General features: G+C 69.2%; 53 protein-coding genes and 1 other RNA gene (1 of these 54 only partly in view). 13 read left to right on the top strand and 41 right to left on the bottom strand.

Annotated elements, in window-relative coordinates; all coding sequences use genetic code 11:
* The 4 genes from ACSQ2G_RS21555 to ACSQ2G_RS21540 form a co-directional block, all read right to left on the bottom strand.
* A protein-coding gene (locus tag ACSQ2G_RS21555; protein ID WP_436034408.1) for a hydantoinase B/oxoprolinase family protein crosses the window boundary here: on the bottom strand, positions 1–2,738 show its 5' portion. It extends 877 nt beyond the left edge of the window; the window shows 2,738 of its 3,615 coding nt (coding positions 1–2,738); it begins with the start codon at positions 2,736–2,738; its stop codon lies beyond the left edge, outside the window.
* Positions 2,739–2,846: 108 nt separating this feature from the next.
* Positions 2,847–3,413 (bottom strand): TMEM165/GDT1 family protein, encoded by a 567-nt coding sequence (locus tag ACSQ2G_RS21550; protein WP_436034406.1) that lies wholly within the window; start codon positions 3,411–3,413, stop codon positions 2,847–2,849.
* 268 nt (positions 3,414–3,681) lie between these two features.
* A complete protein-coding gene (locus tag ACSQ2G_RS21545; RefSeq protein WP_436034404.1) occupies positions 3,682–4,419 on the bottom strand; it encodes a DUF2793 domain-containing protein in 738 nt (245 codons plus the stop codon).
* A gap of 91 nt (positions 4,420–4,510) precedes the next feature.
* The gene (locus ACSQ2G_RS21540) at positions 4,511–5,518 is read right to left on the bottom strand and encodes an NAD(P)H-dependent flavin oxidoreductase (protein WP_436034402.1); all 1,008 of its coding nucleotides are present in this window, start codon (positions 5,516–5,518) and stop codon (positions 4,511–4,513) included.
* A gap of 220 nt (positions 5,519–5,738) precedes the next feature.
* Here ACSQ2G_RS21540 and ACSQ2G_RS21535 point away from each other — a divergent pair, with 220 nt between their 5' ends.
* Positions 5,739–7,136, top strand: a complete 1,398-nt coding sequence (locus ACSQ2G_RS21535) for a methylmalonyl-CoA mutase family protein (RefSeq protein ID WP_436034498.1) — start codon at positions 5,739–5,741, stop codon at positions 7,134–7,136.
* Entirely contained in the window at positions 7,133–9,286 is a 2,154-nt protein-coding gene (gene scpA, locus ACSQ2G_RS21530) for a methylmalonyl-CoA mutase (protein ID WP_436034400.1), read from the top strand. The genes ACSQ2G_RS21535 and scpA overlap by 4 nt, the downstream gene beginning before the upstream one ends.
* 42 nt (positions 9,287–9,328) lie before the next feature.
* On the opposite strand, the gene ACSQ2G_RS21525 is transcribed toward scpA, so the two are convergent.
* The 4 genes from ACSQ2G_RS21525 to rlmJ all read right to left on the bottom strand — a co-directional run bounded on the left by ACSQ2G_RS21525 (position 9,329) and on the right by rlmJ (position 12,662).
* Positions 9,329–9,790, bottom strand: a complete 462-nt coding sequence (locus ACSQ2G_RS21525) for a DUF4112 domain-containing protein (RefSeq protein ID WP_436034398.1) — start codon at positions 9,788–9,790, stop codon at positions 9,329–9,331.
* A gap of 79 nt (positions 9,791–9,869) precedes the next feature.
* The gene (locus ACSQ2G_RS21520; RefSeq protein ID WP_436034396.1) at positions 9,870–10,484 is read right to left on the bottom strand and encodes a hypothetical protein; all 615 of its coding nucleotides are present in this window, start codon (positions 10,482–10,484) and stop codon (positions 9,870–9,872) included.
* Between the two features lie 82 nt (positions 10,485–10,566).
* Entirely contained in the window at positions 10,567–11,844 is a 1,278-nt protein-coding gene (gene chrA / locus ACSQ2G_RS21515) for a chromate efflux transporter (protein WP_436034394.1), read from the bottom strand.
* Positions 11,841–12,662 (bottom strand): 23S rRNA (adenine(2030)-N(6))-methyltransferase RlmJ, encoded by an 822-nt coding sequence (gene rlmJ, locus ACSQ2G_RS21510; protein WP_436034392.1) that lies wholly within the window; start codon positions 12,660–12,662, stop codon positions 11,841–11,843. Before rlmJ ends, chrA begins: the two co-directional genes overlap by 4 nt.
* A 186-nt stretch (positions 12,663–12,848) precedes the next feature.
* Here rlmJ and ACSQ2G_RS21505 point away from each other — a divergent pair, with 186 nt between their 5' ends.
* The gene (locus ACSQ2G_RS21505; protein ID WP_436034390.1) at positions 12,849–13,865 is read left to right on the top strand and encodes a DNA topoisomerase IB; all 1,017 of its coding nucleotides are present in this window, start codon (positions 12,849–12,851) and stop codon (positions 13,863–13,865) included.
* On the opposite strand, the gene ACSQ2G_RS21500 is transcribed toward ACSQ2G_RS21505, so the two are convergent.
* Both ACSQ2G_RS21500 and ACSQ2G_RS21495 read right to left on the bottom strand, forming a co-directional pair.
* Positions 13,862–15,115, bottom strand: coding sequence for an RNA polymerase sigma factor (locus ACSQ2G_RS21500; protein WP_436034388.1), 1,254 nt, complete (start codon positions 15,113–15,115; stop codon positions 13,862–13,864). The two genes, ACSQ2G_RS21505 and ACSQ2G_RS21500, sit on opposite strands and share 4 nt — an antisense overlap.
* Positions 15,112–15,513 carry a YciI family protein gene (locus tag ACSQ2G_RS21495; RefSeq protein ID WP_436034386.1) on the bottom strand — a complete coding sequence of 134 codons (402 nt, stop codon included), beginning with the start codon at positions 15,511–15,513 and terminating at the stop codon, positions 15,112–15,114. The genes ACSQ2G_RS21500 and ACSQ2G_RS21495 overlap by 4 nt, the downstream gene beginning before the upstream one ends.
* 199 nt (positions 15,514–15,712) lie before the next feature.
* Here ACSQ2G_RS21495 and ACSQ2G_RS21490 point away from each other — a divergent pair, with 199 nt between their 5' ends.
* From ACSQ2G_RS21490 to ACSQ2G_RS21480, 3 genes are read left to right on the top strand one after another with little or no spacing between them, the layout of a single operon-like run.
* Positions 15,713–16,312, top strand: a complete 600-nt coding sequence (locus ACSQ2G_RS21490) for a DUF2975 domain-containing protein (protein WP_436034384.1) — start codon at positions 15,713–15,715, stop codon at positions 16,310–16,312.
* Complete coding sequence (locus ACSQ2G_RS21485) at positions 16,312–16,569, top strand: helix-turn-helix domain-containing protein (protein WP_436034382.1); 258 nt, start codon at positions 16,312–16,314, stop codon at positions 16,567–16,569. Before ACSQ2G_RS21490 ends, ACSQ2G_RS21485 begins: the two co-directional genes overlap by 1 nt.
* Before the next feature lie 24 nt (positions 16,570–16,593).
* Positions 16,594–17,457, top strand: a complete 864-nt coding sequence (locus ACSQ2G_RS21480; RefSeq protein ID WP_436034380.1) for an alpha/beta fold hydrolase — start codon at positions 16,594–16,596, stop codon at positions 17,455–17,457.
* Positions 17,458–17,475: 18 nt separating this feature from the next.
* Here ACSQ2G_RS21480 and ACSQ2G_RS21475 read toward each other — a convergent pair whose 3' ends face one another.
* A complete protein-coding gene (locus ACSQ2G_RS21475) occupies positions 17,476–18,456 on the bottom strand; it encodes a helix-turn-helix transcriptional regulator (RefSeq protein WP_436034378.1) in 981 nt (326 codons plus the stop codon).
* Positions 18,457–18,551: 95 nt separating this feature from the next.
* Between ACSQ2G_RS21475 and ACSQ2G_RS21470 the strand changes: the two genes are divergently transcribed.
* The 3 genes from ACSQ2G_RS21470 to ACSQ2G_RS21460 all read left to right on the top strand — a co-directional run bounded on the left by ACSQ2G_RS21470 (position 18,552) and on the right by ACSQ2G_RS21460 (position 21,192).
* Complete coding sequence (locus ACSQ2G_RS21470; RefSeq protein WP_436034376.1) at positions 18,552–18,896, top strand: hypothetical protein; 345 nt, start codon at positions 18,552–18,554, stop codon at positions 18,894–18,896.
* Between the two features lie 283 nt (positions 18,897–19,179).
* A complete protein-coding gene (locus ACSQ2G_RS21465) occupies positions 19,180–20,001 on the top strand; it encodes a flagellin (protein WP_436034374.1) in 822 nt (273 codons plus the stop codon).
* A gap of 369 nt (positions 20,002–20,370) precedes the next feature.
* Positions 20,371–21,192: a flagellin gene (locus ACSQ2G_RS21460; RefSeq protein WP_436034372.1), complete on the top strand. Its 822-nt coding sequence runs from the start codon at positions 20,371–20,373 to the stop codon at positions 21,190–21,192.
* 71 nt (positions 21,193–21,263) lie between these two features.
* Here ACSQ2G_RS21460 and ACSQ2G_RS21455 read toward each other — a convergent pair whose 3' ends face one another.
* The 8 genes from ACSQ2G_RS21455 to ACSQ2G_RS21420 all read right to left on the bottom strand — a co-directional run bounded on the left by ACSQ2G_RS21455 (position 21,264) and on the right by ACSQ2G_RS21420 (position 28,682).
* The gene (locus tag ACSQ2G_RS21455; protein WP_436034370.1) at positions 21,264–21,809 is read right to left on the bottom strand and encodes a GNAT family N-acetyltransferase; all 546 of its coding nucleotides are present in this window, start codon (positions 21,807–21,809) and stop codon (positions 21,264–21,266) included.
* Positions 21,810–21,981: 172 nt separating this feature from the next.
* Positions 21,982–22,218 carry a hypothetical protein gene (locus ACSQ2G_RS21450; protein ID WP_436034368.1) on the bottom strand — a complete coding sequence of 79 codons (237 nt, stop codon included), beginning with the start codon at positions 22,216–22,218 and terminating at the stop codon, positions 21,982–21,984.
* A gap of 106 nt (positions 22,219–22,324) precedes the next feature.
* Positions 22,325–22,711 (bottom strand): Rieske (2Fe-2S) protein, encoded by a 387-nt coding sequence (locus ACSQ2G_RS21445; RefSeq protein WP_436034366.1) that lies wholly within the window; start codon positions 22,709–22,711, stop codon positions 22,325–22,327.
* The gene (locus tag ACSQ2G_RS21440; RefSeq protein ID WP_436034364.1) at positions 22,708–23,715 is read right to left on the bottom strand and encodes a fumarylacetoacetate hydrolase family protein; all 1,008 of its coding nucleotides are present in this window, start codon (positions 23,713–23,715) and stop codon (positions 22,708–22,710) included. The genes ACSQ2G_RS21445 and ACSQ2G_RS21440 overlap by 4 nt, the downstream gene beginning before the upstream one ends.
* Positions 23,716–23,756: 41 nt before the next feature.
* A complete protein-coding gene (hmgA, locus tag ACSQ2G_RS21435) occupies positions 23,757–25,040 on the bottom strand; it encodes a homogentisate 1,2-dioxygenase (RefSeq protein WP_436034362.1) in 1,284 nt (427 codons plus the stop codon).
* 169 nt (positions 25,041–25,209) lie between these two features.
* Entirely contained in the window at positions 25,210–26,271 is a 1,062-nt protein-coding gene (hppD, locus tag ACSQ2G_RS21430; RefSeq protein WP_436034360.1) for a 4-hydroxyphenylpyruvate dioxygenase, read from the bottom strand.
* A 99-nt stretch (positions 26,272–26,370) separates the two neighbouring features.
* Positions 26,371–27,492 carry a pyridoxal phosphate-dependent aminotransferase gene (locus ACSQ2G_RS21425; RefSeq protein ID WP_436034358.1) on the bottom strand — a complete coding sequence of 374 codons (1,122 nt, stop codon included), beginning with the start codon at positions 27,490–27,492 and terminating at the stop codon, positions 26,371–26,373.
* A 749-nt stretch (positions 27,493–28,241) separates the two neighbouring features.
* On the bottom strand, positions 28,242–28,682 hold the full coding sequence (locus ACSQ2G_RS21420) for a MarR family winged helix-turn-helix transcriptional regulator (RefSeq protein ID WP_436034356.1): 441 nt from the start codon (positions 28,680–28,682) through the stop codon (positions 28,242–28,244).
* 80 nt (positions 28,683–28,762) lie between these two features.
* Here ACSQ2G_RS21420 and ACSQ2G_RS21415 point away from each other — a divergent pair, with 80 nt between their 5' ends.
* Both ACSQ2G_RS21415 and ACSQ2G_RS21410 read left to right on the top strand, forming a co-directional pair.
* Positions 28,763–29,164, top strand: coding sequence for a nuclear transport factor 2 family protein (locus tag ACSQ2G_RS21415; RefSeq protein ID WP_436034354.1), 402 nt, complete (start codon positions 28,763–28,765; stop codon positions 29,162–29,164).
* A gap of 286 nt (positions 29,165–29,450) precedes the next feature.
* On the top strand, positions 29,451–30,236 hold the full coding sequence (locus ACSQ2G_RS21410) for an alpha/beta hydrolase (protein WP_436034352.1): 786 nt from the start codon (positions 29,451–29,453) through the stop codon (positions 30,234–30,236).
* 62 nt (positions 30,237–30,298) lie between these two features.
* Here the strand turns inward: ACSQ2G_RS21410 and ACSQ2G_RS21405 are convergent, their stop codons facing one another.
* The 8 genes from ACSQ2G_RS21405 to murC all read right to left on the bottom strand — a co-directional run bounded on the left by ACSQ2G_RS21405 (position 30,299) and on the right by murC (position 40,318).
* A complete protein-coding gene (locus ACSQ2G_RS21405; RefSeq protein WP_056760809.1) occupies positions 30,299–30,769 on the bottom strand; it encodes an Lrp/AsnC family transcriptional regulator in 471 nt (156 codons plus the stop codon).
* Between the two features lie 169 nt (positions 30,770–30,938).
* Entirely contained in the window at positions 30,939–32,480 is a 1,542-nt protein-coding gene (gene ftsZ / locus ACSQ2G_RS21400; RefSeq protein WP_436034349.1) for a cell division protein FtsZ, read from the bottom strand.
* Between the two features lie 489 nt (positions 32,481–32,969).
* On the bottom strand, positions 32,970–34,295 hold the full coding sequence (gene ftsA / locus ACSQ2G_RS21395) for a cell division protein FtsA (RefSeq protein WP_436034347.1): 1,326 nt from the start codon (positions 34,293–34,295) through the stop codon (positions 32,970–32,972).
* A gap of 31 nt (positions 34,296–34,326) precedes the next feature.
* Positions 34,327–35,241: a cell division protein FtsQ/DivIB gene (locus ACSQ2G_RS21390; protein WP_436034345.1), complete on the bottom strand. Its 915-nt coding sequence runs from the start codon at positions 35,239–35,241 to the stop codon at positions 34,327–34,329.
* Entirely contained in the window at positions 35,210–36,175 is a 966-nt protein-coding gene (locus tag ACSQ2G_RS21385) for a D-alanine--D-alanine ligase (RefSeq protein ID WP_436034343.1), read from the bottom strand. Before ACSQ2G_RS21385 ends, ACSQ2G_RS21390 begins: the two co-directional genes overlap by 32 nt.
* Before the next feature lie 102 nt (positions 36,176–36,277).
* Positions 36,278–37,684: a M20/M25/M40 family metallo-hydrolase gene (locus ACSQ2G_RS21380; RefSeq protein WP_436034341.1), complete on the bottom strand. Its 1,407-nt coding sequence runs from the start codon at positions 37,682–37,684 to the stop codon at positions 36,278–36,280.
* 184 nt (positions 37,685–37,868) lie between these two features.
* Positions 37,869–38,771, bottom strand: coding sequence for a UDP-N-acetylmuramate dehydrogenase (gene murB / locus ACSQ2G_RS21375; RefSeq protein ID WP_436034339.1), 903 nt, complete (start codon positions 38,769–38,771; stop codon positions 37,869–37,871).
* A gap of 128 nt (positions 38,772–38,899) precedes the next feature.
* Complete coding sequence (murC, locus tag ACSQ2G_RS21370) at positions 38,900–40,318, bottom strand: UDP-N-acetylmuramate--L-alanine ligase (RefSeq protein WP_436034336.1); 1,419 nt, start codon at positions 40,316–40,318, stop codon at positions 38,900–38,902.
* Positions 40,319–40,549: 231 nt separating this feature from the next.
* Between murC and ACSQ2G_RS21365 the strand changes: the two genes are divergently transcribed.
* The gene (locus ACSQ2G_RS21365) at positions 40,550–40,972 is read left to right on the top strand and encodes a hypothetical protein (protein WP_436034334.1); all 423 of its coding nucleotides are present in this window, start codon (positions 40,550–40,552) and stop codon (positions 40,970–40,972) included.
* On the opposite strand, the gene ACSQ2G_RS21360 is transcribed toward ACSQ2G_RS21365, so the two are convergent.
* The 3 genes from ACSQ2G_RS21360 to ACSQ2G_RS21350 form a co-directional block, all read right to left on the bottom strand.
* A complete protein-coding gene (locus ACSQ2G_RS21360) occupies positions 40,969–41,499 on the bottom strand; it encodes a PIN domain-containing protein (RefSeq protein WP_436034332.1) in 531 nt (176 codons plus the stop codon). The genes ACSQ2G_RS21365 and ACSQ2G_RS21360 overlap by 4 nt on opposite strands.
* Positions 41,489–41,836, bottom strand: coding sequence for a hypothetical protein (locus ACSQ2G_RS21355; protein ID WP_436034330.1), 348 nt, complete (start codon positions 41,834–41,836; stop codon positions 41,489–41,491). Before ACSQ2G_RS21355 ends, ACSQ2G_RS21360 begins: the two co-directional genes overlap by 11 nt.
* 84 nt (positions 41,837–41,920) lie before the next feature.
* Positions 41,921–42,382, bottom strand: a complete 462-nt coding sequence (locus ACSQ2G_RS21350) for an SRPBCC family protein (protein ID WP_436034328.1) — start codon at positions 42,380–42,382, stop codon at positions 41,921–41,923.
* A gap of 44 nt (positions 42,383–42,426) precedes the next feature.
* On the opposite strand from ACSQ2G_RS21350, the gene ACSQ2G_RS21345 reads away from it, so the two are divergent.
* Positions 42,427–42,999: a TetR/AcrR family transcriptional regulator gene (locus ACSQ2G_RS21345; protein ID WP_436034326.1), complete on the top strand. Its 573-nt coding sequence runs from the start codon at positions 42,427–42,429 to the stop codon at positions 42,997–42,999.
* A gap of 12 nt (positions 43,000–43,011) precedes the next feature.
* Here the strand turns inward: ACSQ2G_RS21345 and murG are convergent, their stop codons facing one another.
* The 11 genes from murG to rnpB form a co-directional block, all read right to left on the bottom strand.
* Positions 43,012–44,097 carry an undecaprenyldiphospho-muramoylpentapeptide beta-N-acetylglucosaminyltransferase gene (gene murG / locus ACSQ2G_RS21340; RefSeq protein WP_436034324.1) on the bottom strand — a complete coding sequence of 362 codons (1,086 nt, stop codon included), beginning with the start codon at positions 44,095–44,097 and terminating at the stop codon, positions 43,012–43,014.
* A gap of 73 nt (positions 44,098–44,170) precedes the next feature.
* A complete protein-coding gene (ftsW, locus tag ACSQ2G_RS21335; RefSeq protein ID WP_436034322.1) occupies positions 44,171–45,343 on the bottom strand; it encodes a putative lipid II flippase FtsW in 1,173 nt (390 codons plus the stop codon).
* A gap of 170 nt (positions 45,344–45,513) precedes the next feature.
* On the bottom strand, positions 45,514–46,932 hold the full coding sequence (gene murD / locus ACSQ2G_RS21330) for a UDP-N-acetylmuramoyl-L-alanine--D-glutamate ligase (RefSeq protein WP_436034320.1): 1,419 nt from the start codon (positions 46,930–46,932) through the stop codon (positions 45,514–45,516).
* Between the two features lie 13 nt (positions 46,933–46,945).
* Complete coding sequence (mraY, locus tag ACSQ2G_RS21325; protein ID WP_436034318.1) at positions 46,946–48,061, bottom strand: phospho-N-acetylmuramoyl-pentapeptide-transferase; 1,116 nt, start codon at positions 48,059–48,061, stop codon at positions 46,946–46,948.
* Positions 48,061–49,560 carry a UDP-N-acetylmuramoyl-tripeptide--D-alanyl-D-alanine ligase gene (locus tag ACSQ2G_RS21320; RefSeq protein WP_436034316.1) on the bottom strand — a complete coding sequence of 500 codons (1,500 nt, stop codon included), beginning with the start codon at positions 49,558–49,560 and terminating at the stop codon, positions 48,061–48,063. Before ACSQ2G_RS21320 ends, mraY begins: the two co-directional genes overlap by 1 nt.
* Positions 49,553–51,010, bottom strand: coding sequence for a UDP-N-acetylmuramoyl-L-alanyl-D-glutamate--2,6-diaminopimelate ligase (locus tag ACSQ2G_RS21315; RefSeq protein WP_436034314.1), 1,458 nt, complete (start codon positions 51,008–51,010; stop codon positions 49,553–49,555). The genes ACSQ2G_RS21320 and ACSQ2G_RS21315 overlap by 8 nt, the downstream gene beginning before the upstream one ends.
* The gene (locus tag ACSQ2G_RS21310) at positions 51,007–52,761 is read right to left on the bottom strand and encodes a peptidoglycan D,D-transpeptidase FtsI family protein (protein WP_436034312.1); all 1,755 of its coding nucleotides are present in this window, start codon (positions 52,759–52,761) and stop codon (positions 51,007–51,009) included. The genes ACSQ2G_RS21315 and ACSQ2G_RS21310 overlap by 4 nt, the downstream gene beginning before the upstream one ends.
* Entirely contained in the window at positions 52,758–53,204 is a 447-nt protein-coding gene (ftsL, locus tag ACSQ2G_RS21305) for a cell division protein FtsL (protein ID WP_436034310.1), read from the bottom strand. Before ftsL ends, ACSQ2G_RS21310 begins: the two co-directional genes overlap by 4 nt.
* Complete coding sequence (gene rsmH / locus ACSQ2G_RS21300) at positions 53,201–54,163, bottom strand: 16S rRNA (cytosine(1402)-N(4))-methyltransferase RsmH (protein ID WP_436034308.1); 963 nt, start codon at positions 54,161–54,163, stop codon at positions 53,201–53,203. The genes ftsL and rsmH overlap by 4 nt, the downstream gene beginning before the upstream one ends.
* On the bottom strand, positions 54,160–54,627 hold the full coding sequence (locus ACSQ2G_RS21295) for a division/cell wall cluster transcriptional repressor MraZ (RefSeq protein ID WP_310083944.1): 468 nt from the start codon (positions 54,625–54,627) through the stop codon (positions 54,160–54,162). The genes rsmH and ACSQ2G_RS21295 overlap by 4 nt, the downstream gene beginning before the upstream one ends.
* Positions 54,628–54,937: 310 nt before the next feature.
* Positions 54,938–55,319, bottom strand: an RNA gene (gene rnpB, locus ACSQ2G_RS21290) — RNase P RNA component class A.
* Positions 55,320–55,377 lie beyond the last annotated feature (58 nt).

The following is a 55,377-nucleotide window of genomic DNA, read 5'->3' as shown; positions in this document are numbered from 1 at the left end:
TGGGCCATATAGGCCTCGACCACCGCCTGGCCGAACTCGGCGACCAGGCCCGTCAGGCTCTCGGCGCCGCGCGCGCAGGCCGCCACCTGGGCCTTGAGGTCGCCGATGTTCTGGTCGGGATTGCGGGCCGGCCATTTGCCGGAGGCCAGCAGGGCCCGCACCTCGGCCTCGCGGAACCGCCCGCCCTCGACCAGCAGGAAGTTCTCGATCAGCACCCCCTCCTCCTCGACGGTGCGACTGCCGGGCGGCATTGAGCCCGGGGTGATCCCGCCGATATCGCCCTGGTGGCCGCGGGCGGCGACATAGAAGGCCAGGGTGCCGGCCACGTCGAACACCGGCATGACCACCGTCACGTCCGGCAGATGGGTGCCGCCGTTATAGGGCGCGTTGAGCATGTAGACGTCGCCGGGAAGCAGGCCGCGGCCGTCGTGCAGACGCCCGTCGCGGATCGCCCGGACGCTGTCGCCCATCGAGCCCAGGTGCACGGGCATGTGCGGAGCGTTGGCGATCAGGTTCCCGTCGCGGTCGAACAGGGCGCAAGAGAAGTCCAGCCGCTCCTTGATATTGACCGAATAGGCGGTGTTCTGCAGGGCGAAGCCCATCTCCTCGGCCACGGCCATGAACAGGTTGTTGAACACCTCCAGCATCACCGGGTCGGCCTTGGTCCCGGCCGCCTGGCGCGGGGCCAGGGCGGCGACGCGGTCGATGATCAGGTTCAGGTGGCGGTCGACCGTCGCCCGCCAACCGGGCTCGATCACCGTGGTGCCGGTGTCCTCGCGGACGATGGCGGGACCCGCCACCTCGCCGCCGATCGGCAGGGCGGCGCGGTCAAACACCGGCGTGGCGTGCTCGGCGCCGGCCATGCGGACGGTGAGGATCGCCAGCGGCTCCGGCTTGGAGTCCGCGCCAAGACCTAGGTCCGGCGGGTCACCAGCGTCCGAATAGCCGATGGCTTCAATAACCAGGGCCTCGACCACCAAGGGCGTGGCCGGCGAAATGAAGCCGAAGCGGCGCTGGTGCAATTCTTCGAATATGGTGCGAACGGATGGGCTATCGCTCATCGGAACCAGCAGCGGCGTATCCGTGCCGGCATATTTTACACGTAGGCTGGACACGATAGTGCCGGAGGCGATCGGCACGGCTTGGTCTTTGAGCGCCGCCCAGGCCTTACGGCCCAGAGCCTGGGCGCGACCGCCAAGATCATCCTCACCATCCAGCGGATTCTCGATGGTCTCCTCACGCTCGATCAGTGGCCTTTCGACGGTCTCTTCACGCAAGACGCGCAGGTCAGCCAAGCCCATGCCGTAGGCGCTGAGCACCCCGGCGAACGGATGGATCATCACCTCGCCCATGCCCAGGGCGTCGGCCACCAGGCAGGCGTGCTGGCCGCCCGCCCCGCCGAAGCAGGCCAGGACGTAGCGGGTGACGTCGTAGCCGCGCTGGATCGAGATCTGCCGCACGGCCTTGGCCATGTTCTCCACGGCGATGGTGACGAAGCCCTCGGCGACCTCGACCGGCGTCATGGCCTTGCCGGTGGCCGCCAGGATCTCGGCCGCCAGCGCCTCGAACTTCGCCGCGACCACGTCGCGGTCCAGCGGCTGGTCGGCGTTCGGTCCGAACACCGCCGGGAAGAAGTCCGGCGACAGCTTGCCCAGCATGACGTTGCAGTCGGTCACGGTCAGCGGGCCGCCGCGCCGGTAGCAGGCCGGGCCGGGATTGGCCCCAGCCGAGGCCGGGCCGACCCGGAACCGCGCGCCGTCGAACGCGCAGATCGAACCGCCGCCGGCCGCCACGGTGTGGATGTTCATCATCGGCGCGCGCATCCGCACGCCCGCCACCACCGTCTCGTAGGCGCGCTCGTACTCGCCCGCGAAATGGCAGACGTCGGTCGAGGTGCCGCCCATGTCGAAGCCGATCACCCGCTCGAAGCCGGCCTGGGCCGCCGTCTTGGCCATGCCGACTACCCCGCCGGCCGGACCGGACAGGATCGCGTCCTTGCCCCGAAAGGCGTGGGCGTCGGTCAGGCCGCCGTTGCTCTGCATGAACAGCAGGCGCGTCTCGCGCCCCAGGGCGTCAGCCACCTTGTCTACGTAGCGCCGCAGGATCGGCGACAGATAGGCGTCGACCACCGTGGTGTCGCCGCGCCCGACCAGCTTCATCAGCGGGCTGACTTCGTGGCTGATCGACACCTGGGTGAAGCCGACCTCACGGGCGATCGCCGCAACCCTCGCCTCGTGGTCGGTGAACCGGAAGCCGTGCAGCAGCACGATCGCCACGGCCCGGAAACCGGCGTCGAAGGCAGCCTGAAACCCCGCGCGGGCTCCTGCCTCGTCGAGCGGCCGCAGCACCGCGCCCTCGACGCTGATCCGCTCGTCGATCTCGACCACGCGGGTGTACAGCGCCTCGGGCTTGACGATCTGGCGGTCGAACAGCTTGGGCCGCGCCTGATAGCCGATGCGCAGGGCGTCGGCGTGGCCCCGGGTGATCGCCAGGACCGTGGGCTCGCCCGCCCGCTCGAGCAGGGCGTTGGTGGCCACGGTGGTGCCCATCTTGACCGCGTCGATGGCGCCGTCGCCGTCCAGCAGCGCCCGCACGCCGGCCACGGCCGCGTCGTCATACTGCTCGGGATTTTCCGACAGCAGCTTGTGGGTCAGCAGGGCGCCGTCCGGCCGCCGCGCGACGATGTCGGTGAAGGTGCCGCCGCGGTCGATCCAGAACTCCCAGCCGCGGTCGGTCATCAAGGTCCCCTTTTGTCGGAACCCTTTTGGCGCTGGGGATGGTCGGTATCAAGGGCTCTGGCCGCCCGCACGATCGGGGACAGGCGCATGCGCCTGTCCCCAGCCCGCTCAGCGCATCGCCTCGACGCCCGCCCAGATCCCAAGACCCAGGAAGATCAGCGCCGCGCCCAGGCGGACGTACTTCAGCGGCACGATCCTGGTCGCGGCCTCGCCCAGGTACACCGCGGGAATGTTGGCGGCCATCATGCCCAGGGTGGTGCCGGCCGCCACCCAGAACACGTCATGGAAGCGCGCGCCCAGAGCGACCGTGGCGATCTGGGTCTTGTCGCCCATCTCGACCAGAAAGAAGGCGATGGTGGTGGTCAGGAACACCCCATAGCGGCCCGCCCCGCCAGGCATGTCGTCGTCGGCCTTGTCGGGGATCAGGGCCCAGGCCGCCATGGCGATGAACGAGACGGCGATGGCCCACTTGAACCACGCTCCGTCGAACAGGTCCGAGACCAGCGATCCGGCCAGGGCCGCCAGGGCGTGGTTGGCCAGGGTGGCGACCAGTATGCCCAGGATGATCGGCACGGGCTTCTTGAAGCGGGTGGCCAGGATGATGGCCAGCAGCTGGGTCTTGTCGCCGATCTCGGCGATGGCGACCACGAAAGCCGAAACGAGCAGGGATTCCATGGATCTAAAAACACCGTCCGGGCCGAGCGCACGCCAATAGCATCGGAGACCCCGCCCAGCCCGGAACGGAAACCGACGCCATTGGTCTCGCCGCGGAAGCCGGTGGCTTCCTTCACCCGCGCCATGTCTCGAAAGACAAGTGTGTTGACGACGGGCCCCGCTGATCGGCGCGGGCGGCTACTCCCCAAAGGTGGCGGGTTGTTAGCGGCCCGGGCGGGTGGGGTCAAGTCGCGGCTGGGGACAGGCGCATGCGCCTGTCCCCGTCCTCTCATACCGCCGCCGGCGGATCGAACCGCATGGCGTGGATCGACACCCGCACCTTGCCGCCGGTGAAGGCCCCGCCCGCCGCCGTGATCACCACCGGCGTGTCGGCGTAATAGGCCGTCGGGCCGATCACCCCGATGTTGCTGGCGTTCTTGGCGACGCCCAGCGACGAACCGAACTTGCCCGCCTCGCCGGCCACGCCGCAGCTGTAGGCGGTCGCCCCGGTAACCGCGACGCTGGTGCGGGTCGAGACGCCCAGCACGATGGCGCGGGCCGGAATCATCACGGTCGTTGCCACCGACGCGCCCGACAAGGTCAGCTCCTGCTCGAGAATCTCGAAGCGGGTGGCGGCCAGGAAGGGCGAGCGGGCGGCGGTCAAGGTCTTGAAGGTCGAGGACAGCGGGGTCCAGGTCTCGCCGTCGTGGATCAGGGCCAGGCTCTCGTCGACGATCCAGGCCAGCCACCCGGCCTTGGGCGTCAGGGCTTCCCAGACGCCGTCGACATAGTGGGCCAGCAGGCCGGCGGCCTTGTCGAACCACGCGGCGCCGGTCGCGCCGGTCGGCAGGATGTGCATCGCGCCGTCGGCGGGCGAAGCCGGCTGGGCGGCGATCGTGCGGCTCTGGACCGCCAACTGGACCAGGCCGTCCAGCCTGCCGAGGGCCTCGTTGACGGTGATGTGCTTCTGGGCTTGGCCGGCCGCCACGAAGGGCAGCGACAGGCGGGGCGTCGTGTCGTTGGACATGGGAACTCCTGGAGGGTTTCGACGCCTCCAGTGTCGCCCCGGCGGGAGTCCCGGAGGACAAACGCCTGTCGATCCCCCTGCCCGTCCCCGCCTACTGGGCCGCGAAAGCCAGGCGGGCGCCCGAAGTCAGGACGGTTTTGGCCGCTAGCTCCGCCTTGGCGTCCTCGTACTGCTCCGCGAACTTGGCGACCAGCTCGCCGGCCGACAGCACTGCGTCGATGGCCCCGACGCCCTGGCCCGAGCCCCAGATGTCGCGCCAGGCCTTGGCCTCCTGGTTGCCGCCCGAGCCGAAGTTCATGGCCGACGGATCGCTGACCGGCAGGTTCTCCGGGTCCAGCCCCGCCCGGACGATCGACTGGCGCAGATAGTTGCCGTGCACGCCGGTGAACAGGTTCGAATAGACGATGTCGTTGGCCCGGGCCTCGACGATGGTGTCCTTGTAGCCCTGGGGCGCGTTGGCTTCCTTGGTCGCGATGAAGGCCGAGCCGACATAGGCCAGGTCCGCGCCCATGGCCTGGGCGGCCAGGATCGAGCGGCCCGAGGCGATCGAGCCCGACAGCGCCACCGGCCCGTCGAACCACTGGCGGATCTCCTGGATCAGGGCGAACGGCGACAGGGTTCCGGCATGGCCGCCGGCTCCGGCCGCCACCGGGATAAGGCCGTCCGCGCCCTTCTCGATGGCCTTGTGGGCGTGCTTGTCGTTGATCACGTCGTGCAGGGTGATCCCGCCGTAGCTGTGGATCGCGGCGTTCAGATCCTCGCGCGCGCCCAGCGAGGTGATCACCACCGGGACCTTGTACTTCACGCAGAGCTCGACATCCTCCTGGAGCCGGTTGTTGCTCTTGTGGACGATCTGGTTCACCGCGAACGGGGCCGAGGGCGCGTCCGGATTGGCCCGGTCGTGGGCCGCCAGTTCCTCGGTGATCCGGGCCAGCCACTCGTCCAGCTGCGAGATCGGCCTGGCGTTCAGGGCCGGGAACGAACCGACGACGCCCGCCTTGCACTGGGCGATGACCAGGTCCGGATTGCTGATGATGAACAGCGGAGACGCGATGACGGGCAGGCGCAGGCGGTCGCGCAAGATCGGCGGCAAGGCCATTGGGAACGTCTCCTTTGCGGCGGCCGCTCCGGGCCGCTCATGTAAACAGCGTTAGCTTAAACGCTCGTTCGCACCCCGCGCAAGCGCTTGACCTACGCTACGACAGAGGCGCATCTCCTGGTCAAAACAAGAAAATGCTGCGGTGCAGGAGACAGACGTCGTGAATCACCCGCCCATCCCGCTGGCCGAGGATTTTGGCGCCCCGGATCGCGCGAAATGGATGGCCCTGGTCGAAAAGACGCTGAAGGGCCAGGCGTTCGACGAGGCGCTGATCACTCCGACGCCGGACGGCATCGCCATCCGGCCGCTCTACACGGCGCAGGACGGCGTGATGGTGGCGCGCGACCTGCGGGCCCGTGACGCCGAGCGTCCCTGGGACCTGCGCATGCGCGCCGCCCATCCCGATCCCCGCCAGGCCGCCGCCGAGATCATGAAGGACCTGGAGAACGGCGCGGCCTCGGTGCTGCTGGCCCTCGATCCGGCCGGCTTGAACGGCGTCGCGGCGGGCTCGACGCAGGACCTGGCCCAGGCGCTGAACGGCGTGCTGCTGGACCTGGCTCCCGTCGCCCTGGACGCCGGCTTCCTGGGCCCCAAGGCCGCTGACTGGCTGGGAACCCTGGCCAAGGCCGCGCCCAACGCGCCGCTGGCCTTCCATATGGATCCGCTGACCGCCTTCGCCCAGGCCGGCGCCAGTCCGGGGCCGATCGAGGGACACCTGGTTTCGGCGGCCACGGTCGGGGCCCGACTGGCCCAGACCTACGCCAAGGCCGGGCTGATGCTGGCCACCGGGCGCGCGGTGCATGAGGCCGGCGGCTCAAACACCGAGGAGCTGGCGGTGATGGCCGCCTGCGCCCTGGCCTACGCCAAGGCCCTGGTCCGCGCCGGCCTGTCGATGCAAGAGGCCTTCTCGCGCATCGTCCTGGGCGTCAGCCTGGACGCGGAATATTTCACCGGCGTGGCCAAGGTCCGAGCAGTCCGAGCGCTGTGGGCGCGGATCACCGACGCCTGCGGCGTGTCGGTCCCGGCCGTGATCGAGGTTCGCTCGTCGCAGCGGATGCTGACCCGGGCCGACGCCTGGACCAACCTGCTGCGCCTGACCAGCGCCGGGTTCGCCGGCGCGGTCGGGGGGGCGGACGTCGTCCAGCTGGGGGCGTTCAGCGACGCGCTCGGCCTGCCCACCGCCTTCGGCCGCCGCCAGGCCCGCAACACCCAGTTGGTGCTGATGGAGGAAAGCCACCTGGGCCGCGTCGCCGACCCGGCCGGCGGCTCCTGGTACCTCGACAGCCTGACCGACCAGCTGGCCCGCGCCGCCTGGGTCGGCTTCCAGGCCATCGAGGCGGCCGGCGGCGTGATCGCGGCGCTGGAGAGCGGCCTGATCGCCGACATCGTCGGCGCCACCCGCGCGGCGCAGGAGGCCGCCTTCGCCGACAAAAGCCGCAAGATCCTGGGCGTCACGGCCTTTCCCAACGCCGACGACAAGCCGGTGGAGGTCGCGACGCCCAACCCCGCCGACTTCGCGGTCGACGCCCCCAGCGTCCGCCTGCCCGGTCCGGACTCCCGGTGTCCGCCCCTGTCCCCGATCCGCTTTTCCGCCGCTTTCGAGGGAGCCCAGGCATGAGCAAGTTCCCCGACTTCAAGGACGTCGCCTACCAGGCCGGCGCGACCGCCGCCGCCCCCGAGGGCGTGGTCTGGGCCACCCCCGAAGGGATCGAGGTGCCGCCGGCCTTCACCGAGGCCGACGTCGCGGGCCTGGACTTCACCGGCGGCTATCCCGGCGTCGCGCCCTATCTGCGCGGCCCCTATCCGACCATGTACGTGACCAATCCGTGGACTGTGCGGCAGTATGCGGGCTTCTCGACCGCCGAGGACAGCAACGCCTTCTACCGACGCAACCTCGCCGCCGGCCAAATGGGCCTGTCGGTGGCCTTCGACCTGGCCACCCACCGCGGCTATGACAGCGACCATGAGCGGGTGAAGGGCGATGTCGGCATGGCGGGCGTCGCCATCGACTCGATCCTCGACATGCGCACCCTGTTTTCCGGCATCCCGCTCGACAAGATGAGCGTGTCGATGACCATGAACGGCGCGGTGCTGCCGATCCTGGCGCTCTATATTGTCGCGGCCGAGGAACAGGGCGTCGGGCCCGAAAAGCTGTCGGGGACCATCCAGAACGACATCCTCAAGGAGTTCATGGTCCGCAACACCTACATCTATCCGCCCGGCCCCTCGATGCGGATCATCTCCGACATCTTCGCCTTCACCTCGGAGAAGATGCCGAAGTTCAACTCGATCTCGATCAGCGGCTACCACATGCAGGAAGCCGGGGCGACGGCCGACCTGGAGCTGGCCTACACCCTGGCCGACGGGGTCGAATACGCCCGGGCCGGCGTCGCGGCGGGCATGAGCATCGACGCCTTCGCCCCGCGCTTGTCGTTCTTTTGGGCGATCGGCATGAACTACTTCATGGAAGTCGCGAAACTTCGAGCTGCTCGTTTACTGTGGGCGCGGCTGATGAAGCGCGAGTTCGCGCCCAAGGACGACCGCTCGCTGTCCCTGCGCACCCACAGCCAGACCTCGGGCTGGTCGCTGGCCGCCCAGGACGTGTTCAACAACGTCGCCCGCACCTGCGTCGAGGCGATGGCGGCGGTCAACGGCCAGACCCAGAGCCTGCACACCAACGCGCTGGACGAGGCCCTGGCGCTGCCGACCGACTTCTCGGCCCGCATCGCCCGCAACACCCAGCTGTTCCTGCAGATGGAAAGCGGCGCGACCCGCGTCGCCGACCCCTGGGGCGGCAGCTACTATGTCGAGCGCCTGACCCACGACCTGGCGGTCAAGGCCCTGGCCCATATCGAGGAGGTCGAGGCGGCCGGCGGCATGGCCAAGGCCATCGAGCAGGGCATTCCCAAGCTGCGCATCGAGGAAGCCGCCGCCAAGACCCAGGCCCGCATCGACGCCAATCGCCAGAGCGTGGTCGGGGTCAACCGCTACAAGCCGGAGGTCGCCGACGTCATCCCGATGCTGAAGGTCGACAACAGCTCGGTCCGCACCCAGCAGTTGGAGAAGCTGGCCCGCCTGAAGGCCGAGCGCGATCCGGCCAGGACGGCGGCGGCGCTGAAGGCGCTGGAGGACGGGGCGCGGGGGACCGGCAACCTGCTGGCCCTGGCGGTCGACGCCGCCCGCGCCAAGGCCACGGTCGGCGAGATCAGCCTGGCCATGGAGAACGTCTTCGGCCGCCACCGCGCCAGCATCCAGGCGATCCAGGGCGTCTATGGCGCCGAGGCCGGCGCCGATCCCAAGGCCGCCCGGGCACGGGCCATGGTCGCCGCCTTCCAGGAGGCCCACGGCGGTCCACCCCGCATCCTGGTGGCCAAGATGGGCCAGGACGGCCACGACCGCGGCCAGAAGGTGATCGCCAGCGCCTTTTCCGACCTCGGCTTCGACGTCGACATCGGCCCGCTGTTCCAGACCCCGGCCGAGGCCGCCAAGCTGGCGGTCGACAACGCCGTCCACATTGTCGGGGCCAGCTCGCTGGCGGCCGGCCACCTGACCCTGGCCCCGGAACTCAAGGCCGAGTTGGCCAGGCAGGGCCGCCCGGACATCATGATGGTGGTCGGCGGGGTGATCCCGCCGCAGGACTTCCAGGCCCTGATCGACGCCGGCGCCGCGGCGATCTTCCCGCCCGGCACGGTGGTGGCCGAGGCGGTGATCGAGCTGCTGGACAAGCTGAATAAGCAGTTGGGCTACACGCAAGGCGAAACGGTCTAGGGTTGGCTTGGCCGCCGTAGCGTCAGCCGCGCTCGACTTGAATCAGGACCGCGCCTTCTTCACCCGGCGCTTCTTGCGGGTCTTCGGGTCGATCTCTTCGGGCAGGCCGTGTCTAGCCTCGACGTCCTTCTGCAAGGCCTTGGCCGCCACCAGGTGGCCGGGGAACAGGGTGTCGACGGCCCAGCCCAGCACCGGCACGGTGTCGGACAGGTTGTCGGCGGCCAGATAGGCGGCCATCCGCGCCAGGGTGGGCCCCGACGCCTTGGCCTGCACGGCGTGGAACAACAACAGGCCGCCCGCGCCCAGGCCGTAGGCCAGGCCCGCCCACGGCACCCAAGCCAGGACCCCGTCCAGTCCCAGGCCGAACGGCCCAATGCCGATCAGCCGGTCGGAGAGCCGCTTGATGGTCTCGGCGTGCCGCCAGGCCTGGTGCGCCTTCTGGCGCTGGCTGGCGGGGCCTTCGTCGACGACATAGCCCTCGACGGTTTCGCTGCGCTCGGTCATGTCAGGTCAACGCCCCGCCGCGGACTTGGTTGTCGCCCGGCGAACGGACCTGGCGCCTTCCTGGCGTTCCAGGGCGTGGCTAAAGGATCGCCAGCCGCTTGGCCTGGGCGATCCAGGCGTCCCGTTCGGCGCGGCCCCGCAGGTTCAGCTTGGCGTCGAAGTCAGCCAGGTCGTCGGCGCCCCAGCCGGCGATCTGCTCGAAGCGCGTCACGCCCAGGTCGGCCAGCGACGCCGCCAGCTTGGGACCGATCCCGACCAGCAGGGTCAGGTCGTCGGCCGCCGACTTGGCCGCCTCGGCGACCGGCTCGACGGCGGCTTCCAGGGCTTCCTGAGCCTCGGCCGTCACGGTCTTGGCGGTGTCGAGCGCGTCCTCGGCGACCGTGTCGGCGGCGATGGCCGCGTCAATGGGCGCTAGCACGAGCGCCTCGGTGACGGGGTCGATCGGGGCCTTGATGGCCGGCTCGGGCGCCAGCGTGGCGGGTTCAGGCGCGGGCGCGGCTCCGGTCAGGGTCGGCGCCAGGAACGCCTCGAGATTGACCGCCTCGCGCCAGCGGGCCGACCACCACCACCAGGTGGCCCCCGCCATGGCCGCGCCGCCGAACATCAGCCACAGCGGCGAGGCCGCGCCGGCCATCAGGTTCGGACCCTTTTCAGGATCGATCTTGGGGATTTCGGGAAGGAACGACAGGGTCATGGCCGAGCTCCAACAACCGCTTGTTGCAGCGCAGCATAACACGGTTTTGGCGTTGGCGAGTCGCAAAATCGCAACCTTGGGATCAAATCAGTCCGGTCGCGCCCAGAAGCAGGCCGGCGGCGACCATGGCCCCCACCACCGCCAGGATGGGGGCGCGGACGGCGAACACCAGGCCGCAGGCCAGGACGGTCAGGCCCGCCGCCGGCAGGTTGACGCTGGCCAGGTCCGGCAGCTCGGCCCGCAGCGGTCCCCAGGCGCGGACCGCCCCCACCCGGAACAGCAGATGGATCGTGAACCAGACGGCGAGGTTGGCGATCACCCCGACGGCCGCCGCCGAGACCAGGGCCAGGGCGCGGGCGGGCCGGGGCCGCGACCGCAGCCGGTCGAAGAACGGTCCGCCGGCGAAGATCCACAGGAACGACGGCGCGAAGGTGGTCCAGGCGGCCATCAGCCCGCCGGCCAGGGCTGCGACCCAGGCCCAGTCCGGCGGCGCGTTCTGGTAGGCCCCGACGAAGCCGACGAAGACCAGGACCAGCACCAGCGGCCCCGGCGTCGTCTCGGCCAGGCCCAGGCCGTCCAGCATCTGGCCCGGCGCCAGCCAGCCGAACGCGCCGGCCGCCTGGCCGACATAGGCCAGCGCCGCATAGGCGCCGCCGAAGCTGGCCACGGCCAGGACGCTGAACACCCCGCCCATCCGGGCCAGGGTCGATCCCGGCGCCAGCGCCAGGGCCAGCAGCACCGGCGCCAGCCAGACGGCCAGGCAGACCAGGGCCGTCCGCCAGGGGGTTCGCGCGCCGGCCTCCACGGGTTCGGCCGCGACCACGCCGCCGCCCAGGACCCAGCCCACGGCGCCGGCGGCCAGGATGATCAGCGGAAAGGGCAGGGTGGTGAAGGTCAGGGCGGCGAAGGCCAGGCCCGCGGCCCACCATCCGGCCACGCCCCGGATCGCCCGGCCGCCCATGCGGAGCAGGGCCTGCAGCACCAGGGCGACCACCGCCGCCTTTAGTCCCAGCAAGGCCGGTCCCGCCCAGGCCGCATGGCCGTGGACGACGTACAGCGCCGACAGGCCCAGCATCACCAGCAGGCCCGGCAAGACGAACAGCAGGCCAGCCGCGACCCCGCCGCGCACGCCGTGCAGCCGCCAGCCCAGCCAGGTGGCCAGTTGCTGGGCCTCCGGTCCGGGCAGCAGCATGCAGAAGCTCAGGGCGTGGGCGAACCGTTCCTCGTCGACCCAGCCGCGCCGTTCGACCACCTCGCGATGCAGCAGGGCGATCTGGCCGGCCGGACCGCCGAAGCCCAGGCAGCCGACCTTGAGCCAGACCCAGAACGCTTCCCGAAAGCTGGGCTGGCCGGTCGTCACGCGCGCCAGATCCGCGCCTTGGCGCCGGCGTCGCCGAGCGTGTCGGCCAGCCAGGTCGTGACCTCGGCGATCACGCCTTCCGCGGATTTCGGCGCCCCGACCACGACCATCGCACAACCGTTCATCTTCATCGGATCCGTCAGCGGCCGCAGGCGCAGTTCCGCAGCTAGCGCATCGTTCGTGACGGTTTCCATCGCCCGCATGAAGGCGTCGAAGGTTTCCAGGTCCTTCAACGGCATCCAGGCGGCGATCACCGCGTCCTTGTCCCGGGCCAGCACCGCCTTTGTCGTGGCGACGATCTGGGCGTAGTCGTCGCTGCGCTCGAACGGCGGGTCGATCAGCACGAAGGTCCGCCCTCCCCGTCCCGCCCGCGCGACGGCCGTGGCGTAGCCGTCGTCCTTGACGGCCTGGGCCAGGGCGTACGGCGCCAAGGTGCGGCGCAGGCTGTCGAAATCGTCGGGCCGCAGTTCGCAGGCGGTGTAGCGGTCGGTCTTGCGCAGGGCCCGCGCGATCAGCAGCGGCGAGCCGGGATAGAGCGATCCCGCGCCGCCGCCGTTCAACGCCTTCACCGCCGCGACCAGGGGCGCGAACACGGTCGGGACCTCATCCATCGCCAGCAGTCGCCCGACGCCCGCCACCGCCTCGCCCGAGCGCTGGGCCATGTCGCCGCCCAGGTCGTAGGCCCCGGCCCCGGCATGGGTGTCGATCACCGACAGCGGCGTCTTGCCTCCGGTCAGCGCCTTCAGCAGGGCCAGCACGATCGCATGCTTCTGCAGGTCGGCGAAGTTTCCGGCGTGAAAGGCGTGTCGGTAGTTCATGTCTGGCGCGTCGCTCCCGGAACCGGCGCTCCGTCTATCACGTTGGCGCAGATTAGGCTGGGAGCGTTCGGTGACGCGGTATTTTTCCAAGGGCGACAAGGTCAGCTTGACCTGGGGCGCGCGCACCGCCCGGGGCGAAAAAGTCGTCCGTGTCCGGAAGTCGGGCTCGGATCCGCGCGGAGACCGATGACCGTGGCCCGCGACACGCACGAGACCCTTCCCGCCGAACGCATCCCGCTGGCTTATGTCAACGACCAGGAGCGGGGCATCCGCCGCCTGCGCCGCGGCGAGGGCTTCGCCTATGTCGACGAGGACGGCCGGCCCGTGAAGGACGAGGCGACCCTGGATCGGATCAAGGCCCTGGCCATACCGCCGGCCTGGACCAGCGTCTGGATCTGCCCCGATCCCAATGGTCACATCCAGGCGGTCGGCCGCGACCAGAAGGGCCGCAAGCAGTATCGCTACCATCCCGATTGGCGGGCCGATCGCGACGCGCGCAAGTACGACCGCATGGCCGCCTTCGGCCGCGCCCTGCCCCGGCTGCGCCGGCGCGTGGCCGCCGACCTGGCCCGCCGGGGTCTGCCGCGCGAGAAGATGCTGGCCGCCGTGGTCAGCCTGCTGGAGCTGACCCTGATCCGGGTCGGCAACGACGAATACGCCAAGACCAACAAGAGCTTCGGCCTCACCACCCTGCAGAAGCGCCACCTGAAGCTGGCCGGCGGCTGGGCAGTGTTCGAGTTCAAGGGCAAGAGCGGCAAGATGCACAGGACGGGCTTTCGCGACCGTCGCCTGGCCCGGATCGTCGCGGCCTGCCAGGAGCTGCGCGGCCAGCGATTGTTCCAGTACATCGACGAGGACGGCCAGCGCCACGCGGTCGAGAGCAGCGACGTCAACGACTACATCCGCGCGGCCTGCGGCGACGACTTCTCGGCCAAGGACTTCCGCACCTGGTACGGCTCGCTGGCGGCGCTGGAGGCCCTCAGCCTGAGTCCACCGCCCACGACCCAGGCCGAGGCCAAGCGCACGCTCAACATCTGCGTCAAGGCCGTGGCCGGCCTGCTGGGCAACACGCCCGCCGTCTGCCGCGCGGCCTATATCCATCCCAAGGTGCTGGAAGCCTTCGAGACCAGCCAGCTGCCCCGGCGGCGGGCTTCGTCGCTCAGGGCCAAGGAGCTGGCGCTGCTGAAGCTGGTGGCGGGCTAAGGCGCCTCGGCCAGGCGGGCCGCCTTGCCCAGCAGGTAGTGTTGCTCGGGCAGGCTGGCCGTCAGAGCCGCGGCGGCGCGATAGGCGGCGACCGCCTCGGCCTTGTCGCCCGTCATCTCCAGCAAATGGGCCCGCACGGCCGCCAGCCGGTGATGGCCGGCGAGGCGCTTGTCGCCCTCGAGCACGGCCAGTCGCTCCAGGCCGGCACGCGGTCCCTGCGCCATGGCCAAGGCGACGGTGTGGTTCAGCCGCACCATCGGGTTGTCGGCCATCCGCTCCAGCAGGCCGTACAGCGCCAGGATCTGCGGCCAGTCGGTGTCCTCGGCCCGAGCGGCCTCGTCGTGCACGACGGCGATGGCGGCCTGCAGTTGGTAGGAACCGACCGCGCCGCGCGCCAGGCTCGCCTCGACCAGCGCCACGCCCTCGGCGATCGCCGCCGCATCCCATAGGCCGCGATCCTGCTCGGCCAGCGGGACCAGCTCGCCGTCGGGCCCCGTCCGCGCCGAGCGCCGGGCGTCGGTCAGCAGCATCAGGGCCAGCAGGCCGGCGACCTCGCCGTCGTCCGGCAGCAGGGCCCGGACGGCGCGCGCCAGCCGGATCGCCTCGATCGCCAGGTCGGCGCGTTGCAGCTCGGGCCCGGCGCTGGCCGCGTAGCCCTCGTTGAAGATCAGGTACAGCACGTGCAGCACCGACCGCAGCCGCTCGCCGCGCTCCGTGGCGTCCGGCGCCTCGAACGGCGCGCCCGAGGCCCGGATGCTCTGCTTGGCCCGGCTGATGCGCTGGGCCATCGTCGCCTCGGGCACGAGGAAGGCGCTGGCGATCTCGGCCGTCGTCAGGCCGCCCACGGCGCGCAGGGTCAGGGCGATGGCCGAGGACGAGGTCAGGGCCGGGTGGCAGCACATGAACAGCAGGTTCAGCGTGTCATCGCGCCCGGCCAGGGTGTCCAGGTCTTCGGACGGCGACACCACCTGGACGTCGCCCTCCGTGGCCACTGCCTCGCGCCGCCGCCGGGCGATCTCGCGGCGGACCTGGTCGGTCATCCGTCGCGAGGCGACCTGCACCAGCCAGCCGCCCGGGTTGGCCGGCACGCCGGTCTGCGGCCACTGGCGCGCGGCGGCCAGCAAGGCCTCCTGCACCGCGTCCTCTCCGGCCGCGAAGTCTCGGTAGCGGCGGACCACGGCCGACAGGACCCGCGGCGCCAGTTCGCGCAGCAGGTCCGTCGTCTGGCGGTCCAGCGCCGCCGCTGTCACATTTCCTCGCCGCTGGGCGACATCACCCGCCGCACCTCGACCGGCAGGTTCAGCGGCTTGCCGCCGGGGCCCGGGCCTTCGGACCAGCGCGAGGCGATGTAGTAGGCCCGTTCGGGCGTCTCGACGTCGACGATCACGTAGCCGGCCAGGAACTCCTTGGTCTCGGGGAACGGGCCGTCCGTGACCTCCGGCGCCTCGCCCTGGCGCGCCCGCACGAACCGCGCGTTCTCGGGCGGCAGCAGGCCATGGGTCACGACCATCTCGCCCGAGGTCGTGAACTCTTCGCGGAACTTGCGCAGGTGCTCCATGTGGACCTCGATATCCCGGGCCGGCCAGTTGTTGATCATGTCGGTCCTCCATTCGGCCAGGGCGAACTGCATCATCAGAATGTACTTCATCGTCGGTTCCCATCGGTTTGAGCGCCGTCCTTCGGCGCTTTCGAGGGCAAGTCGGAGCCGTCCGGCCATTCTCGACATGACCCGCGACTTTTTTCGAGTCCGCCGATCCGGCACACGCGCCGTCTCCAGTCTGCGCCAAAGATATTATCGATTGACAGAAAGAAATTTCAGAACGACCTTGGCGTCACGGGAGGACGCCATGAACACCGTCGTCAAACTCAAGCCGCGCGCCGAGACGATCGCCGCGCCCGAGACCGCCGCCCAGCGCCGCGTGCGCCTGGGCAGCCACGGCCTGGCCTGGTTGTTCGCCGGCCTGCTGGTCCTGTCGACGGCGATCCTCGCCACCGCCCTGGCCACCATGCTGTTCTACAAGGGCGAGTTGGTCCGGATCGGGCCCGACAACTGCTACATCGGCGAGGGCCCGCCCAACTCGGTCGCCTTCGGCTCACTGCCGCTGCCGCACCGGCTGATCTACTGCCTGGTCGGCGTCGTGCGCGCGACGCCGATCATCATGCTGTTCTGGAGCCTGCGCGCGTTGTTCCACCTCTATGCCAGGGGTCGGGTGTTCTCGCCCGAAAACGGCCGAAGCTTCAGTCGGATCGGCGGCTGGCTGTGCGCCTACGCCCTGTCGCCCTTCGTCTGCCACCTGTTCCTCAGCGCCACGGGCTACGAGATCGACAAGAACTGGGCCCACATGGCCAGCCTACAGGCCTTCGTGCTGGGTTTGCTGGTCTTCGTGATCGGCCAGGTGATGCAGGTCGGCCGCGAGATCGAGGAAGACCGCGAGGCGTTCATCTGATGCCGATCATCCTTCGCCTCGACGTGATGATGGCCAAGCGCAAGGTGCGCTCCAACGTGCTGGCCCGCGCCATCGGCGTCACCGAAGCCAATCTCTCCCTGCTCAAGTCGGGCAAGGTGAAGGGCATGAAGTTCGGGACCCTGGAGGCGATCTGCGCCTTCCTGCACTGCCAACCGGGCGACATCCTCGAATACGCGCCCGAGGAAACGCCGGACCAGCTTCCCCACCACGAGCAGGACACGCTCAAGCGCGCCTGACGGCGCTTCACCCAGGAGACATCGATGCGACTGTTTTCAACGCCCGTTGCGGCGATCGCCCTCGGCTGCCTGCTGCTTGGCGGCGGCATGGCGACGGCCCAGCCCGCGACCTCGACCCGCGCCACGCTGGCCGTCGACAGCGGGACGCTGGCCTACGAGACTTGCGGCGCCGGCCCCAAGGCGATCGTGCTGCTGCACGACGGCATCCTGCACTCGGCCGCGTTCGACGACGTCTGGCCGATCCTGTGCCAGCGCTTCCGGGTCGTGCGTTACGATCGCCGGGGCTATGGCGCCTCGTCTCCCGCCTTGGCGGCCTATGCTCCGGCCAAGGATCTGGAAGCTCTGATGAAGGCGGTCGGGCTGGAGCACGCCACCTTCGTCGGCTCGTCGTCGGGCAGCGGGATCGCCGTCGACTACGCCCTGGCTCATCCCGAGGCGGTCGATCGCCTGGTGCTGGTCGGCCCCTGGGTCAGCGGCTTCGACGTCTCGCTCGGCTTCATCGCTCGCAGCCTGAACCTGGCCGCCAAGGTGAAGATGGGCGACCTGGAAGGCGCGGTGAAGGACCCCTACATCCTGACCAAGACCGCCGACGCCGAGCGCGCCCGGGTGGTGGCCTGGCTGAAGGCCAATCCCGGCAATCTGGGCGCCGGCGCGCGCGAGCGGCCGCTGGCCGTCGCCAAACCTCGCCTGGGCGAGATCCAGGCGTCGACCCTGATCCTGGTCGGAGAGGTCGACATCAAGGACGTGCAGGAGCAGGCCAAAGCGCTGGAGACCTTGATGCCGCACGCCCAGAGGATGGTCGTACCGGCCAGCGGCCACTTTCTGTATCTCGAACGCCCGGCGACCTTCGCCGAGATCATTCGCGCCTTTGTCGAGGAACAGCCCTAGCCAGAGCGCGGGGCGCGATCAGCTCTCATGCGCCTTCAGCGCCGTCTTCAGTTCCTCGACCATCATCTCGCGCAGCCCGGGCGGCGAGACGATCTCCACCGCGTCGCCCCAGGTGAACAGGTGCCAGGACAGCTCCAGCATGCCGCTGGCCCGGAAGGCGACGGTGACCGAGCCGTCCGGGTCCTGGGTCACGACCTGGTTGGGATGGAAGCGCCAGCGCAGGGCGTCGTCGGCGCGGGCCGGCGCGATGCGCAGGACCACGTCCTCGATCTGGCCGTGATAGATGCCGAAGCTCTCGTCGGCGAAGGCCTGCAGCGAGAAATCCTCGGGCGGCGGGGCCGGCTCGTCCAGGGCCGCCACCGCCTGCATGCGGTCCAGGCGGAAGGTGCGCGGACGAGGGTCCTTGCCCTCGGTCGCCACCAGATAGTTGCTGTGGCCGAACAGGATGCCCAGGGGCGTGACCTTGCGCGTCCGGCCCGGCGCGCTGCCGCCCTCGTAGCGGAACGACAGGGCCTGCAGGCCCTTCACGGCCGTGCGGATGGCGGTCAGCACCTGCTCGCTCTCGAACGGGCGGGGGCCGGGGTGGACGGCGATGGTCTCGGCCTGGACCAGGGCCTCGACGTCGGGGGCCACCTTGCGCCGCGCCGCGCCGCGCAGGGCCGACAGCAGCTTGCGCTCCAGGGCGTAGAGGGCGGCCGCCCGCCCTTCGGCGCCGCCGGCGGCGTAGCTGTCGGCAGCGGTGCGCAGGGCGGCCAGTTCCTCGGCGGTCGGGGTCTGGAACAGGCTGTCCAGGCCGGACGGAATGCGAAAGCGCCTGGTCGGCGGATCCTCGATCGCCTCCATCTGCGGAAAGGCGGCCCAGACGGCGTCGCGCATGCGCTCGGCCGTGCGCCGGCCCACGCCCATGGCGCGCGCCATCTCGTCCAGGGTCAGGCCCTCGGACGATCCGGCCAGCGTCCGGGCCAGGTCCAGAAGTCGGGTCGCCTTGTCGTGTCGCATGGCCCGATTCTATACGACCGTTTTTGACGCAGAACACCTTCAAAAGCGACTCTGAAGAAACCGCCGGACAGAACGCCCGATCTGGAGCCTCGCCCATGAACCGCCTTCTCACCCAGGATTGGCACCTCGCCCCGGTCAGCGCCGCCATGATCTCGGCCGTACTCGGCTTCGCCGACATCCACCGCGACCTCGGCGGCGGGCGCACCCTGATGCGGCTGAGCCCCGAACGCGTGCTGCGGGCCGACATCATCCTGCTGCTGGGCCGCGACGCCGAACGGGCCGCCGACATCGGCCTGGTGTGGGACGACCGCGAGGACCAGATCGTCCGGATCATCGACGACGCGGCCTTGCGCGCCTCGCGACAGGCGGCCTGGGAGGAAGCCTTCGACCTTTTCGAAGCCGACGACCGCGACCAGACGCCGCAGCGGCTGTGCGCCTGAACCGCCATCGGCGGGCGTTCGGTCGCAGGCTTCGCCCCGGCGATCTCGCCGGCAAGTTGTCGCCATCCAAAGCAATTGCTGGCCCTGACGGTTATAGCGTCAGATCGACACATGCCCTAAGATTGTAGATATAGATCTGCGGAGTTTTCCCGATCAGCAATCCTTCTCCAGCAAGAAGTTCCGGGTTCATCCATTTTAAACGAGCGGCCGACATCCTGATCACGAGCAAAATGCTCCCGGCTGTCAAAATGACGTCGGACAACCTTGAATAGGAACACGTCGAATGCCGCTGAACAGCGTCAACACCAACTCGGGCGCGATGATCGCCCTGCAGAACCTGAACAGCACCAACAGCGAACTTCAGGTCACGCAACAACGCATCAACACCGGCAAGAAGATCGGCAACGCCAAGGACAACGGCGCGATCTGGGCGATGGCCAAGGTCCAGTCCTCGACCGCCGGCTCGCTGAACGCGGTGAAGGACTCGCTGCAACGCGGCCAGTCGACCATCGACGTGGCCCTGGCCGCTGGCGACACCGTCACCGACCTGCTGGGCAAGATGAAGGAGAAGGCGCTGGCCGCTTCCGACACCTCGCTGAACACCGCCTCGTTCAACGCTCTGCAGTCGGACTTCACCTCGCTGCGCGACCAGATCACCAAGGCCGTCACCAACGCCAAGTTCAACGGCGTCTCGATCGCCGACGGCACGACCACCAAGCTGGCCTTCCTGGCCAACGCCGACGGCACCCAGTTCACCGTCAACGCCAAGACCCTGTCGCTGGTCGGCCTGGGCCTGTCGGCCACCTCGACCTTCACGACCGCCGCCGCGGCCAAGACGATGATCGACACCGTCAGCAAGGCCATGGGCACGGCGACCAACAAGCTGGCCTCGCTGGGCACCAGCTCGACCGGCCTGGACACCCACCTGACCTTCGTCGGCAAGCTGCAGGACAGCCTCGACGCCGGCGTGGGCAACCTTGTCGACGCCGACCTGGCCAAGGAAAGCGCCAAGCTGCAGTCGCTGCAGACCAAGCAGCAGCTGGGCATCCAGGCGCTGTCCATCGCCAACCAGTCGAGCCAGTCGGTCCTCAGCCTGTTCCGCTAAGCGGTTCGGACGTCGAGTTCAGCACCTTGAAGGGCGGATCCTCGGATCCGCCCTTTTTCCTTTGCGCATGCACGCAAGACTCGCCCCGCGCCGAGCCGGCGCTACCAGATGTTGTATTGCCAGGAACAGCCTCCCAGCCAGCAGAGTCAACGCCAGGTTAAGATTCTCACCAGGACTCTCAGTCACAAGAACTCGATTCAACACCAGGACTTGCGTCGAATCGAATTGACTAACGAGACATTATCCACGCCGCGAAAATAGCTGCGACACTTTTACAATATCGAAAGCACGACCGTGGATGCTGGCGACGAGCAAAATGCTCCCGACCGTCAAAACGACGTCGGCAACCTTGAATGGGAAACCGCCGAAATGGCTCTGAACAGCATCAACACCAACTCGGGCGCGATGATCGCCCTGCAAAACCTGAACGCCACCAACAGCGAACTTCAGGTCACGCAACAACGCATCAACACCGGCAAGAAGGTCGGTAGCGCCAAGGACAATGGCGCGATCTGGGCGATGGCCAAGAACCAGTCCTCGACCGCCGGCTCGCTGAACGCCGTGAAGGACTCGCTGCAACGCGGCCAGTCGACCATCGACGTGGCCCTGGCCGCCGGCGACACCGTCACCGACCTGCTGGGCAAGATGAAGGAAAAGGCCCTGGCCGCTTCCGACACCTCGTTGAACACCGCTTCGTTCAATGCGCTGCAGTCGGACTTCAACAGCCTGCGCGACCAGATCACCAAGGCCGTCACCAACGCCAAGTTCAACGGCGTCTCGATCGCCGACGGCACGACCACCAAGCTGGCCTTCCTGGCCAACGCCGACGGTTCGCAGTTCACGGTCACCGCCAAGACCCTGTCGCTGACGGGCATCGGCCTGTCGGCCAACGCGACGTTCACGACCGCCGCCTCGGCCAAGTCGATGATCGACAGCGTCAGCAAGGCCCTGGGCACGGCGACCAACAAGCTGGCCTCGCTGGGCACCAGCTCGACCGGCCTGGACACCCACCTGACCTTCGTCGGCAAGCTGCAGGACAGCCTCGACGCCGGCGTGGGCAACCTGGTCGACGCCGACCTGGCCAAGGAAAGCGCCAAGCTGCAGTCGCTGCAAACCAAGCAGCAACTGGGCATCCAGGCGCTGTCGATCGCCAACCAGTCCTCGTCGTCGATCCTCAGCCTGTTCCGTTAAGCACAGCGTACCGCGTAAGCGTAGGAAGGGCGGGTCCTCGGACCCGCCCTTTTTCCATGGGCCAGCCCCGCCTATTGGGCGGCCGCTGGCAACGCCTTGCCCATCCGCACCAACGGCACCTGCACCCCGCGGGAGGTCGGCGCGAGGAACCGTTCGATCTCGCGATAGCCGCAGGCCCTGTACAGCGGCTCGCCGGCCAGGGTTCCGGCCAGTTCGCAGCGCGTGAACCCTTCCCCCGCCGCCGCGGCCTCGCAGGCGTCCAGGATCAGCCGCCCGACGCCTTTGCGGACGTGGTCGGGGTGGGTGTACATCGCCCGCACCCTGGCCGCGTCGCGGGCCGGATCCAGCAGGGCCGCGTCGCGCCCGGCCGAATGGTCGCCGCCGAACAGGGTGGCCCGCCGGCTCCAGCCGCCGCAACCGGCCAGGTCTCCATCATCCTCCACGACGAAATAGGTGCCGTCGGCGATCAACTGGCTGTCCAGCCCCATGACGTCGAACGAGGCCGCCACCTCGTCCGGGGCCAGGAAGGGCCTCAGCAGTTCGCCGATCGAGGCGTTCATCAGCTCACGCAGGGCGGGCAGGTCCTCGGGAACGGCGAGGCGAAGGGTCAGGCTCACGGGGCGGCTCCGTCTGGATCGCCGCGAGTCTGGCGGCCCGCCGCGCCCGCGCCAAGGCCGTTCGACCACCGCAGCGACGGTTTTCAGCTCTGCCTGAAAAAAATTCCATGACAACGTTGTCACGAAAGCGGTCTTGAGCTATAGAGATTTCAGCCCTTCTGGGCGTTTCCTCCTATGCGACTTTCGGCCGTCTTCTCTCCTGTGGAAGGCGGCCTTTCTTTTGCCTGTCGCCTAGCTCTTGCCCGGGCTCAGAACCGGCGGCCGATCCGCGCCAGGCGCTCTCGCGGTCCGGCGCCTCGCCGCTGGCGGCGACGCGGGCCTCGAAGTCCATCACCTGCCAGGTCCAGGCGTCGTTGCCCGCGTGGATGACCACGGCGTAGTCGTTCATCTGCACCTGGGCGAAAGGCATCGGTCGGCTCCCTGTTCTACGGAGCAGACTTAAGGGCTCAAGATCGCTCGATCGTGGCGCGGGTTTCCACGGACGGGAAAGGCGGCGTGGAGTTTTCGTGCAGGCCTCAGGCCGTGACGATCCGGCCGTCTTCGACCCGCACCGGCCACGGCGACAGCCGCGCGCCGACGCAGGGACCGCCGACGCAGGCGCCGGTGTCGGGCGCGAACAGCGCCCCGTGCCAGGAGCAGGCGATCAGCTGGCCGTCGTCGGTCAGGTATCGGTCCAGCACCTGGGCCAACGGCAGGCCGGCGTGCGGGCAGCGGTCGACATAGCCGAACGCCGCCCCGCCTTGGCGCACCACGAAGCCGTGGAAGCGCTTGTCGCCGATCTGGAGCACGTAGTTCCGCGCCCCGGGATCGGCGATCTGGTCGAGCGGGCCCAGGGTCACGCCGGCCGGCGTGACCCAGACCCGCCCGACGGACTCGGTCTCGGGCGCGGCCCCTGGACTCAAATGCGCTCGACCGTCTGCTCGATCGCGCCGAAGACCGAATGGCCCTTGGCGTCGCGCATCTCGATGCGGATCGTGTCGTCGCCCATCAGGAACGGCGTCTTGGGCGCGCCGCTCAGGAGGGTCTCGACCGTGCGCAGTTCGGCCAGGCACGAATAGCCCACGCCGCCCTCGGCGATCGGCTTGCCGGGTCCACCGTCAGGGCCGCGGTTGCTGACCGTGCCCGACCCGACGATGGTGCCGGCCGCCAGGGCGCGGGTCTTGGCGGCGTGGGCCACCAGGGTCGCGAAGTCGAAGGTCATGTCGACCCCGGCGTCGGCCTTGCCGAAGTCCTCGCCGTTCAGGGTGACCAGCAGCGCCCCGTGCAGCTTGCCGTCCTTCCAGGCCTCGCCCAGCAGGGCCGGCGTCACCGCCACGGGCGAGAAGGCGCTGGCCGGCTTGGACTGGACGAAGCCGAAACCCTTGGCCAGCTCGTCCGGGATCAGGTTGCGCAGGGAAACGTCGTTGACCAGCATGACCAGGGTGATGGCCTCCAGGGCCTCCTCGCGGGTCGCCCCCAGCGGCACGTCGCCGACGATCACCGCCACCTCGCCCTCCAGGTCGCAGCCCCAGGCCGAGTTGGCCAGCGGGATGGTGTCGCGCGGCCCCAGGAAGCCGTCCGAGGCGCCCTGGTACATCAGCGGATCGGTCCAGAAGCTTTCGGGCATCTCCGCTCCGCGAGCCTGCCGCACCAGCTGCACGTGGTTCACATAGGCGCTGCCGTCGATCCACTGGTAGGCGCGGGGCAAGGGACTGGCGGCCTCGTGCTCGTGGAAGCGCTCCTGGGGCACGCCCCCGTGCTCGAGGCTCTCGGCCAGGGCCTTCAGCATCGGCTCGCAGCGCTCCCAGTCGTCGAGGGCGGCTTGCAGGGTCGGCGCGATCGTTCCGGCGTCGGTGAACCAGGCCAGGTCGTTGGAGACCACCACCAGCCGGCCGTCGCGGCCGCCCTTCAGGGACGCAAGCTTCATGGGCGCTTCCTCTTTGCTTCGTTGTTGGGCCGACCGGCGTCCTAGGGCAGCTTGGCCTTCGGAAAGCCGGTCCAGCAGGCGTCATAGTCGGCCTGAAGCGCTGAAGTCTCCAGCGCGAACTTCGTCGGCCGGATCACCCAGCGGCTTTCGAACATGAAGGCCATGGTCCCGTCGATCTTGTGCGGCCCGAGTTCCGCCTCCGTCGCGCCCTTGTGGCTGGCGACGTCTGGGCCATGGTCGCTCATCATGTTGTGCAGGCTGGCCCCGCCGGGCGAGAAGCCGCCGGCCTTGGCGTCGTAGGCGCCGGTGACCAGCCCCATGAACTCGCTCATCACGTTGCGATGGAACCACGGCGGCCGGAAGGTGTGCTCGGCCACCATCCAGCGCGGCGGGAAGATCACGAAGTCGATATTGGCCGTGCCCGGGATCTCGCTGGGCGCGGTCAGCACGGTGAAGATCGACGGGTCGGGATGGTCGAAGCTGACCGTGTTGATCGTGTTGAACCGCGCCAGGTCGTACTTGTAGGGCGCGAGGTTCCCGTGCCAGGCCACCACGTCCAGCGGGCTGTGGTCCCAGATCGCGGCCCAGAGGCCGCCCTGGAACTTCTGGATCACCTGGGTGGGGTGGTCGATGTCCTCGAAGGCCGCGACCGGGATCAGGAAATCGCGACTGTTGGCCAGGCCGTTCGAACCGATCGGTCCCAGCTCGGGCAGGCGGAACCCCTGGCCGTAGGTTTCGCAGACATAGCCGCGCGACGGGCCGTCCAGCTCGACCCGGAACCGCACGCCGCGCGGGATGACCACGATCTCGCCGGGGCCGGCGTCGATCAGGCCCAGCTCGGTGACGAAGCGCAAGCGCCCTTGCTGCGGCACGATCAGCAGCTCGCCGTCGGCGTTCTGGAACACCCGATCGATCATCGAGCTGTTGGCCAGGTAGAGATGGGCGGCCATGCCCTGCTGGACAGCGACGTCGCCGTTGCCGGCCAGGGTGACCAGGCCGTCGACGAAGTCGGTCGGCGTCTGGGGAACCTCCAGCGGGTCCCACCGCAGCCGGTTGGGGGTGAGGACCGCAGCATCGAACGGCCCGCTCGCCAGGGCCTCCTGGATGTAGGGCGCATAGGGCCCGTGGCCGGCGCTGGGCCGCAGGCGGTAGAGCCAGCTGCGGCGGTTCTCGTGGCGCGGCGCGGTGAAGGCCGTGCCCGACAGCTGCTCGGCATAGAGGCCGAACGGTGGCTTCTGCGGCGAGTTCTGCCCGACCGGCAGGGCGCCGGGCACGGCCTCGCTGGAGACGTGGTTGCCGAAGCCGGATTGGTACTGGAGGTCCATGAGCGTTTCCGTGACCCTCTGGCCGTCATTTATCGTTGTCATCCCGGAAGCCTCGCAGAGGCTGTCCGGGACCCAGGGGAACCGCACCGCATCAGCCCGGTCCCCTGGGTCCCGGCTCTACGCTACGCTTCGGCCGGGATGACACGGAAGGGGAATTCGGGAGAAAGCCCTAAGCCTCGACCGTGATCACCCCGCGGCGGATCTGGTCCAGCTCGATGCTCTCGAACAGGGCCTGGAAGTTGCCGTTGCCGAAGCCCTGGTTGCCCTTGCGCTGGATGATCTCGAAGAAGATCGGCCCGAACAGGTTCTCGGTGAAGATCTGCAGCAGCAGGCCTTCCTCGCCGACCTTTCCGTCCAGTAGGATGCGGTTCTTCCTCAGGCGCTCCAGGTCCTCGCCATGGCCGGGCACGCGCTTGTCGACCAGCTCGTAATAGGTCTCGATGGTGTCCTGCAGCTTGACGCCCCGGGCTCGCAGCTTCTCGACCGTGTCGTAGATGTCGTCGGTGGTCAGGGCCAGGTGCTGGATGCCCTCGCCGTTGTACTGGCGGATGAACTCCTCGATCTGGCTCTGGTCGTCCTGGCTCTCGTTGAGCGGGATGCGGATGGCCTTGTCGGGGGCGATCATCGCCTGGCTGAACAGGCCGGTGGCCTGGCCCTTGATGTCGAAATACTTCTGCTCCTCGAAGCCGAAGACGTCGCGGTAGAAGGTCGACCAGGTGCGCATCTGACCGCGGCGGACGTTGTGGGTCAGGTGGTCCAGCAGGTCGAGGCCCACGCTGTTGGCCGCCTCGGCCTCGGCCGCGCCGGGGACCGGCGTCCAGCTGGAGAACACCGCGTCCGGACCGGCCACCAGGTACAGCATCGAGCCGCCGATGCCTTCCAGCACCCGCGCGCCCTCGCCCAGCACGGTCAGGCTCGCGTCGGCCGCCACGGCGCCCCGCTTCAGGGCCTCGGCATAGGCCTGGTCGACGTCGGCGACGGTGAACGCCATGCCGTTGGCCGAGGGGCCGTGGGCGGCACGGAACTCGGCCACCTGGCCGGCGGGCTCGTCATTGACCAGCAGGTTGATGCGGCCCTGCTTGTAGCGGGTCACGGCCTTGGTCGGATGGGTCGAGGCTGGGACAAAACCAAGCTGCTCGAACAGCGCCTTCATGGCGGCGGGCTCGGGGCTGGTGAACTCGACGAAGGCGAAGCCGTCGAGGCCCAGGGGGTTTTCGGTGGTGATCGTCATGGGATGGCTCCAGCGAAGCGATCGTGATGGAAAGGTGGTGCGCCCTCGTCCTTCGACAAGCTCCGGATGAGGGCGAATGCAGCGGCGGCGCGATCTCCGTCACACGGCCAGGGCCGCCGGCAGGGCGGCGATCAGGCGGTCGTTGTCGGCGGGGCGGCCGATGGTGATCCGCACCCAGCCGCCGGGCACTGGCGTGGGACGGACGATGAGCCCTTCGCGCAACAAGCGCGCGGCGGTGGCTTCGGCGCCGGCCGGGCTGCGCAGGAACACGAAATTGGCGGCGCTTCGGGTGCGCTCCACGCCCAGGGCGTCCAGCGTCGCCTCGACGCGGCCGCGCTCGGCGATGGTCAGGGCCACGGTGCGCTCCAGGTGCTCGACGTCGTTCCAGGCGGCCAGGGCGGCGGCCTGGCTGATGGCGGTGACGTTGAATGGCGGGCGGATGCGGTCCAGATAGCCGACCAATTCCGCCGACGAGCAGATCCCGTAGCCCACCCGCAGGCCGGCCAGGCCGTAGGCCTTGGAGAAGGTGCGGCCCGATACCCAGGTCCCGCCCCAGGCCTTCAGCAGGGCCAGGGTGTCGAAGGGCTCATGGTACTCGCGATAGGCCTCGTCGATGAAGACCACGGTCGAACGCGGGGTGACGGCCAGGATCTCGGCCAGGTCGACGCCGGAGAGGGCCGCGCCGGTCGGGTTGTTGGGCGTGCACAGCACCAGCAGCTTGGGGCCCTTGGCCGCCTCCAGCTTGAAGGCCTCGACGTCGAGGTCGAAGCTTTGGAGACGCGGCACGTCGATCAGGCTGGCCTCGGCGCAGCGGCCGAAGATCTCGTAGGCCGGGAAGGTCGGCGAGGACAGCAGGATGCTGTCGCCGGGATGCAGCACGGCGCGGAACAGGTAGTCGATCAGGGCCTCGGAGCCCGGGGTCATGACGATCCGGGCCGGATCGACCGCCAGCCGCGCGCCGATCGCGGCGCGCAGGGTCTCGCAATAGGGGTCGGGATAGATCTCGGGGCTGGCCAGGGCTTCCTGCACCGCTTGCGCGACCTTGGGGCTGCACCCCAGCAGGTTCTCGTTGCTGGCCAGCTTGGACAGGTCGGCGCGGCCGGCCAGGCGTCCCGCCTCCGCCAGGGTCATGCCGGCCTTGTAGGCGCCCACGCCCTCCAGCGCCGGACGCACCGGCGAGACCAGGGCGGGCGACAGGGACTTTTGATCGACAACCAGCATGCGCCGCGCTCCGGAAAGGGTTCGACCGGCAGGATAGGGCTTCCGCGGCGACGAAGTGTGGCGATGATGACCGTAATCAAACCGCATATGGTCATATTATGCCAATATTGTTGCAAACATTGTATATTCGGGACCGCTCCATGAGAGAAGCGACCGGGGACATGCCCTTGGGCGTGTCCCCAACGGGCGCACGGAGCAGGCTTGGGGACACGCGCGAGCGCATGTCCCCGGCCGGAGGGAGCCGGCAGGCTGGGGAGGCGGCGGAACGTCCGGGGCGCGCCCGGTGTAGAGTTTGGAGAGTACCGTTTCGACACGTCACGGGCGCTCCGCGCGGCCGGTGGACGAGAGCCTTCGGATCGCGGATTTTTAACCCGCTCCGATGGAGGCCCCCGGCGGGCAGGACGTTGGCTCCGTCCTGGACCGCGCGGGCGATTTCAGCCCGCGCCTGGTGCGTTTCGCCGTTCGGCCCCGAGGGGGTGTTCCCGCCGTCTGGTCCGGATCGCCCGAGGCCCCGTCCGGGACCCCCACGCTCCGCCGACCGACCCGAAGGGCCCTTCGACGCCGGCCGGCGGACGCTCCCCGCTCGACCGCCCCCGCCGCCCGTCAGGTCGCCAGCTGGACGGCCTCCCCTGCGGCGGGACGAGGACAATTATGGGGGCGGTCTGGGAGGGTGAGGACAAAGCCGGGTCGAAAAAGTCCAGAACGTTGACATCGCTGAACTTTGTTCGCTATCCGCCGAGCGCAAAGCCTCATGCCCCCGTGATCCGATCGAGATTGGCGATCAGTCGCTTGAGCAGCTTTTCCAATTGCAGCGCCTCCCGTTCGCTGAAGCCCTCCAGCGCCTGAGCATTCCCGGCCAGCAACACGGCCACGGCGTCGGGCATCCGCGTCCGCGCGGCGTCGGTGAGGGTGACCCGCGCCCGGCGGCCGTCGGTGGGATCGGGCGTGCGCTCGATCAGGCCGTCGCGCTCCATTCGGGCCAGCATCTGCGCCATCGGCGGCTGTTCGGTGCGGGCGACACGCGCCAACTCGGCCTGCGTGCTCGCCTCTCCGTCGCGCAGGGCGACCAGCACGGGCAGGTGGCCGATCCCGAAGCCCAAGGGCTTGAGCCGCGATTCGCTGAGACGGGCGAAGGCGCGCGCCGCCAGGCTGATCAGGTGGCCGGGCGTGGAGAGCACATCCTGGGTCATCGCCGCGTTGTCATCTCCTCTTGCCGTCGTCGTCGCTGCGCAATTACATATGCACATATGTAATTGTCTGGAGCAAGCCTATGGACCCGCGAGCCGCCCTTCTCGAACGCCTTTATGAGCGGTTCAACGCTCGCGACATCGACGGGGTGCTGAGCGCCCTCGCCCCCGAAATCGCCTGGGCCAACGGCATGGACGGCGGCCATGTGCATGGCCACCAGCGCCTGCGCGCCTACTGGACGGCACAGTGGCGGGTGGTCGATCCTCATGTCGCGCCGGTCGGCTTCGAGCACCGTCCCGACGGCGCGGTCGTGGCGCGCGTCATCCAGACCGTTCGCGACCTGAACGGCAACCCGCTGAATGGTCCTCAGGCCCATAGCCTCAGGGACAAGACCATCGGCCACGTCTTCCGCTTCGATGGCGACAAGGTAGCGCGGTTCGACATCGAGGAGGACCCGCAGGCGGATCTTCCGAACGTCGGCTGAAGGGTGAATTGGGGGCGGTTTCGCGCAGCGGGCGTCAAAGCGCCTTCGGAACGATAGCCTCGGGCGGCCGCGCGTCGCCTTAGCTTGATCGAGCAGCCACTTGCCGCCCTCTATTCGCTGCTGTGACATACTGTTCCGCTGGTGCTAACCGTTGGGCGCTCGGAAGTGTCCAGCGCGATAGGAGCGGGGCGTTATGAGGGCGATATGCGCCGGCGTGCTAGGCTCGATTGTGCTTTTCGGGTCAGCCGTTCCCGCAAGGCCGCAGCAACAATCCTTTCCCGAACACGTGATCGCCAATTCGCAGGTCCGGGCGCTTCCCGTCACTGCCAATGGGCGTCATTACCAGCTGCACGTCGGCCTGCCTGACAGCTACGGCAAAGACCCGTCCAGGCGTTATCCGGTCGTCTATGTCACCGACGCCTATTGGGACTTCGCGAAGATCAAGCTCATAGGCGGCGCGCTCGCATATGATCGGGTGGCGCCGGAGTTCATCACGGTTGGACTGGGCTACGCTGGCGAAAACCTCAATTACGGCGATCTGCGCCGCTGGGAGCTTGCGCCCGCGCCGTTCGGAGACAATGGCGAGAACTCGGGGCACGCCGCCGACTTCCTGCGAGAACTGAAGACCAGGATCGTCCCCCTCGTAGACGCCGAATATAGAACCGACCGCTCATACCGCGTTCTCGCGGGGTCCTCGCTGGGCGGCACGTTCGCACTATACACCATGCTCAGCGACCCCGATCTGTTCCAGGCTTACGTCGCGGCGACACCGGACGTGACGTTGGGAAACGATTGGCTCTTCCGGTACGAAGAGAAATTCGCGGCGTCGGGCGCCGGCCTGAAAGGACGACTCTTCATGACGGTAGGCGGGAATGAACAGCCCGCTTATCTGAGCGGAATTATCCGTTTCAATCAGCGCCTGGCTTCACGTCGCTATCCTGGACTGGACTACCAATTCCGCATCGTTGAAGGCGAACGTCACAGCGGCGGCGTCTTCGAAGCCTATACCCGCGGCTTGGGTCACGCCCTCCTGCCACGGGCGCCGGAATCTGGGCCCGCGCCCGGGCCCTGACGAAGCGCGCGTCCTCGCCCCTACCGCCACCATCGCGCCGGGCCACGGACCGGACCGGCCCCCTACTCCAGATAATCCAACGGCAGCGCCGTGGCGTCCTTGATCGTCTCCAGCACGAAGGACGAGCGGATGTCCTTGACCGCCGGCATCTTCAGCAGGCGCTTCATGGTGAAGTCGGCATAGGCGTCGAGGTTGGGGGCCACCACGCGCAGCAGGTAGTCGTAGCCGCCGGTCATGGCGTGGCAGCCCACCACCATCGGCTCGCGGCGCACGGCGTCGGCGAAGGCCTCGGCGGCGGTCTCGCTGTGGCGGTCGACCTGGACCTCGACATAGGCCAGCAGGTCCAGCCGCGCCTTGCGCCGGTCCAGCAGCGCCACATAGCCGGCGATCAGGCCCGACGCCTCCAGCTGCTTGACCCGCCGCAGGCAGGGGCTGGGCGACAGGCCGACCCGCTCGGCCAGTTCGACGTTCGTGACCGAGCTGTCCTGCTGGAGGATCTCCAGAATCTTCCGATCGGCGCGGGTGAGCTTCATCGTGACCTGGGTGGTGGGAAAATTAGCAGGATGTGACGGTCATAGCATCGATTGGGGACAGGCGCATGCGCCTGTCCCCGCCAGCGACCGCCAAAGCAAAACCCCCGGAGCTTTCGCCCCGGGGGTCTCGTTTACGCTTACTGTTACGCCACTAAACTTGTCGGGACTTTCAGTTGGCCAGGCGGCGCAGGAACGACGGGATCTCCAGATCCTCGCCTTCGTCCGTGGTCGGCTGGTCCAGGGGTTGCGACTGCGGACGGGCCGAACCGGTCTGGCGCGGCGCCGGGGCTGGTTGCTGCTCGTAGCGCTGCTGGCGACCGCCGCCGAACAGGCTCATCCAGCCGCCCGACTTCTGGGCCCGGCGGTCTTCGTAGGTCTCGCTGTACAGCGGCTCGTCCTCGGCCTCGGCGACCATCGGGTCGACGATGCGAGTGACGCGCGGGGCCGGCGCGGCGACGCGCGGCTCTTCCATCACCGGCTCCTCGAAGCGCAGGTCTTCCTGGGCCTCGGCGATCGGGGCGGGCTCCTCATAGGCCGGTTCCGGCGCGTAGGAGGCGACCGGGGCGGCGGCGGGACGCTCGATCGGGCGCGGCTCGTAGCGCATGCCCGGGCGGGTGGTCTCGGCGGCGACCGGGGCCGGCGCGGCCTGCGGCGCGGCGGCCTGAGCGGGGGGGCGGGTCTCGGCGATCAGCGGCTGGGCCGTGGTGTTGCGCGAGACGGGCTTGGGCTCGATCTGGGCGATGGAGGCGCCGTCCATGCCGGTGGCGACCACCGACACGCGGATCACGCCGTCCAGCGACGGGTCGAAGGCGGCGCCGAAGATGATGTTGGCTTCCGGGTCGACCTGGTCGGAGATGGCGTTGGCCGCTTCGTCGACTTCCAGCAGGGTCATGTCCATGCCGCCGGTCACGTTGACCAGCACGGCCTTGGCGCCCTTCAGCGAGACTTCGTCCAGCAGCGGGTTGGCGATGGCGTTCTGGGCGGCCATCAGGGCGCGGTCCTCACCGGTGCCCTCGCCGGTGCCCATCATCGCCTTGCCCATCTCGGTCATGACCGTGCGGACGTCGGCGAAGTCGAGGTTGATCAGGCCGGGCAGGACCATCAGGTCGGTGATCGAGCGGACGCCCGAGTGCAGCACCTGGTCGGCCATGCCGAAGGCTTCGGCGAAGGTCGTGCGCTCGTTGGCGACGCGGAACAGGTTCTGGTTGGGAATGACGATCAGGGTGTCGACATAGCGCTGCAGCTCGCCGATGCCGGCGTCGGCCAGGCGCATGCGGTGGCGGCCTTCGAAGTGGAAGGGCTTGGTGACCACGCCGACCGTCAGGATGCCGCGCTCGCGAGCGCACTTGGCGATGATCGGGGCCGCGCCGGTGCCGGTGCCGCCGCCCATGCCGGCGGTGATGAACACCATGTGCGCGCCGTCCAGGTGCTCGCCGATCTCGGGGAAGCTCTCCTCGGCGGCGCTCATGCCGACTTCGGGGTGAGCGCCGGCGCCCAGGCCTTGGGTGACCTGCACGCCCAACTGGATGCGACGGTCCGTCTTGGCGAACTGGAGCTGCTGCGCGTCGGTGTTGGCCACCACGAACTCAACACCCTCGAGGCCGGCCTCGATCATGTTGTTGACAGCATTGCCACCGGCCCCACCGACCCCGAACACCACGATACGCGGCTTCAGTTCAGTGGTACGCGGCGCGGAAAGAGAAATAGCCATGGGACCCTCGCGTCCTAAACGCCGAATTCGTCAACTACCGAGCGGATCAACCGCCGGGAGTCATCTCGACGATCGGGTTAACAGAACAACCACCAACCTTAATCGGTGGTTAACTGCATAAGCTGAGTCGGCCCGGGGTCGATCCCCACGGCAGGGAAAAAATCCAGTTATCCCAAGGAATCGCTGAGGAATCGCCCGCTCGCCCAACCTAGCTCGAAGGTTCGTGCGACGGAACGCCGCTGTCCGAAAAACCTTTGGAAAACCCGGTTTTCGAGGCCTCGAAAACTAGGCTGTGAGGTGTTTCCGACACTTAGATCGTAAACGTTCATGCTTAAGGTCTGTTAAGACTTGGTCGCTGTTCTTGGCGAGCTTGGCCAAGACGGAAAATTCGCTTGGTCACAAAAATTTACAGTCACGCGCCAGGGCGTGCGACTCAGCCAAGCTTGCGTCGGTGGGCGGCGAAGCGGGGCGAGCCCCGCGATGGTTCGATCACAGATTGTCGCGCAGCCAGGCCGCTGCCCGGGCGACCGGGCTGGCGTTGGGGTCCATCGGGCGCTTGCGGATCGCCGCTCCGGCCAGGGCCTTGGGCGAGACCACCTCGCGCGGACCGAAGGCCGAGCGGTGCAGAACGCCGGCCGCGGCGCAGAAGGCCGGACCCGATGCGGCGTCGGCCAGGTGCGGCACCCGGCGCGGACGGCCCAGGCGGACCGGGCGGTCGAACACCCGCACGGCGACTTCGCGCACGCCGGCCAGTTGGCTGGCCCCGCCGGTCAGGACGATGCCGGCGCCCGGCTCGACCGGCGCGCCCGAGGCCTTCAGGCGCTCGCGCAGCAGTTCCAGCGTCTCCTCGACGCGCGGCTGGATGATGCCCTTCAGCAGCGACCGGGGCGCGATCACCGGGCCCGCGCCCGGATCGTCGCCGCGCGGCGGCGCCTCGATCATCTCGCGGTCCTCGTTGGCCGAGGCGATGGCCGATCCGTGCAGGGTCTTGATGCGCTCGGCGCCGGCGACCGAGGTCTGCAGGCCGCGGGCGATGTCTTGCGTCACATGCCCGCCGCCGACGGCCAGGCTGTCGACGTGGCACAGGGCGCCGTTATTGAACACCGCCACCGAGGTCGAGCCGCCGCCCATGTCGATGCAGACCGCGCCCAGGTCCATCTCGTCCTCTTCCAGGGCCGCCAGGGCCGAGGCGAAGGGCGCGGCGACCACGCCCTCGAAGCTGAGGTGGGCCCGCTCCACGCAGTGGGCCAGGGTGTGGAAGATGTTCTCGTTGATCGAGACGACCAGCAGCTCCAGACCCAGGGCGCGGCCGAACATGGCCCGCGGGTCGCGGATGCCGCGCTGGCCGTCGACGGACCAGGCGATCGGCAGCAGGTGGATCGGCTTGCGGCCGGGGATGCGGACCTGGGCCAGGGCCGAGGCGATGGCCCGCGACAGGTCGCCGTCGCCGATCGGCCGGGCGCCCAGCGACACCTGGGTGTGGACGCGATGGCTGGCCAACTGGCCGCCGGCCGTGCAGACGCTGACGCCCTGGACGTTGACGCCGGCCACGGTCTCGGCCCGCTCCACGGCCTGGGCGATGGCCTGGGCCGCCTCGTCGAGATTGACGATCGCCCCGCCGCGCACGCCGCGCGATTGCACATAGCCGACGCCGGCCGTGGTCAGGGTGCGGTTGTCGCGATGGATCCCATCGGCCTTCATGATGAAGCAGGTGACCTTGGACGCGCCAAGGTCGACGGCCGCGACCGCCGGCTGACGCACCAGCGTCGCCTTCAAGCCTTCGCGGGCTTGTTTCCGGTCATCCAGTCGCGACATGGTTACAGTCACCTCACACACAAGTTCATGTTCAGGCCCCTCCGGCCACGGGCTGCCCGGGCAGCACCGCGTCGCGAGGCCTTACGGCCACCATCTCCGGGTCGCGCAGGTCGATGCGCGCGAAACCGAGATCGAGGATTCGTTGTCGTTGATCGAGTTGATCCAATTGAATCAGCGCGGACTCTTCGTCAATGGCCGGCAGCTGGATCAGCGAACCATCTTTCAAACGGAGGTCCCAGCGACGGTCGTCGACGCGCACCAGCGCCTCCAGCCGGTCGCGCAGGCGCGGCCGGGCGTTGACGGCCGGCAGGATGGCGCCGGCGGCCTGGTCGGCGCCCTGCCCCACCACCAGCGGCAGCTGCGGGAAGCGCGCGGCGTCGGCCTCGCGGATGATCCGCCCCTCGCCGTCGATCACCCGCATGGCGCCGGAATGCTGCCAGACGGCCAGGGCCGGGCGCTCCTCGACGGAGATGAACACGGTGTCGGGCAGCAGGCGCACGACCTTGGCGCTCTTGACCCAGCCCACGCCTTCGACGCGGGCCCGCAGGTCGGCCAGGTCCAGGCCCAGGGTGGGCTGGTCCTGGTACAGGGCCGTGGCGTTGAGGATGTCGGCCTTCGCCATCGGCGAGGCCCCCTCGATGTGCACGGTCTTCAGCTTGAAGCCCAGGTCGGCGAACTCGCCGTCGACGCCGCGGGCCATGGCCTGGCCCAGGCGCTCGGCCCGGTGGCCGGTGACCAGGGTGGCCACCACGGCGACGACCAGCGCGCCGCCCGCCACGGTCAGGGCCAGGCCCGGCGACACGCCCACGCCGCCGTTGCGGGCGGCTTGCAGCTTCCCAGCCGGCGGCGCGGCGTTGCGCGCGGCCGATCGAGCCTTCGGACTTGCGGGCGCTTCGGCCCGGGGGCGCGTTGGCTTACGCGGTCCCCCCCGCACACTTGCGGGCATAAGCGTCCTCCACGATCCAGAACACCAAACGATCAAACGAAACGCCGGCGTGGTCCGCCTGCTCGGGGACGAGCGAAGTGGGTGTCATGCCAGGCTGCGTATTGACCTCCAGAAGGACCAGAAGGTCGTTAATTCCGTCATAACGGAAGTCCGCCCTGGTCACACCTCGGCAACCAAGACTTGCATGGCCAAGCTTGGCGAGATGCAGGGCACGGTCCCTTACGGCGTCTGGAATCGGAGCCGGCAGGACATGGATCGAGCCGCCTTCGGAATACTTGGCGTCATAGTCGTAGAAACCTGTGGACGAGCGGATTTCGGTGACCGCCAGGGCCCTGGGACCCGTTGCCTGGCCAAGGATTGCGACGGAAAGCTCCAACCCGGGGATGTAGGGCTCGACCATCACCTCTTCCCCGAAAGTCCAGTCCGGCGCGGCCAGTTCGCGCGGCGGTGCGTTGGCGCCCTCGCGGACGATGAACACCCCGACGGACGAGCCCTCGGCGTTGGGCTTCACCACATAGGGCGGCTGCATCACATGGTCGCGGGCGACATCGTGACGATCGAACAGGCCGCCGCCGGGCACCGGGATCCCGGCCGCCGTCAGCACCGCCTTGCTCCGCGCCTTGTCCATGGCCAGGGCCGAGGCCAGGACGCCAGAATGGGTGTAGGCCAGGCCCAGGGTCTCCAGCACGCCCTGCACGCAGCCGTCCTCGCCCCAGCGGCCGTGCAGGCCGTTGACCACCAGGTCGGGCGCGAGGGCGGTCAGCACCTGGGCGATGTCGGGACCGGGATCGACGCGCGTGACGCGGGCGCCCAGGCGCTCCAGCGCGGCGGCGTAGGCCGCGCCGGTGGCCAGGCTGACCTCGCGCTCGGCCGAGGGGCCGCCGAGCAGGACGGCCATGTGCTGGTTGACGAGGGGGCGTTCGGCTGGGGTCATGGACCGCAGCGGTAGCGGGGTGTTGTGGAGGGGTCAGGGAGGCGCGCCGCATTTACAGTGCAGCCCAAAAGAAACCCTCTCCCAGAGGGAGAGGGTTCGAGATCAGTGCGCTGGAGCCGCCGGCGCCGCCGCGCTGAGGGCGCGGAAGTCGATGTCGCTGTCGGCGACCAGGTAGAGGAAGCTGGCCCAGGCGGCGACGTTCTGGGCCAGTTCGTCGGGGCGCACCTTGTTGAGGGTGTCGTCCATGGTGTGGTGGTAGTCGAAGTAGCGGCTGGCGTCCTGGTTCAGGGCGATCACCGGCACGCCCGACTCCTCCAGGCCCTCGATGTCGGCCCCGGCGTGGGCCGGCGGGGCGCGGTCGACATAGATCTTCAGGGCGGTCAGCACGCGGGCGGCGGCCTGCATGGCCGGATGCCCCGCCGAACCCTTGGGGATCTGCAGGCTGTAGACGCGGTCGGCGCCGCTGTCGCTCTCGCCGGCCAGGACGATCTTGGGAACCTCGTCCTTGTGGGCGGCCAGATAGGCCTCCGACGAGCCGCCGCTCTCCTCCGAGCCGAACATCACCACGCGGATGGTGCGCCTGGGATGCTTGGGCAGGTCGCCGATCAGCTTGGCCGCGGCCGTGGTGATGGCGACGCCCGTGGCGTCGTCCAGGGCCCCGGTGCCGACGTCCCAGCTGTCCAGGTGGCCGCCGATGACGATCACCTCGTCGGGTTTTTCAGACCCCTTGATCTCGCCCGAGATGTTCCAGGCCACGTCGGCCGGGTCGACGGTCGAGGCCAGCTTCAGCCTGATGCGCAGCGGGCCCTTGGCGGCCAGGCGCTCCAGCTGCTCGGCCTCCGGCACGCCCAGGGCGGCCGAGGGGATCGAGACCACACCGTCGCCGAAGGCGGTGACGCCGGTGTGCGGCACGGTGGAGTCCGAGGTCGAGATCGAGCGGATCAGCAGGCCCACCGCGCCGCGCTTGGCGGCCTCGACCGGACCGGTGCGGCGCGAGATCCCGGCCACGCCGTAGCCGGCGCCGTCCTGGGCGCGGACCATCGGCTGGGTGATGACCACGATCTTGCCCTTCACGGCGCTTTCCGGCGCGGCGATCAGTTCGGCATAGGTCTTGAACAGCGCCACCTCGGCCTCGATCCCGCCCGCGGGGGTCGGCACGGTGCGGCCCAGGCCCACGATGCTCAGCTTCATCGGATAGGGGGCGACCAGCTCGGCGCTCTCCTCGCCGCGCGTCCACGACGGCTTGGCGAATTCCTCGACCTTGACGTTGGTGAAGCCCAGCGCCTTGAACTTGGCGACGCTCCAGTCCTTGGCCCGGGCCATGGCCGGCGAGCCGACCAGCCGCGGGCCGATGGTGGTGGTCAGGTCCTCGGTGACGTCCCAGGCGGTGCGGTCCAGCAGGGCCTTGTCGCGCAGGGCCTCGGCGGTCTTGACGTCCTGGGCGTGCGACGCTCCGGCCATCAGGGCGGAAACGGCGGCGGCGGTCAGCAGGGTACGGAACAGGCGCATGAAATCTCCCTCGTTGAGGGGTTCATAGCACCGCTCCCGCCAGCGGATAGGCAACAACCGGATGAACTATCCGTAACCTTTGGAGCTGACACGGGGACATGCACTTGTGCGTGTCCCCGGCCGGAAGCGCTGCGTCAAGATTTGGGGACACGCACAAGTGCATGTCCCCGATCGCACCTCCACCTCAGAGGTTTCGCCCGATGCGCTTGATTTCCCACTCCAGCTGGACGCCCGTCTTGGCCAGGACGTCGGCGCGGACGGTGTCGCCCAGGCCTTCCAGGTCGGCGGCGGTGGCTTCGCCGGTGTTGATCAGGAAGTTGCTGTGCAGTGGGCTGAACATCGCGCCGCCGTAAGGCTTGCCGCGCCAACCGGCCTCGTCGACCAGCTTCCAGGACGAGTGGCCCGGCGGGTTCTTGAACGTCGAGCCGCCGGTCTTCTCGCGGATCGGCTGGGTGGTCTCGCGGCGCTCGGTGATGGCGCGCATGCGGGCCTTGATCTCCGACGGCTGGTCGGCGGTCCCTTCGAAGATGGCGTCCAGCACGATCAGGTCCGCGCCCTGCAAAGCGCTGTGACGGTAGGTGAAGTCGAACTGGTCGCCGCAGATCTCGCGCACGTTGCCCTGCCGGTCCATGACCCGGGCCGAGCGGATGACGTTGACGGTCTCGGAGCCGTAGCACCCGGCGTTCATGACCGTCGCCCCGCCGACCGTACCGGGGATGCCGGCGTAGAACTCCAGCCCAGCGATACCGGCGTCCGCCGCCTTGCGGGCCAGGATGGCGTCGGGTACGGCGCTGCCGGCCTTGATGCGGTTGTCGCCCAGGGGCTCGACCGTGTTGAAGCCCTTGCCCAGCCGGATCACCACCCCCTCGACGCCGCCGTCGCGGACCAGCAGGTTGGAGCCGACGCCGATGGCCAGCACCGGCACGGCCGGGTCCAGGGCCTTCAGGAAGTCGGACAGGTCCGGCTCGTCGGCCGGCAGGAACACCAGGTCGGCGGGGCCGCCGACCCGGAACCAGGTGAACGGCGCCAGGGCCTCGTCGACCAGCAGCTTGCCGCGGACGGCGGGGAGTTGGGTTTTCCAGGTCATCCGGTGCGGCGAGCCCCCTCCGGCCCTACGGGCCACCTCCCCCAGAGGGGGAGGATCGATTGTTCCAGATGCTCCCCCTCTGGGGGAGCTGTCGCGGAGCGACTGAGGGGGTCCCTCCCCCCGAGAGACTACTTCGCCAGCGCTTCCAACTGACCCGGCAGCGCGTAGGCCCAACTCGTGATGTCGCCGGCCCCCAGCAGCACCACCAGGTCGCCCGACTGCGCCTCGGCGGCGACCAGGGCCGGCAGGGCGGCGGGGCTTTCCAGCGGCAGGGCGCGGCGGTGGCCGAACTTCTTGAGGCCCTCGACCAGGTGGTCGCGGTCGACACCCTCGATCGGCTGTTCGCCGGCCGTGTAGACGTCGGCGACGATCACCGTGTCGGCGTCGTTGAAGCAGCTGCTGAACTCGGTCATCAGGTCGCGCAGGCGGGTGAAGCGGTGCGGCTGGACCACGGCGATCACCTTGCCGGTCGAGACCGCGCGGGCGGCCTTCAGCACGGCGGCGATCTCGACCGGATGGTGGCCGTAGTCGTCGACCACGCGGACGCCGTTGGCGACGCCCGTGGTGGTGAAGCGGCGCTTGACCCCGCCGAACCCGGCCAGGCCGGCCCGGATGGCCTCGGCGTCGACGCCAAGCTCGCGGGCCACGGCCACGGCGGCGGTGGCGTTGAGCACGTTGTGATGCCCGGCCATCGGCATCTTCAGGCCCTCGTAGCGGACCCGTTCGCCCGACAGCGGCGAGACGACGATGTCGAAGGTCGCCCCGTCGGGGCCCATCGCGATGTTGCTGACCCGGACCTCGGCCTGGGGATTGGTGCCGTAGGTGACCAGCCGGCGGTTCTCGATCCGGGCGGTCAGGGCCTGGACTTCCGGATGGTCGGTGCAGACCGCCGCGAAGCCGTAGAACGGGATGTTCTCGACGAAGTCGCGAAAGCCCTTCTTGACCGCGTCGAAGTCGCCCCAGTGATCCAGGTGCTCGGCGTCGATGTTGGTGACGATGGCCACTGTGGACTTCAGCTTCAGGAAGCTGCCGTCGCTCTCGTCGGCCTCGACCACGATCCAATCGCCCTCGCCGACCTTGGCGTTGGTGCCGTAGGCGTTGATGATCCCGCCGTTGACCACGGTGGGGTCAAGCGCGCCGGCGTCGAGCAGGGCCGCGACCATCGAGGTGGTGGTGGTCTTGCCGTGGGTGCCGCCCACGGCCACGGAAAACTGCAATCTCATCAGCTCGGCCAGCATCTCGGCGCGCCGCACCAGCGGCAGGCGCTTGTCGCGGCCGGCGACCATCTCGGCGTTGTCGGCCTTGACCGCGGTCGAGTAGACGATGGCCGAGGCGCCGTCGACATTGGCCGCGTCGTGGCCGATGAAGATCCGCGCGCCCAGCTTTTCCAGCCGCTCGGTATTGGCGCTGGCCTTGGCGTCGCTGCCCTGCACGGTATAGCCGATGCGGATCATGATCTCGGCGATGCCGGACATGCCGATGCCGCCGATGCCGATGAAGTGCACGGGGCCGAGTTCGAAGGGGACGGGTCGTCGACGCTGGATCATCACAGCGGATTAGACGATTTGGCGACGGGGTGAAACGGGATGTTTGGTGCAGAAGCCGTGGATTTCTCTCTCCTCACCCGTGAAACGGGGGAGGCGGACGCGAAGCGGACGGAGGGGGCGCCCGGCCGGCGCAAGACGCCCCCTCCGTCACGATGCGTATCCGCATCGCGCCACCTCCCCCGTTTCGCTGCCCTGCTCGGGGGAGGAGCGATCGCCCTCGCCTCGCCTTCGATGGCGCAGGCGCCGCTGGAGCTGCGGCTGGCCGACGTCGGCCGCTTCGCCGCCTTCGTGGACATGGGCGGGATCGCCTGGACCGGCCGCACCGCCAGGCTGCGCGTGCTGCAGGTGGCCGAGGACGGCTTCACCGCCGGGACCGAGGCCTTCTGGGGCGGCTGGCGCTACGAGGTGATCGACTGCGACGCCCGCACCATCGCCCACGCCGGCTTCTCCAGCGTCCGGGTCGGCGGTCGGGAGGGCCCGGTCAGCGGCGACCTGCGGCCGGCGGCGGCCATTCCGGCGGGCAGCGCGGACGCGGCGGTGGCCCGGGTGGTGTGTGACGCGTGGCGGCCCTATGCGAGCGTGCCCGTGGCGACGAGCCTGGAGCAAGCCGTGACGATCGGCCGGCCGCTGATCGCGACGGGCGCCGAGCCTTAAACCCGCGGGAATGCCTGGACTTCGGCAGGCAGGTCCTCGCCCCGCAGCCAGGCGGCCGCGGCGTAGGTGTGGACGATCAACAGCCGACCGCCCGCCGTTTCCACGCCGTAGTATCGATCCGTGACCAAGGCCCGCGCGTCCTGGCCCGTGAAGTCCCGCAAATTCTGGGTGACCAGCATGTCGGCGCCGCCAGCCAAGGCGGTCTCCAGCACATGCCGATCCTCCTCGTCATTGAGCGGCAGCACCCCGACGCCGCCGAGCGTCAGCGACGGACCGTCGCGCGCGACGGTCGCGATGACCTGAATGAGGCGATCGGCCTCCATCCGCCCAAACTCGAAGCGGACGAGAACGTCTCGCAGCCGATTTAGCATTCCCCACGAAACGACCAAGGCGACGGGACCACGCGGGCTGAGACCAGACCGAACCGCATCGACCAGTGTCTGGGCCGCCGTTCCGCGACGCTCCAGCCTTTCCGACAGGATCGCGCCCAGCCAGACATTCAGGTCCAGACAGAGCCTAGTCGCCACGCGCCGGCCGCCGGGTCATGCGCGTCGCTTCGGCCATGATCTCGTCCTCGGACGCTTCGGCCGTCAGGGCGGTCTTCAAGGACCGCGCGCCCTGCCGCGCCAAGGTGTCGTATTCGCGTTCGAGCAGGGCGCGGCTCAAGGTCCAGCCGATCTCCTCCACGGCCGGCGCGCCGATCGCCTCGATCCGGCGCATCGCATCGCGCGCGCCCGGCGTCAGGTGCAGGTACCAGCGCACGGCGGCCGCCATGATCTGGGACGGGTTGCGATCCTCCAGCTTCGCGGTTTCCGCGATCAGAAGGTCGGTATCGTCGTCGAGATGGGCGGATCGGCTGGGCATGGCGGAACCTCTAGCTTCTATAGAAGATATAGATTTTATGCCTGACAGGCAATCGCGCCCCACCTATTTTCGGCCCAGCCCGCGCTACTCGAGCAGAGACTTGAGCTTTCGAAGCCCCGCCAGGCTCTGTCTCCGGACAACGCCCCGCACCAACGCGCCTATCAGAAAGCGGCCCATGGCCGACTGATTTCGGCTGAAAAACTTCAAGCTCAGTACGGTTTCATGCGCCGATTTCGCGGTCAGCCTCATCTCCATCCGGGGATGAAGCGGCGCCAGCGTCCCCTCCGTCATGAATAGGTCGGGCGTTCGGCTTTCGACGACCTTGATGTCAAAAACCCGGTTTCGTCCCGACGGCAATCGAAGGGTCTCCTGATAGACCTTTCCGACCGTTCCATGCGGCAAGCCATCCGCGGATGTCACCGCCACCACGCCCGGATACCAGCGAATGTAATTTTCATGATTGGAAAGGAACGCGAACACGTTCGAGATGGGCCCGGCGATCGACAAGGTTTCGTCGGCCAGGATGATAAACGGCTTGGCGCTCATTGGACAAATTTGACACTTATGATGCTTTTTGTCAACTTCAACTTATGATCCCATCCACCCCCACGATCGAGGCCCTGCTCGACGGCGCGATGCAGCAGTTCACGCGGCATGGCTTCGCCAAGACATCGATGTCGGACATCGCCAAGGCGTCCGGCGTTTCGCGCACGTCGCTGTACAATGCCTTCCCGACGAAGGACGACGTGTTCCGCGCCTTGAGCAGCCGGATAAACCAGCGCGTCCATGCCGCCGTGGTTTCCGCGTTCGGAAGGCCGGGCGCTTGGGACGAACGCATGCTCGACATCATCAACGCCCGCGTGAGCTGGGTTTATGAGCTACTACACGCCTCCGAGTACGGGCGCGAGCTGATCAACGAAAAGAACAAGATCTGCGGCGGCGACGTGCTGGCCGCGAACGACCGCTTTGAAAAGGTCATCGCCAATCTGCTCACCGAGAACCTGGCCAGGCCAGCCGACGGCGTCGCGCTGGCGCGCGTCTTGATCCAGTCCGTCAACGGTATTCTTGAAAAGGCGGAGACGAAGGCTGGCGCGGAGCGGAGCATCGCGCTGTTGGTCGGCGTGTTCTGCGCGGGCGCGACGAAGGCTGACGCCGTCGCTTGACGCAAGCGGCGCCTACCGCGCCGTCTTCTCTACCAGGTCCGCCAGTTCCTCCGCCGCGTCCGGCTTTGCCACCGATCGCGCGCCCGCCGCCATGCGGGCCAGGCGCTCGGGGTCCTTGAGCAGGGCGTTGAGCGCCCCGGCCATGGCGTCGACGGTCAGTTCGTCCTCCAGGCACACCGCCGCGCCGCCCGCCTCTTCCAGAAGCCGGGCGTTGAAGCGCTGGTGGTCGTCGGCGGCGATCTTCAGGGGCACCAGGATCGACGGGCGGCCGGCCACGGCCAGCTCGGTGCAGGTCGAGGCCCCGGAGCGGCCGATCACCAGGTGGGCCTGGCGCAGATAGCCGGCCATGTCGCGGAAGAACGGCGCGACCTCGCACTCGACCATGGCGTTGCGATAGGTTTTGCGCGCGCCTTCCATGCTCTCGGCCCGGGCCTGCTGGAACACCTTCAGCCGGCCGCGGATGTCCTCGGGCAGCTTGGCGACGGCCTCGGGGATCAGTTCGGACAGCAGGCGCGCGCCCTGGCTGCCGCCGGTGACCAGGACGCGCAGTTGCACCTCGGGCGGCAGATACGGCACGTCGTAGAGCGCCCGCACGGGCGGCCGCACGGGGTTGCCGACCACGTGGGCCCGGGCCTTCACCGCCGGCTTGGCGCGCTGCAGGGTCGGGAAGGCGCAGGCGACCTCGTCGACCCGAGGCGCCAGGAAACGGTTCACGCGGCCCAGCACCGCGTTCTGCTCGTGGATCACCGTGGGCCGCTTCTGGGCCAGGGCGCCCAGCAGGGCCGGCAAGGCGGGATAGCCGCCGAAGCCGACCACCACGGCCGGGTCCAGCCGCTTGAAGGCGGCCTTGGCCTGGTTCACGCCCTGCCAGACCGTAAGGCCGGCCTTGATCATGCCGATCGGGTCGCCGGCCTTGGCGGTGGCGGCCGACAGGGCCAGGCGCTCCTCCGCCGGAAACTTGTCGGCATAGAGCGCGCCGCGCTCGTCGGTAGCCAGCACGATGCGCCAGCCGCGCGCGGCCAGGGCCTCGGCCAGGGCCTGGGCGGGGAACAGGTGCCCGCCGGTCCCTCCGGCGGCGACGACGGCCAGCTTGCTCATGCCAAAATACTCATGGGATGCACGGCTCCGGTACGCGAGCGAATGACGGGCAAGGCGGCCTCCTGCTGGAGCGCTATCCCAGGGCCCCCGCCTGATCGAACTCTCCCGCCCCGCCATAGGCTCCCGGACGCTTGCGCGTCAACGCCAGGGCCATGCCCAGGGTCAGGCCCATGGCCAGCATCGACGAGCCGCCATAGCTGATGAAGGGCAGGGTCATGCCCTTGGTCGGGATCATGTTCAGGTTCACGGCCACGTTGATGAAGGCCTGCTGGCCCACCAGCACGAACAGGCCCGAGGCCGCCACCTGCTCGAAGGTGTCGGTCAGCTTCATGGCCTTGTACAGGCCGCGCACCACGACGAAGGCGAACAGGGTGATCAGGGCTAGCGAGAACACCAGGCCGTATTCCTCGGCGGCGACCGAATAGATGAAGTCGGTGTGAAGGTCGGGCACGTGACGCTTCATGACGCCTTCGCCCGGACCGCGCCCGAACAGGCCGCCGGCGTGGATGGCCTCGGCGGCGCGGGTGATCTGGTGGGTGTCGGCCTGGTCGGGGCTGAGGAACTTCTGCACCCGGGCATGGACGTGGTCGAACAGGAAATAGGTCGACATCAGCCCGCCCACCGCCACGGCGCCCAGGCCCATGATCCACGAGATCGGCACCCCGGCCATCCAGAAGGCGGCCCCGAAGGCGATGGTGATCAGCACGGTCTGGCCGACGTCGGGCTGCACCAGCAGCAGGGCCACGGCGATGAAATAGAGGGCGAAGGCGATCGACACCCCCGGCACCCCCTCGCCCTTCTGGCCCTCGGCGAACATCCACGAGACCAGCACGATCAGGGCCGGCTTCATGAATTCCGAGGGCTGGAAGGTGAAGCCGCCGATCAGCAGCCAGCGGGCCGCGCCCTTGGCGCTGTGGCCGATGAACGGCAGGGCGGCCATGACGCCGATGGCGAGGATGTAGATGAAGAACGCCGAGCGGCGGATGCCTCGCGGGCTCAGCATCGACACCGACAGCACGATCATCGCCGCGCCCAGGCCGAACACGCACTGGCGCACCGCGAAGTGGAACTGGTCGTCGATGCCGATCCGCGCGGCCGCGGCCGGGCTGGAGGCGAACGACAGCAGCACCCCTACCGTGACCAGCACCGCCGTGGCGCCCAGCAGCCAGTGATCGGTCGTCCACCACCAGACGCCGAGCCGCGAGCGGTCGGTGCGGGCGAAGGCGTGGGTGGTCTGGAACGTCATGGCTGGAGGGTCGGAGCTTAGGGTTAATCGAGTGTTGTTGTGGCGGTTGAGAGGGGTGTGACGAATGGACTCCGCCGATACAGATGGGGACACACACTCCCCCTTGAACGCTCATCCAGCTTTCTCGGCGCCTTGCGGGGAGTGTGTGTCCCCGCCCTTACCCGCTGAATCTAGGCTCTTTTGGCCGAAGCCGCCGGCGCCTTGCCCAGCCCCATGACCGCCGCGCGGAACGCCTCGCCGCGCTGCTCGAAGTCGGCGAACTGGTCGAACGAGGCGCAGGCGGGCGACAGCAGGACGATGGCTTCCTCGCCCGCCGCGGCGGCGTCGGCGTAGGCGGCGGCCACGGCGGTCTCGATGTCGCCGCACTGGCGCACCGGGGCCTTGCCCTCCAGCGTCCGGCCGAAGTCCTCGGCCGCCTGGCCGATCAGGTAGGCGCCGGCGACGCGTGGGAACAGGTCGGCCAGGTCGTCGATGCCGCCGGCCTTGGGCACGCCGCCGGCGATCCAGTAGAACCTGGGATAGGACGACATCGCCTGGCGAGCGGCGTCGGCGTTGGTGGCCTTGCTGTCGTTGACGAAGGCGACCTTGCCGATCCGGCCGACGGTCTCCATCCGGTGGGCCAGGCCCGGGAAGGTCATCAGGCCGTCGACCGCATGGTGCGGCGGGATGCCCAGGGCGCGGGCGGCGGCGTAGGCGGCCGCGGCGTTCTGCCAGTTGTGACGGCCCGGCAAGCTTCTGGCGCGAAGAAGATCGGCCATTTCGGTGACCCGCTCGCCGGTGGCGTCGTACAGCACGCCCTGCAAGGCGTAGACGCCCCGGCCCATGGCCTTGCCGGCGCTGATGGGCCAGATGGTGCGGCGGTTGGCGGCGGTGATCTCGGTGCAGATCTGCTGGCACCAGGGATCGTCGACCCCAATGATCGCGGTGTCGCCCTTGCCCTGGTTGAGGAAGATCCGGCGCTTGGCGGCGATGTAGCCGTCCATGCCGCCGTGGCGGTCCAGGTGGTCGGGCGAGATGTTCAGCAGCACGACGGCGTCGGGCTTGAGGCTGGAGGTCAGGTCCAGCTGGTAGGACGACAGCTCAAGCACGTAGACCGCCCCGCCGTGCATGTCCTCCAGGCCCAGCACGCCCTCGCCGATATTGCCGCCCACCCGGGTGTCGCGCCCGGCCTGGCGGCACAGGTGGCCGATCAGGGCGGTCGTGGTCGACTTGCCGTTGGTGCCGGTGATGGCGACGATCCTGGGCTTCTTGTGCTCGGGCGCGGCGTTGACCGTGCGCGCGAAGAGCTCGATGTCGCCGAGGATCTCGACCCCGGCCGCCTTGGCCTTGGTCACCGTCCAGTGCGGCTTGGGATGGGTCAGCGGCACGCCCGGCGACAGCATCAGGGCGGCGAACTGGCTCCAGTCGGCCGTGGTCAGGTCGACGACGTTCAGGCCCTCGGCCGCAGCGGCCTCGCGGCTGGCGGGCTTCTCGTCCCACAGCGCCACCTTGGCCCCGCCGGCGATCAGCGCGCGCGCGGCCGTCAGCCCCGTCCGGCCCAGGCCGAACACGGCGACGGTCTTGCCCTCGAAACCGCGGACCGGGATCATGGCGCGCCCTCTCCTATCTCAGCTTCAGGGTGGCGAGGCCGACGAAGCTGAGCATCATCGCCACGATCCAGAAGCGGACGACGACGGTGCTCTCGGCCCAGCCGAGTTTCTCGAAATGGTGATGGATCGGCGCCATCAGGAAGATGCGCTTGCCGGTCTTCTTGAAGTAGGCGACCTGGATCATCACGCTCAGCGCCTCGGCCACGAACAGGCCGCCGACGATGCCCAGGACCAGCTCGTGCTTGGCGCAGACGGCGATCGAGCCCAGGGCCCCGCCCAGGGCCAGCGAGCCGGTGTCGCCCATGAAGATCTTGGCCGGCGGGGCGTTGTACCAGAGGAAACCCATGCCGCCGCCGATGATCGCGCCGCACAGCACGGCCAGCTCGCCGACGCTGGGCACGTAGTGCAGGTTCAGATAGTCGGCGAACTTCACGTTGCCGACCAGATAGGCGATCAGGCCGAAGGTCGAGGCGGCGAACATCACCGGCACGATGGCCAGGCCGTCCAGGCCGTCGGTCAGGTTCACCGCGTTGGAGAAGCCGGCGATCGTGATCGCGGCGAAGGCCACGTAGAACCAGCCGAGATTGATCACCAGGTTCTTGAGGATCGGGAAGACCACCGAGGTCTCAAGCCCCGCCGTCGAGGGCGACTTCGGCGCGAAGACGATCAGCACCACGGCCGCCAGGATCGAGACGATGAACTGGGCGACCAGCTTCTGGCCGCTGGAAAGGCCGGCGGTGGTCTGCTTGGTGACCTTGGCGTAGTCGTCCATGAAGCCCAGCACGCCGAACGCGGCGGTAATGCCCAGCACCACCCAGACGTGGACGTTCTTGAGGTCGCCGAACAGCAGCGAACCGACGAACAGGCCGGCCAGGATCATGAAGCCGCCCATGGTGGGCGTGCCGGCCTTCTCGGTGACGTGGCGGGCGATGCCGTCGGTGCGGATCGGCTGGCCCCGGCCCTGCTTGGCCTTCATCCAGCGGATGAAGCGCGAGCCCATGGCGACCGCGACGATATAGGCCGTCAGCATCGACATGCCGGTGCGGAAGGTCAGGTATTTCAGCAGGTTGAGAACCGGGACGTGCTCGTGTCCGCCACGCGACAGCCACTCGTAGAGGAAATACAGCATCAGCCTTGTCCTTCGAGGTCGAGCGCGCCCAGGGCGGCGGCCACGGCCCCCGCCTTCGACCCGTTCGATCCCTTCACCATCACCACGTCGCCCGCCCGCATCGCCGAAGCGACCTGAGGCGCGAGTTCGGCGGCGTTCTGGGCGTACGCGCCCCGCCGAGTCGGCGGAAGCGCTTCCCATAAAGATTTCATTAACGGTCCGGCGCAGAACACCAGATCGATGCCGGCCGCCGCGATCGGGGTCGCTAGATCGCCGTGGAATTGGGCGCTTTGGGGGCCCAGCTCCAGCATGTCGGTCAAGACGACGATGCGCCGGCCCGCCACGTCGCGCGCGCCCAGCGTCGTCAGGGCGGCCTGCATCGAGACCGGATTGGCGTTGTAGCTCTCGTCGACCAGGGTGAAGGTCCCGCCGGGGATCCGGACCACGCGCTCGGCGCCGCGGCCCTCGATCGGCTCGAACTCGGCCAGGGCCGCCAGGGCGGTCTCGCGGTCGACGTCCAGGGCCTCCAGCATCAGCAGCACGCACAGGCTGTTGAGGCCCCAGTGGACGCCGGTCTGCAGGATCGGGAAGCGGATGGTCTCGCCGCGCAGTTCGACGGTGACGAGAGCCCCCTCAGTCGGCTTCGCCGACAGCTCCCCCAACGGGGGAGCATCTTGCGCGACGCCGATCCTCCCCCCTTGGGGGAGGTGGCCCGGAGGGCCGGAGGGGGTTCTCGCCACCTGGAAGTCGATCAGTCGGGCCGTCAGCCCCTCGCCCGTGCCGAAGCTCCAGACCTGGGCGCCGGCCTTCTCGGCCTCGGCCTTGAGCAGGCCGAACCACGGATTGTCAGCGTTCAGCACGGCCACGCCGTTCGGCTCCAGCCCGGCGAAGATCTCGGCCTTGGCCCGGGCGACGCCCTCCTCGCCGTCGGCGAAGTTCTCCAGGTGGACCGGCCCGACGGTGGTGATGGCCACAGCATGCGGCCGGATGAAGCCCGACAGCGGGGTGATCTCGTCGGCGTGGTTCATGCCGACCTCGAACACGGCGCGCTGGGTGTCGCGCGGCATCCGGGCCAGGGTCAGGGGCACGCCGATATGGTTGTTGTACGACTTGACCGAGGCGTGAGCCTTGCCCGCGCGGCGCAGGCCCGCCTCGACGGCGCGGGTGACGCTGGTCTTGCCGACCGAGCCGGTGACCGCCCCGCGCCGGGCCTGGGGCGCGCGCTCGCGGGCGGCGACGCCCAGGCGTTCGAGGCCGCGGAAGGTGTCCTCGACCAGCACCGCCGGAATGGCCACCGGCTTGGAGACCAGCGCGCCGGCCGCGCCCTTGTCGGCGGTCTGGACCACGAACTCATGGCCGTCGCGCGCGCCGGTCAGGGCCACGAACAGGTCGCCGGGCTCGATGCTGCGGCTGTCGATCGACACGCCGGTGGCGGCGAAGTCGCCGAGCACCTGGCCGTCAGTGGCGGCTGCAATCTCGCCCGCCGTCCAGAGGGGCGCGGTCCACAGGGCTTCAGGCATGGACGGCCTCCAGCGCCTGGGCCGTCTCGGTCACGTCGTCGAACGGATGGTTGACGCCGGCCACCAGTTGGCCCTGTTCGTGGCCCTTGCCGGCCACCACCAGGACGTCGCCGTCGGCCAGCAGGGCCGCGCCGGCCCGGATGGCCTCGCGGCGGTCGCCATATTCCTTCGCGCCCGGCGCGGCGGCCAGGATGGCGGCACGGATCGCGGCCGGCTCCTCGGAGCGGGGATTGTCGTCGGTGACGATGGCCACGTCGGCCAGGCGCGCGGCGATCTCGCCCATCAGGGGCCGCTTGCCGCGATCGCGGTCGCCGCCGGCCCCGAACACCACGATCAGCTTGCCGCGGGTGTGGGGACGCAGGGCGGCCAGCACCGTCTCCAGGCCGTCGGGGGTGTGGGCGTAGTCGACATAGGCCTCGCCGCCGCGCGCGCCGGTGCCGACCCGCTGCAGCCGCCCGGCCGCGCCTTCCAGGGTGGCCAGGGCGGCGATCACCGCCTCCAGGTCCTCGCCGGTGGCGACGCACAGGCCGGCCGCGACCAGCACGTTGGAGGCCTGGAAGTCGCCGGCCAGGGGCAGCAGCACCTCGAACGCGCGGCCCTGGGCTGCGATCTTCAGGCGCTGGCCTTCCGGCACGGGGGTGCGCTCGACCAGCTTCAACCCCTGCCCCTCGTGGCCGACGGTCAGCAGGGACTGGCCCGAGGTGACGGCGGCCGAGGCGAAGGCCGGGAAGGCGTCGCTGTCGGCGTTCAGCACGGCTGTGCCGCCGCGCGGCAGCAGGGTCTCGAACAGCCGCAGCTTGGCCGCGCGGTAGCAGCCCATGGTGCCGTGATAGTCCAGGTGGTCCTGGGTGAAGTTGGTGAAGCCGGCGGCGGCCAGGCGCACGCCGTCCAGGCGGCGCTGGTCGATTCCGTGCGACGAGGCCTCGACCGCCAGGTGGGTGACGCCCATGCTCGCCAGCTTGGCCATCATCTCGGCGACGTCGGCGGCGTCCGGCGTGGTCAGGCCCGGCGGGGTCAGCTGCAGGTCCGGCTTGCCGGCCTCGCTGACCACCACGCCCAGGGTGCCCATGCTGGCGGCCTTGCGGCCCAGACGGGCGTAGATCTGACGGCAGAAGCCGGCCACCGAGGTCTTGCCGTTGGTGCCGGTCACCGCCACGCAGGTCGCCGGCTGCTCGGCCCAGAACTGGGCGGCGGCCAGGGCGTAGGCGCGGCGCAGGTCGCCGGCGTGGATGACAGGAACCGACAGGCCTTCGACGTCGTCCGGCGCCAGGACGGCGGCGGCGCCCGAGGCGATCGCGCCGAGAATGAACGTGCGGCCGTCGACCTTGCTGCCCGGCAGGGCCGCGAACAGGAACCCTTCACGCACCTTGCGGCTGTCGGCGGTGACCCCGGTGATCACGGGGTCGGCCGCGCAAGGCCGGTTCAGGATCTGCGAAAGCGTCTTGCTCAAAGTCCCGCCTCCCGAGCGGCTGGCGGCTGCTGGGCCACGGTGAAGATGTCGGTCTGGCGGCGGACGCCGAGGAACGGCGCGATGCGCTCGATCACACGACCCGCAGCCGGCGCGGCCACGTAGCCGCCAGTCGAAAAGCCGCCGGTCTTGGCGGTGCCGTGGGGCTCGTCCATCAGCACCAGCACGAAATAGCGGTCGGCCTCGATCGGCCCCGCGGTGGGGAACACCGCCGCGAACGACGAGACCTGGCGCTGGTGGTTGTAGCCGCGGATCGCCGGGTCGTACTTCTCGCCGGTGCCGGTCTTGCCGCCCACCGACAGGCCCGGGATGTTGGCCGACTTGCCGCTGCCGCCGGTGACGTTGGCGCGCATGATCTGCAGCATCTGCTGCGAGGTCTCCTCCGACACCGCCCGCGGGCCTTCCGGGCGCACGCCCGGGGGCAGCTTGTGGATGGTCAGCGGCTGCAGCGTGCCGCCGTTCAGCAGGGCGCCCATGGCCTGGGCCAAGGCCAGGGGCGAGACGTTGATGCCGTGGCCGAACGAGGTGGAGGCGACCGCGTCGTCGTCCCACTTCTTGGGCGTCAGCGGGCGGGCCGACTCCAACAACTCCACCTTGGCCGGCTTGGTCAGGCCCAGGGCGTTGAAGTAGCGGCTCAGGCGCTCGCCGCCGATCCGTTCGGCCAGGATGGCGGTGCCGATGTTGGACGAGTGCTGGAACACCTCGACCAGGGTCAGGATCTTCCGCGCCGCGTGGAAGTCGTGGATGGTCCGATAGCCCAGCTGGAACGGCTGGCGGGCGTCGAAGGTCGAGGCCGGCGTCGCCACGCCGCTGTCCAGGCCGATGGCCACGGTGAAGGCCTTGAAGGTCGAGCCCATCTCGTAGACCGACGCGGCCGCGTGGTTGGTCATCTGCTCGGCCGAAGCCTGGTTCAGCTGGTTGGGGTCGTAGTCGGGATAGCTGACCAGGCCGAGGATCTCGCCGGTATGGACGTTGGTGACGATGCCGACCGCGTCCTTGGCCTGGAACTCGATGGCGGCCTTGCGGACCTCGTCCTCCAGGGCGGCTTGGACGCGCAGGTCGATCGACAGCGGGATCGCGCCGTCCGGGCCCTTGGCCGAGGCCTCGCGCACAGACTTGTCCAGGGCCTTCTCGGCGCCCGACAGGCCCTTGCCGCCCTTGTCGACGAAGCCGATGAAGTGGGCGGCGCTGGCGCCCAGCGGATAGACCCGGGCCGCCTGCTCCTCGAACTCGACGCCGGGCAGGCCCAGGTCGAAGATCGCGTCCTTCTCGGCCGGGGTCATGCCGCCGACCACGAAGCCGCGCCGGTCGGCGAACACCACCTGGTCCAGGCGCTTGGCCGGCACCTGCGGCAGGGCCTTGGCCAGCGCCTTGCGCGTGGCCTTGGCGTCCCAGACGTCCTTGGGATTGATGTAGAGGGCGTAGTGGGTCAGGTCGACGGCCAGCAGCTGGCCGTTGCGGTCGACCAGGTCGCCCCGCGCGCCGTCGGTCGAGGCCAGGTAGCCGTTGCCGCCCACCTTGGAGAACACCGCCGCCCAGGTGGCGCCCAGGGCCAGCACGGTGAAGGCCAGGCCGAAGATGGCCATGACGAAGAAGATGCGGATGCGGGTGTCGTCCTCGGGCCGCGCGGCGGCGCGCGAGCGCTCGAAGGCGTGCTCCAGCCGCCAGACGCGTTCGATCAGCCAGCGCCAAGCCGCGGGCGCGCCGCCGGGGGCGAGATTGGCCAGGCTCATCGCGGCGCCTCCGCGGAGGGCTGTTCGGGCGCCGGATAGTCGTCGGGCGTGGACTCGGGTGCCTCGGCGGCGGCCGCGTCGGTGTTGGCCGCCGCCGTCGGCGAGGCCGGAGCGTGGGCGGCCGGCGCGTGGCGCGCCACGTCGATCAGGGCGTCCTCGGTGGTCTCGTGCTCGGGCTTGATCGGGGCCAACTGCAGCCGCTGGGCCAGTTGCTCGATGCGACGCGGCTGCTCCAGATAGGCGACCTCGGCCTTCAGCAAACGCACGCGGAGCTTCTCGTCCTCGATCTGGCGCTCGACGTCGGCGATCTGGGCGCGCTCGCGGCCGGCGAAGGTCTTGGCCATGTAGACGCCCAGCACCAGGACCAGCAGGATCGTCAGGCAGACCAGCTCGACGACCCGGAAGCCCCGCACGCGGCGGTCGAAGATGCTCGACAGGCTCATGCGGCGCTCCAGACCGGAGCGGTGGTGCGGACGGCGGCGCGCAGCTTGGAGGACCGGGCGCGCGGATTGACCGCCAGCTCGGCCTCGCCCGGCGCGATCGCCTTGGACGAGATCAGCTGGAAACTGGGCGGGGCGCCGGCCTCGACCGGCGGCGCGTGGCGCGAGCCGCCCGGCGTGCGGCCGGCCCGCTCGGCCAGGAAATTCTTGACGATGCGGTCTTCCAGCGAATGGAAGGCGACCACCGCCAGCCGGCCGCCCGGCTTGAGCACGCGCTCGGCGGCGACGAGGCCGGCCTCCAGCTCCTCCAGCTCGGCGTTGACCGCGATCCGCAGGCCCTGGAACGAGCGGGTGGCCGGATGGACCTTGGCGCCCTTGCGGCCGCCCAGGGCGCGCTCGATCACGTGGGCCAGGTCCAGGGTGCGGGTGAACGGACGCTCGCCCCGGCGCTTGACGATGAAGCTGGCGATGCGGCGCGAGGCGTGCTCCTCGCCGTAGACATAGAGGATGCGGGCCAGCTCGACCTGGTCCAGCTCGTTGACCAGATCGGCGGCGGTCGGGCCGTCGGCGCCCATGCGCATGTCCAGCGGACCGTCGCGCATGAAGGAAAAGCCGCGCTCAGCCTCGTCGAGCTGCATGGAAGACACGCCAAGATCCAGGGTCACGCCGTCCACCGACGCGTCTTCCAGATACGCGGTGATTTGCGAGAAACGGTCCTGAATCAGCCGAAAGCGACCATCCGTCGCGGAAAACTCGGCGGCGAAGCGCTGGACCGTCGGGTCGCGGTCGAAGGCGATGACCGAGGCGCCGGTCGCCAGGATGGCGCGGGTGTAGCCGCCGGCCCCGAAGGTGCCGTCCACGACCACGTCGCCGGGCCCCGAGTCCAGGGCGGCGACCACCTCGTCGAGCAGGACCGAGACGTGCGGCGCGCCCGCCCCGTCGGCGGTTTCGAGGTCGCTCATGCCGCGCCCCCGATCCGGGCGGTGCGCTGCTGGGCGCGCATCGCGGCCAGGCCGTCGCGGGCCAGTTCGCGCTGGGCGGCGCGGTGGGCCTGGAAGGCCTCGCGCGACCAGATCTGGAACCGCTCGCCCAGGCCGACCACCGCCACCCAGTCGGTCAGGCCGAACATCTCGCACAGGGTGTCGGGCAGGGTGATGCGGCCGGCGGTGTCGAACGACAGCCGCGCCATGCCGCCCAGCACGCTGGTCTCCAGGGCCGAACGCAGGGGATCGCCGAACGGCAGCTCCTCGATCACGCCCTGGTAACGGTCGAACAGGCTCTTTCCGCCCGCTTCCAGGCAGTCGGCCTCGATGGAGGGAAAGCAGAAGATCCCGTCGAACGGACCCGAGAGCGCGGCGCGGAAGTCCTGCGGCACGACGATGCGCCGCTTGCTGTCCAGCTGCTTCTCGAACGTCGAGAGAAACACCTCGCTACCCCTGTTAAAGCCCGCCGCCGGACGCCCTGTCGCGATCGCCCCGACACGAGATGGGTTAACATGGGATTGACTGGGACACAATGACACCAACGGCCGTTTAGCCGGCAAAACAAAGGTGTCGCGGCGCCCCTTCACAGAGACCGTGAATCTATCAACAGAACATACATGGAACTTGTTAAGATTTCGGGGTCGCTAGACTCTGCGCGGGGCCTTGCCGACAAAGGGACCGTGCGGCCACGCCGGCGAGGTCTTGGGGAGACGTGGGGCCGGAACCCACTTTTCGCGCGCCCCGCGGGGCGAATGGACCAGATGGTCTGTAAGCCGGGTTCTGTCTGACGCTCCGAAGAGCGCGAGACGGCCATTCCTCTGGACCGCCCATCGCTGGACGGTTCTCGCGACCTACCCGGACCCTCTCGGCCAGTGACGGCCTATCCGACGCGAGGCCGGCGCGGGGTCCCTATTCGGTCTTGCTCCAGGCGGGGCTTGCCATGCCGTCCCTGTTGCCAGGTCCGCGGTGGGCTCTTACCCCACCCTTTCACCCTTCCCGCCCCGGAGGGAGGAGGTTTGCTTTCTGTGGCGCTATCCCTGGGATCGCTCCCGGCGGGCGTTACCCGCCGCCTTGTCACCGTGGAGCCCGGACTTTCCTCGACATCCGAAGATGCCGCGGCCGCCCGACCATCTGGTCCGGGAGGGTGTTTGACGCGTCCGTGACGGCGGGTCAACACATAGTCGCCCGCGAGA

Origin of the sequence: Caulobacter sp. LjRoot300, from assembly GCF_964253875.1 — a bacterium.
Taxonomy (GTDB): Bacteria; Pseudomonadota; Alphaproteobacteria; order Caulobacterales; family Caulobacteraceae; genus Caulobacter.
Note: the sequence above shows the minus strand (reverse complement) of the source record. Positions and strands in the feature narration are given on the sequence as shown.

Coding starts and splice junctions, on each gene's coding strand:
- ACSQ2G_RS21550 (WP_436034406.1), bottom strand. CDS start 3,413: ATGGAATCCCTGCTCGTTTCGGCTTTCGTGGTCGCCATCGCCGAGATC.
- ACSQ2G_RS21545 (WP_436034404.1), bottom strand. CDS start 4,419: ATGTCCAACGACACGACGCCCCGCCTGTCGCTGCCCTTCGTGGCGGCC.
- ACSQ2G_RS21540 (WP_436034402.1), bottom strand. CDS start 5,518: ATGGCCTTGCCGCCGATCTTGCGCGACCGCCTGCGCCTGCCCGTCATC.
- ACSQ2G_RS21535 (WP_436034498.1), top strand. CDS start 5,739: ATGGCCCTGGTCGAAAAGACGCTGAAGGGCCAGGCGTTCGACGAGGCG.
- scpA (WP_436034400.1), top strand. CDS start 7,133: ATGAGCAAGTTCCCCGACTTCAAGGACGTCGCCTACCAGGCCGGCGCG.
- ACSQ2G_RS21525 (WP_436034398.1), bottom strand. CDS start 9,790: ATGACCGAGCGCAGCGAAACCGTCGAGGGCTATGTCGTCGACGAAGGC.
- ACSQ2G_RS21520 (WP_436034396.1), bottom strand. CDS start 10,484: ATGACCCTGTCGTTCCTTCCCGAAATCCCCAAGATCGATCCTGAAAAG.
- rlmJ (WP_436034392.1), bottom strand. CDS start 12,662: ATGAACTACCGACACGCCTTTCACGCCGGAAACTTCGCCGACCTGCAG.
- ACSQ2G_RS21505 (WP_436034390.1), top strand. CDS start 12,849: ATGACCGTGGCCCGCGACACGCACGAGACCCTTCCCGCCGAACGCATC.
- ACSQ2G_RS21495 (WP_436034386.1), bottom strand. CDS start 15,513: ATGAAGTACATTCTGATGATGCAGTTCGCCCTGGCCGAATGGAGGACC.
- ACSQ2G_RS21490 (WP_436034384.1), top strand. CDS start 15,713: ATGAACACCGTCGTCAAACTCAAGCCGCGCGCCGAGACGATCGCCGCG.
- ACSQ2G_RS21485 (WP_436034382.1), top strand. CDS start 16,312: ATGCCGATCATCCTTCGCCTCGACGTGATGATGGCCAAGCGCAAGGTG.
- ACSQ2G_RS21480 (WP_436034380.1), top strand. CDS start 16,594: ATGCGACTGTTTTCAACGCCCGTTGCGGCGATCGCCCTCGGCTGCCTG.
- ACSQ2G_RS21475 (WP_436034378.1), bottom strand. CDS start 18,456: ATGCGACACGACAAGGCGACCCGACTTCTGGACCTGGCCCGGACGCTG.
- ACSQ2G_RS21470 (WP_436034376.1), top strand. CDS start 18,552: ATGAACCGCCTTCTCACCCAGGATTGGCACCTCGCCCCGGTCAGCGCC.
- ACSQ2G_RS21465 (WP_436034374.1), top strand. CDS start 19,180: ATGCCGCTGAACAGCGTCAACACCAACTCGGGCGCGATGATCGCCCTG.
- ACSQ2G_RS21460 (WP_436034372.1), top strand. CDS start 20,371: ATGGCTCTGAACAGCATCAACACCAACTCGGGCGCGATGATCGCCCTG.
- ACSQ2G_RS21450 (WP_436034368.1), bottom strand. CDS start 22,218: ATGCCTTTCGCCCAGGTGCAGATGAACGACTACGCCGTGGTCATCCAC.
- ACSQ2G_RS21440 (WP_436034364.1), bottom strand. CDS start 23,715: ATGAAGCTTGCGTCCCTGAAGGGCGGCCGCGACGGCCGGCTGGTGGTG.
- hmgA (WP_436034362.1), bottom strand. CDS start 25,040: ATGGACCTCCAGTACCAATCCGGCTTCGGCAACCACGTCTCCAGCGAG.
- hppD (WP_436034360.1), bottom strand. CDS start 26,271: ATGACGATCACCACCGAAAACCCCCTGGGCCTCGACGGCTTCGCCTTC.
- ACSQ2G_RS21425 (WP_436034358.1), bottom strand. CDS start 27,492: ATGCTGGTTGTCGATCAAAAGTCCCTGTCGCCCGCCCTGGTCTCGCCG.
- ACSQ2G_RS21420 (WP_436034356.1), bottom strand. CDS start 28,682: ATGACCCAGGATGTGCTCTCCACGCCCGGCCACCTGATCAGCCTGGCG.
- ACSQ2G_RS21415 (WP_436034354.1), top strand. CDS start 28,763: ATGGACCCGCGAGCCGCCCTTCTCGAACGCCTTTATGAGCGGTTCAAC.
- ACSQ2G_RS21405 (WP_056760809.1), bottom strand. CDS start 30,769: ATGAAGCTCACCCGCGCCGATCGGAAGATTCTGGAGATCCTCCAGCAG.
- ftsZ (WP_436034349.1), bottom strand. CDS start 32,480: ATGGCTATTTCTCTTTCCGCGCCGCGTACCACTGAACTGAAGCCGCGT.
- ftsA (WP_436034347.1), bottom strand. CDS start 34,295: ATGTCGCGACTGGATGACCGGAAACAAGCCCGCGAAGGCTTGAAGGCG.
- ACSQ2G_RS21390 (WP_436034345.1), bottom strand. CDS start 35,241: ATGCCCGCAAGTGTGCGGGGGGGACCGCGTAAGCCAACGCGCCCCCGG.
- ACSQ2G_RS21385 (WP_436034343.1), bottom strand. CDS start 36,175: ATGACCCCAGCCGAACGCCCCCTCGTCAACCAGCACATGGCCGTCCTG.
- ACSQ2G_RS21380 (WP_436034341.1), bottom strand. CDS start 37,684: ATGCGCCTGTTCCGTACCCTGCTGACCGCCGCCGCCGTTTCCGCCCTG.
- murB (WP_436034339.1), bottom strand. CDS start 38,771: ATGACCTGGAAAACCCAACTCCCCGCCGTCCGCGGCAAGCTGCTGGTC.
- murC (WP_436034336.1), bottom strand. CDS start 40,318: ATGATCCAGCGTCGACGACCCGTCCCCTTCGAACTCGGCCCCGTGCAC.
- ACSQ2G_RS21365 (WP_436034334.1), top strand. CDS start 40,550: ATGGCGCAGGCGCCGCTGGAGCTGCGGCTGGCCGACGTCGGCCGCTTC.
- ACSQ2G_RS21355 (WP_436034330.1), bottom strand. CDS start 41,836: ATGCCCAGCCGATCCGCCCATCTCGACGACGATACCGACCTTCTGATC.
- ACSQ2G_RS21350 (WP_436034328.1), bottom strand. CDS start 42,382: ATGAGCGCCAAGCCGTTTATCATCCTGGCCGACGAAACCTTGTCGATC.
- ACSQ2G_RS21345 (WP_436034326.1), top strand. CDS start 42,427: ATGATCCCATCCACCCCCACGATCGAGGCCCTGCTCGACGGCGCGATG.
- murG (WP_436034324.1), bottom strand. CDS start 44,097: ATGAGCAAGCTGGCCGTCGTCGCCGCCGGAGGGACCGGCGGGCACCTG.
- ftsW (WP_436034322.1), bottom strand. CDS start 45,343: ATGACGTTCCAGACCACCCACGCCTTCGCCCGCACCGACCGCTCGCGG.
- murD (WP_436034320.1), bottom strand. CDS start 46,932: ATGATCCCGGTCCGCGGTTTCGAGGGCAAGACCGTCGCCGTGTTCGGC.
- mraY (WP_436034318.1), bottom strand. CDS start 48,061: ATGCTGTATTTCCTCTACGAGTGGCTGTCGCGTGGCGGACACGAGCAC.
- ACSQ2G_RS21320 (WP_436034316.1), bottom strand. CDS start 49,560: ATGCCTGAAGCCCTGTGGACCGCGCCCCTCTGGACGGCGGGCGAGATT.
- ACSQ2G_RS21310 (WP_436034312.1), bottom strand. CDS start 52,761: ATGAGCCTGGCCAATCTCGCCCCCGGCGGCGCGCCCGCGGCTTGGCGC.
- ftsL (WP_436034310.1), bottom strand. CDS start 53,204: ATGAGCCTGTCGAGCATCTTCGACCGCCGCGTGCGGGGCTTCCGGGTC.
- rsmH (WP_436034308.1), bottom strand. CDS start 54,163: ATGAGCGACCTCGAAACCGCCGACGGGGCGGGCGCGCCGCACGTCTCG.